A 56,020-nucleotide genomic window follows, 5' to 3' on the forward strand; every position below is an offset into this window, starting at 1 on the left:
GCGACCTGCACTTCACCTACCTGGCCGGCACCCCGCTGGCCCAGCCGGCGCTGCGCGGCGTCGCGTGCGCGCTGCACGAGGGCGAGACGCTGGCAATTCTTGGGGGCACGCAGGCCGGCAAGAGCACGCTGATCGAGTTCTTCAATGCGCTGCGCGTGCCGCCGCCGGGGCACGTGTTCTTTGAGGGCCAGGACGTGGCCGCGCCGAAGTTTGATCTGAACCGGCTGCGCCAGAGCGTCGGCATGGTGTTCCAGCAGCCCGAAAGCCAGCTTTTTGAAGACACTGTGGGCAAAGATGTCTCGTATGTGCCGCGCCGCAAGGGCCTGGCGCCCGCCGCCTCGCGCGCGATTGTCGAGCGCGTGCTCACCGAGGTCGGGCTCGACTACGAGACGTTTCGCCTGCGCTATGTCTACGCGCTCAGCGGCGGCCAGAAGCGCCGCGTGGCGATCGCCGGCGCGCTGGCGGCCGAGCCGCGCGTGCTGATCCTCGACGAGCCGGTGGCCGGGCTCGACCCGCGTGGCCGCGCCGAGCTGGCCACGCTGATCAGCGCGCTGGCCCGCCGCGACGGCCTGACCGTCGTGCTGGTGGGCAATGCCGTCGACGAGCTGGCCGAGCTGGCCGACCGCGCGATCGTGCTGCACGAGGGCCGCGTGGCGCTCGAGGGGCCGCTGCGCGCGCTGCTGCGCCGCGCCGACGAGCTGCACGCGCTGGGCCTCGAGCTTAGCGAGCCTGCCGAGATCGCGCTGGCGCTGCGGCCGCTGCTCCCCGATATGCCCACCGACCTGCTTAGCCTCGATGAGCTTGAGGCAGCGCTGCTTGAGCGGCTGCGGCCGCAGAATATGCTTGAAGGCTAGCTTCGGTTGGCAGGTTGGAAGTTTGGAACATACCCTACGAACCTGCAACGATCAAATGCACTATGGATGTAGCAATCGACTTTGGCATCAGTAACATCGACGCGGTAGCGCAAGTGGGCGGCGCGCTGCACTGCTGGACCCAGCCGACCGACGGCGCTCCGACGCCCGAGCTGGTGCGCGCGATCATTGCCCACGGCGGCCTCGACCCGGCCGGGCTGCGCCGGCTGGCCGTGACGGGCGGGCGCCACCAGGAGCTGCCCGAGCGCATGGGCGACTGCCAGGTGGTCGGCGTCGGCGAGGTGCCGGCGATCGGCCGCGGCGGCCAGGCGCTGGTGCGCCTGGCTGGCGGCGACGAAGCCGTGCCGGCCTTGGTGGTGAGCGCCGGCTCGGGCACGGCGGTGGTGTCGGCGCGCGACGGCCAGTATGCCCACGTCACCGGCTCGGCGGTAGGCGGCGGCACACTGCTCGGACTGGCGCGCCTGCTGGTCGGTACCGTGGATCCTGGCGAGATCGACGCGCTGGCGCGCGCCGGCGACGCCAACGGCGCCGACCTGAGCCTCGGCGATGTGGTTGGCGGGCCGATCGGCCGGCTGCCGGCCAGCGCCACCGCCGTGAACTTTGGCCGCCTGTCGCGCCATCCGGCCGACGTGCGCCGCGAAGACCTTGCTGCAGCGCTGGTAACGCTGGTCGGCCAGGTGATCGCCGTCACCGCGATCAATGCCGCGCGGGCGCAGCGCCTCGACCGCGTGGTGGTGATCGGCCACCTCACCGACATGCCCAGCGTGCGGGCTGTGCTCGGGCTGGTCGGCGACTGGTATGGGATGCGCCTGACGCTGCCGGCCAATGCGGGCTACGGCACAGCGCTTGGCGCTTTATCTTCGTTAGAAGCCGTCTGAAAAGGGTTATATTGGAGGGACGAGTTCCTCCAAATATCTCTTTTTCTGGAGTTTTAGGGCTTACGCCTATGGCAGTTGAGTTCGCGCGCGACATCACATTCGGCCAGTACCTCAATTTGCGCTCGCCGATCCACCGGCTCGACCCGCGCGCCAAGATGCTGGCGGTGGCCGCGCTGATGCTGGCCACGTTTCTCTCGCGCACGAGCTTCGCCGCCTACGGCGTGCTGCTGCTGGCTGCCGCCGTCATCCAGGCGGTGTCGCGCGTGCCGCTGAGCTATACCCTGCGCGGCATGCGCCTGCTGTTCAACACCATGCTGATCATCTTCGCCTTCCAGGTGCTGTTCTACCCCACGCCCTCGCCCGCCGGCACGCTCTGGAGCTGGTGGATCTTGTCGATCTCGCTTGAGGGCCTGCGCCAGGGCGTGGTGCTGCTGGTGCGCGTGGTGCTGCTGTATTACTGGACGAGCACGCTCATGTACACCACGCCGCTGATGGATCTGGCCGATGGCCTAGAGGTGATGTGCGAGCCGCTCAAGCGCCTGCGCGTGCCGGTAAACGAGCTGGTGATGGTGGCGGTGATTGCGCTGAAGTTTGTGCCGCTGCTGGTGGCCGAGCTTGAGCGCCTGATCAAGGCCCAGGCCGCGCGCGGCGAGCGCTTCGACCAGGGCGGCCTGCTGCAGCGCGCCCGCAAGGTCGGCGGTATTCTCATCCCGCTGTTCGTCAACGCGCTCAACCGCGCCGAGCTGCTGACAACGGCCATGAATGCGCGCTGCTACCGCGGTGGCGCGCCCGGCGCGCCGCGCCGCACCAAGCGCCGGGTGCTGACATTCCGCGGCGCCGACGCGCTGGCGGTCGCGCTGGCACTGCTGCTCAGCGCTGCCGCCGTGCTGGCGAGCCGGATCGCAGGAGTATAGATCCGTAAACGGCCATAGATTACGCAGATGGCACAGATGAATGGTACTTGTGCATCTCTGTGTGCAGTTTTTCCGCGCAGAGTGCGGGAAAATCGCACACGATACAAAGATAGAGTACCGCTCTGCCAAAGCTGAGCGCGCCAACTGCGCAAGCCCTAGTTTTATCAATCTGTGTCGTCTGTGTAATCTGTGGATAGCTACAGGTGCCATTCTATGGCCGACGCCACCTCCCGCGCGCTAGCGCACCTCGACGCCGACGGCATGCTGGCGTTTCTGGCCGAGCTGGTGCGCACGCCCAGCGTATTTCTGCCGGGCATGCCAGGCGCGAACGAAGAGCGCGCCGCGCGGCTCGTGCACGGCCTGTTGAGCGAGTGGGGGCTGCGCCCGCTGTGGGACGAGGTGGCGCCCGGGCGGCCAAACGTGATCGCCGACCTGCCCGGCCGCCTGGGCGGCGGCCCGATGCTGATCTTCGAGGGCCACACCGATGTCGTCACGCCGGGCGACCGCGCGGCCTGGCGCTACGACCCATTTGGCGCTGTGGTCGAGGGCCGGCGCATGTACGGCCGCGGCACCGCCGATATGAAGGCCGGCGTGGCGGCGATGCTGTTCGCGGTGCGCGCGCTCCAGATGGCCGGCGCGCCCTTCGCCGGACGCATCCGCCTGCTCGTTCCAGTGGATGAAGAAGGCTTGATGCTGGGTATCAAGCACATCGTCGCGCGTGGCCATGCCGATGGCGCGGCGGGCGCGATCATCTGCGAGCCCGAGGAGCGCGAGGTGTGCGTGGCGCACAAGGGTTCGCTGCGGCTGCGCCTGCTGGCCTATGGCCGGATCGCCCACGGCGCCATGCCCGAAGAAGGCGTGAACGCGCTCGCCGCGATGGTGCGCCTGCTGGCGCGGATCATCGAGCTCGAGGCCCGGCAGCAGGCCGAGCACGGCACGCACCCGCTGCTCGGCAAGCCGTATATCACCCCGACGATCGCCCGCGCGCCGCTGAGCGGCGACGCCAGCCAGATCAACTGCCTGCCCGACCAGTGCGATGCCTTTCTCGACATCCGCAGCCTGCCGAGCCAGCGCCACGCCGAGCTGATCGCGCGCATCGAGGCGATCATGGCCGAGCTGTGCGGCGAGTTTCCGGCGTATCGCTATGCCGTCGAGGTGGTCGACGACCGGCCCGCCACCGAGATCGCCGCCGATCATCCGCTGGTGCGCGCGGTGGCCGGCGCGCACGGCCGCGTGTACGGCGCCGCCCCGGCGTACGGCGGCGTGCCCGGCGCCACCGATGGCGTCATCCTCGCGCGCGACCGCCAGATCCCGGTGGTGGTGTATGGCCCCGGCAATAAGCGCATCCCGCACCAGCCCGACGAGTTCGTCGACCTCGACGAGGTTGTGCAAGCTGCGCGAGTGTACGTGGCGGCCGCGCTGGCGTTTTTCGAGAGCACGTAGTTGGCAGTCTGATTACCAGGAGCAACGCTATGTCTCTGCAAAAAGTCACCATCCCCGCGCTTCAGGCCCGCAAGGGCAAGCAGAAGTTCACCATGCTCACCGCCTACGATGCTCCATTTGCCCGGCTCGTCGACGAGGCCGGGATCGACGTGATCCTGGTAGGCGACTCGCTCGGCGCCGTGGTGCTGGGCTACGGCGGCACCGCCCCCGTGACGATGGACGAGATGATCCACCACGCCAAGGCGGTGGGCCGCACCGCCAGGCACGCGCTGCTGGTGGGCGACATGCCGTTTATGTCGTACCAGGCCGATACCGCCGAGGCCGTGCGCAACGCCGGCCGGCATATCAAAGAGGCTGGCATGGACTGCGTGAAGCTCGAAGGCAGCGCCAAGCAGGCCCCGATCGCGCGCGCAATCGTCGACGCCGGCATCGCCGTGATCGGCCATATTGGCCTCACGCTCCAGACGGCCGCCAGCCTCGGCGGCGTGGTGGTGCAAGGCGGTGGCAGCGCCGACGCGGCGCGGCGCATCCTCGACGACGCGCTGGCCATGGAGGCCGCCGGCTGCTGGGCCGTGCTGATGGAGGCGGTTCCGGCCGACCTGGGCGCGCTGATCACCCGCAGGCTCAAGGTGCCGACGATCGGCATTGGCGCGGGGCCGGCCTGCGATGGCCAGGTGCTGCTGACCCACGAGATGCTCGGGCTGTTCCCTGGCCTGGGCCTGCCCTGGGGCAACCGCTACCTCGACGCCGGCGCTCTCATGAGCCAGGCGATCCGCCAGTATGCCGACGATATCCACGGCGGCACGTTCCCTGGCCCTGAAAATAGCTTTCCGCTCGACCCCTCGATCCTGCGCGAGCTTGAGGGCTGAGACCTGCGCCGGTGAAGCGTATGAAGATTGCGATTATTGGCGCGGGCGCGATGGGCAGCCTGCTCGGGTTCTACCTGTGCGAGCGCGCCGAAGTCTGGCTGCTTGACCCCTGGCAGGCCCACGTCGACGCGATCAACGCCGAGGGGCTGCGGCGCGAGCTGGGCGGCGAGCTGGCGACGCGCCACCCGCACGCTACCGCCGACGCGTCGGCGATTGGCCCGTGCGACTTCGCGCTGGTGCTGGTGAAAGCTGCGCAGACTGGCTGGGCCGCCGAGCAGGCGCGACAGCTGCTGAGAACCGGGCAGCAAGAACCAGGGCCCGAAACGCTCATCTCGCACGACGACATGCTTGGTGCTCAGCTCTCGGCTCTTGGCACCGGTACGGTGGTCGTTACGCTGCAGAATGGTGTCGGCAACCGCGAGCAGCTGGCCGCCGCGCTGGGCGGCGGCCGAGTAGGCCAGGGCGTCACGGCGCTAGGCGCCACGCTGCTCGGGCCAGGGCAGGTGCGCCACGCCGGCCAGGGTGCCACAATCTTCGGCGCCGCGCCCAGCCGCCCGGCAATGCGCGCGCTGGCCGAGCTGTTTGGCGCCTGTGGGCTGCCCGCCGAGCTTGCCGACGATCTCGACGCGCTGGTATGGGGCAAGCTGGTGGTGAACGTGGGCATCAACGCGCTTACGGCGCTGCTGCGCGTGCCCAATGGCGCACTGGCCGAGCTGCCTGCCGCGCGCGAGCTGCTGGCGGCGGCGGTGGCCGAGGCGGCGGCGGTGGCCCGCGCGCGCGGCACCGCGCTGCCCTACGCCGATCCATTGGCGCACGTGCTGGCGGTGGCACAGGCCACTGCGGCGAATCGCTCGTCGATGCTACAAGATGTGCTGCGCGGCAGCCCGACCGAGATCGCCACAATCAATGGCGCGGTCGTGCGCGAAGGCGCCCGCCTGGGCGTGCCCACGCCGGTGAACCAGGCGCTGACCCTGCTTGTGCAGGCGCTGGACGCAAGCCCCGCCGCGCGGATTTGACGACAGGAGAGCCATGAACGCTCGCCGGCCATTTTACTACCGCGAGACTGCAGGTATTCGCATCAGCGTGCGGCCGCAGTTTTTGCCCGAGCAGTCGCTTCCGGCGCTGGGGCGCTACGTGTTCGCGTATTTTATTCGCATCGAAAATGTGAGCCAGCGCATTGTTCAGCTACTCGCGCGCCACTGGCACATCCACGACTCGATCGGCGAAGAGTATGAGGTCGCCGGCGAAGGCGTGATCGGCCGCCAGCCGGTGCTCGCCCCCGGCGCCGTTCACGAGTACAACAGCTTCTGCATTCTCAAATCGCCCGCCGGCCATATGCACGGTACGTATCGCTTCCTCGGCCCCGAAAACGCGTATTTCGACGCGTATATCCCCCGCTTCGACCTCTTGGCCGGCGAGTAGCGGCACGCGCATCCTTTGGTGCGCATAGCTTAACCCTGCCTGTCCCTCCGTGCACTATAGTTTTAGAAACTCGGAACGTCCAAATCATCCCGCTTGGTGGGGGCGCGGGGCGGCTTTGCCGCCCCCGAGATGCTCTTTTCGCACTGTGGCAGAGCCGCCGCTCTGCCACAGCGCGAAAAACGAATACCTTACAAAAGGGACTGCCATGATGACAAAGCGCGAACGCCTGGCCGCCGCGCTCGCCGGCGAGCCGACCGACCGGCCGCTGGTGGCGCTCTGGCGTCACTTCCCGGCCGACGACGCCGACCCCGAGCAGCTGGCGCTGTCGACTCTGGCGTTTCAAACCCAGTACGATTGGGATTTCATCAAGCTGACGCCGAGCAGCGAGTACAGTGTGGCTGGCTGGGGCTGCCGCGCGGCGTATCGCGGCCACCCCGAGGGCGTCAGCGAATATCTCGAGCGCGCGGTTACGGCGCCTGCCGATTGGGCGCGCTTGCCCGTGCTCGATGTATACGGCGGCGCCTTGGGACGCTGCCTGGCGGCCATCCGCACCACTCGCCAGCTGGCCGGCCCCGATATCCCTATCCTCGCTACGGTGTTTGGCCCATTGGCCCAGGCCAAGAATCTGGTGGGCGGCGGCCTCGACCTAGTGCACCTGCGCGAGCATCGCCAGCAGTTTCTGGCTGGCCTCGAAGTAATCGCCGAGACAACCGTGCGCTTTGTGGTGGCCGCGCTCGAGGCCGGCGCCGACGGGATCTTCTATGCCGTGCAGCGCGCCTCGGCCGAGTGTATGAGCGAAGCCGAGTACCTGCAGGTCGGCCGCCCGCTCGATCTGCACGTGCTTGAGGCCGCGCAGGGCGCCAGCTTCAACCTGCTGCACCTGCACGGCCACCACACCTTTTTCGACCTCGTGGCCGACTACCCGGTGCACGCGCTTAACTGGCACGACCGCGAAACCGGCCCTAGCCTGGCCGAGGGCGCGCGGCGCTTTCCTGGCCTGGTCGTTGGCGGCCTGAGCCAGCAGGATCTGGTCGAAGGCTCGCCCGAGAGCGTGCGCGCGCAGGCGCTCGCCGCAGTCGCCTCGCTGGGGGCGCGCCCGCTGTGCCTCTCGACCGGCTGCGTGGCGCCGACAGTGGCGCCGTGGGGCAATATGCGCGCGCTGCGCTCGGCTGCGCACTACGGCTAGCTTTACATATTATTTCTCTCGTTTCGGTTGACAGCTACGCACCTGCGCTATTTGGCTTCCTAAAGCGACAAGATAGAGCCTGCGGCAGACTTCTGTGTACGTTTTTCCGCGCGGAGCGCGGAAAAACGTACACGATAGAGTTAGGATAGGAGCGCTCTGCCGAAGGCAGAGCACGCCAACTGCGCAAGCCCTGCTGGCTAATCGGGCTGCTTGCGAATATTATCGCCGGCCGCCCAGCCCTCGCGCCCGTCGACGGCGCGCACGCGCCACCAGGGGTGCCCATCGGCGGCGCGTGGGCCTTCAAGCAGCGTCAGCTGCGTCCCCGGCGCCAGCAGGCTCAGCACCTTCCCGCTCAGGCTGGGCTTGTCGCGCAGGCGCAGCGGCAGCCCGCCGGCCCGCTGCACAAACGCCGTGTCGCCCACGTGCAGCGTGTCGTCGGGCGGCGGGTTGATCGTGCCACTGGCAATGCCACGAATGGTCGTGAGCGAGGGCGCGAATGCGTACAGCGCGCCGCTGGTGTTCACAAAGCGCTGGAAGCTCAGCGCGGTGTCGGGCCGGCCGTCGCGGTGGAACGTGCAGCTGGCGTCGTCGGCGTCGCCGATCACCGGGTCGGGGCCGTCGCCGGGCTGCTGGAAGAAGTTATTGTTCGCCCACGTCTGCTGCAAGAACTCGAACTGGTTTTCGATGCTGGCCTGAAACACATTGAACAGCAGGCCGCGCTCGCCGTCGAGGCCGTGGCCCGCGCCGGCGGCCGGGTCGAATGGCGCGCCAAACGGGATCCCCCGGCGCATGATCCTGTGGCTGCGGTCGCCGAAGCCGCTGTTGCGCGGGTACATTTTGCGAATATGCGCGAAGCGCGGCGTCTTGAAGCCGTTGGCGTCGTCGTCGTAGTTGAAGTCGTTGCGGTTGCCCTGCTCGCCGCTCACGCTTGAATCTTGCTCGGGGGCGTGTGCCAGCGGCGTGCCGCTGCGCCAGCGGCCCACCAGCTTGGCGGCCATCTGCTCGGCGTGCAGGCGCATTGGGTCGTTCGCGGCCAGCGATTGCGCGTTGGCGGTCACCTGCGCCCACCAGCCCGGCACATCCTGGCTGAGCCGGCGGAACACCTGGAATGAGCCGTTGGCCATCCAGCCGGGGATGCTCGCCGGCGTGCCGCTCTCGTCGGCCTGGCCAAGAATAAACTCGCCGGCGGCGATCATCTCGGTGCCGGGGTGGCCCAGCCGCTCGTTCGGGTTGGTTGGCTCGGCCGGGTGGAAGCCGCGCACCCCCGGCTGCGAGACGCCGTCTTTGAAGCCGAAGTGCTCGTGGCCGGCGCGCTCGCCCGGCAGCGTCTCGCCACGCTGCTCGAACACCAGCACATGGCCGTGCTGCGAGAGCAGCGCGCGCTGGCGGTCGATCTCCAGCTGCAGGTCGCCGGGGTCGTCGGCGGCGATCGTCAGCACCGCGTCGATCTGCGGCTGGCCTGGCCCGCCGAAGAGCCAGCGCTCGGGCGCGCTCAGGCCGCGGTCGCGCAGGTCGGCGGCGCGTGCGGCCGCGCCCTGGTCGAATGCTGTGAAGCGCTGGATGTCGCCGCCTAGCCCTGGCACGAGCTTGCGCAGGCCGGTGGCGCTGAGGCCAATGTTCACCCAGGTGGCCTTCAGCGCCTGCGGGTCGTCGCCGCCGGTGGCGCGCCGCGCCGCGCTGAACTGGTCGTTGAACGCGGCCACCTGGCGCGTGGTGGCGATGCGCGGCGCCAGGTCGCCCAGCCAGGCCCGGCCCTTCGCGGCATTGGTCAGCTGGATGAACAGAAACGTCTGGAAGTCCTTGTTGAAGCCGGCTAGAATATTGCCCTGGATCTCGTCCGACGTGCGCAGCGGCAGCGTATCGGCGGCCTGGGCGGCAGAGCGCGGGGGCATTGGCTTGCTCCTTGCGGGCGCTCGCGGCGAGCTTCCCGCGTATCGTCGCTTCCCAATAACATCCGTATAAACGACGCCTGGCGCCTGTTTGGGGTTTCGCGGCCGAAACAGAACCTCTCTTCCCCATTTGATCGCTTTCTTTTCGGTATGCCCTGCCCGGCAAAGCCGGGCAGGGCATATAAAAATTCGGGGGCGGCATTGCCGCCCCCGAACCTCCACCATACAGCAAGTGATCAGCCGGATTTGGTATGAGAGGTATTGGCCCTAGTACTTGGGGATCGACGGGTCGACGTCGTCGGACCAGCGCAGGATTCCGCCGGTCATGTTCTTGACCTTGCGGAAGCCGGCGGCCTTGAGCATATCGACGGCCCGGCCGCTGCGCACGCCGCTGCGGCAGTACACCACCATCTCGCGCGCGGTGTCGAGCTCGTTCATGCGCCCCTGCAGCTCGTTCACCGAGATGCGCGTGGCGCCTGGCAGGTGGCCGATCTCCCACTCGTTCGGCTCGCGCACGTCCAGCAGAAACGGCGGGTCGGCGCGGCCGAGCCACGCGGCCACCTCGGCCGGCGTGATCTCTTCGGACGCCAGCTTGGCCGGCTCGGGCACGATCCCGCAGAACTGGTCGTAGTCGATCAGCTCGGTGACGCTGGGGTGCTCGCCGCACACCGGGCAGAGCGGGTTGCGGCGCAGCTTCAGCTCGCGGAAGCGCATCGAAAGCGCGTCGTACAGCATCAGTCGGCCGATCAGCGTTTCGCCAATGCCGGCCAGCAGCTTGAGCGCCTCGGTGGCCTGGATGGTGCCGATCACGCCAGGCAGCACGCCCAGCACCCCGCCCTCGGCGCAGCTCGGCACCAGGCCGGGCGGCGGCGGCTCAGGGTACAGGCAGCGGTAGCACGGCCCGCCATCCTTCGGCGAGAACACCGTGGCCTGGCCTTCGAAGCGAAAGATCGAGCCGTAGACATTCGGCTTGCCCAGCATCACGCTGGCGTCGTTGGTCAGGTAGCGCGTCGGGAAGTTGTCGGTGCCGTCGACGATCACATCATACGGCCGCATGATCTCGAGCGCGTTCTCCGAGCTGATCTGCGTCTCGTAGGTCGTTACCTCGACATTCGGGTTCAGGTCGGCCAGGCGCCGCTTGGCCGACTCGGTCTTGCGTACGCCGAGCGTGCCGGTGCCGTGCACGATCTGGCGCTGCAGGTTGCTCTCGTCGACTACGTCGAAGTCGACCAGGCCAATGTGGCCAACGCCCGCTGCCGCCAGGTACAGCGCCAGCGGCGACCCGAGGCCGCCTGTGCCGATCAGCAGCACGCTGCCCTGCTTGACGCGGCGCTGCCCGGCCATGCCGAACTCAGGCAGGATCAAGTGGCGCGAGTAGCGGCTGATCTCTTCGTTGGAAAGTATGGTGTTTGACATTGAATAACCTTTATTTTCACCACAGAGGCGCGGAGGACACAGAGGTTTCAAACATACAGAGCTTCTGTGCTCTCTGTGTCTCCGTGGTTAATTTCCACCCGCGATCGCCGGGATAATGCTGATCGTTTCGCCGTCGGGCACGTCCGTGTCGGGGCCTTGCAGGTAGCGAATGTCTTCGTCGCCAACGTAGATGTTCACAAAGCTGCGCAGCTGCCCGCTCTCGCCATACAGCTGCTTGCCGAGCGCGGGGTGCTGCTCGACGAGCTGGCCAAGCAGCTGGCCGACCGTGCCGGATTCGAGCGCGACGCTGCCGTTCCCGCCGGCATACTGGCGCAGCGCGGTGGGGATCGAGATGGTTACTGCCATGTACTACTCCTGTGTCCTTACATCAGGGCGAAGCAGTCGCCCATCACTCTGCTGGCCTGCCCAAGAGCGACTGCTTCGCTCCTGCCGTTCTAGATGCACTCTTCGGCAATAAAGCGCGCGCCGTCTTCGCTCAGCAGCCAGCTTGTCAGCTCGGCGGCCTGCCCATCGCGCACGCTCTGGATCAGAAACGAAAAACTCGTGCCGCCGCCCACGCCCTGCGCGCCGACGCGGTCGCGCTCGGAGGGGATGGCCGGGTGATCGGGGTGCGAGTGATAGCAGCCGACGATGTCGAGGCCCTGGGCGCGCGCCGCGCGGTCGGCTTTGATGTAGTCGCGCGGGTCGAGGTAGAACCGGTCGCGCAGCGAGTGCTCGTGCTCGGCGTCGGTCAGGCCCACCTCGGCGCTCCAGGTATTCGGCGCGCGGTAGATCTCGGTCACGTGCTTGGCGCCGCCCACCAGCCGGCCGACGAGCAGGCCCACGCACTCGTGCGGGTAGCTCTGCGCGGCGTGCTGCTCGATGGCGGCGCGGGCGGTGTCGGATAGTGTGATCATAGTATGCTGCTTGGCCCTATCGATTCAGATCAGATGCCGTCGCCGGCCTCGCACTGCGCCTCGGCGTCCCAGAAGCGGTCGCTCAGGTATTTGGCGGCCCCATCGCACAGGATCGTCACCACCACACCGCGCTCAAGCGTGCGCGCCACGCGCAGCGCCGCGGCCACGTTAGCCGCCGCCGAGATGCCGACCATCAGGCCCTCGAGGCGTGCCAGGCAGCGCGCCATATCGAAGGCTTCCTCGCTGCTGACCTCAACTGTCGCGTCGGCCAGCGTGGCGTCGTAGATCCCCGGAACGAACACGGTGGTTGGCAGGTGTTTTACGCCTTCAAGCGCGTGGTATGGCCCATCGGGCTGCACGGCCAGCAGCCGCACCGCCGGGTTTTCGGCGCGCAGGCGCCGGCCGGCGCCGGTGAAGGTGCCGCAGGTGCCCAGCGCCGCGACGAAATGCGACACGCGGCCGTCGGTCTGCGCCCAGATCTCGGCGCCGGTGGTATCGTAGTGCGATTGAATATTCGCCGGGTTATTATACTGGTCGGGGTAAAAGTAGCGGTCGGGCTGCTCGGCCACCAGCGCGCGGATGGCGCGAACTGCGCCGTCGGTACCCTCAAGCGGGTCGGTCAGGATCAGCTCGGCGCCGAGGGCGCGCAGGATGCGCTTGCGCTCGGGGCTGGCGTTGGATGGCAGGGCCAGCGTCACGCGGTAGCCCAGCGCCGCGCCGATCGTGGCGTAGGCGATGCCCGTGTTGCCGCTGGTGGCGTCGGCGATGCGCACGCCGCGCCGCAGCTTGCCGCTACGCTCGCCATCGCGGATCATGAACAGCGCCGGGCGGTCTTTCACCGAGCCGCCGGGGTTATACCACTCGGCTTTGGCGTACACCGCCACGCCGGCCGGCAGGTCCGGGGCGATGCGCGCGAGGCGCAAGAGCGGCGTATTGCCCACCAGGCTGGTCAGCGAGGCGCGCCGGTCGATCTGAGCTTGTGTGAGGTCGATGTTCATAGCAGCAGGCAGGAGTCGGGCATCAGGAGGCAGCGTATCTCATGGCTCCTGCCTCGGCTGATCCAGCTCGGCCCGAACTTTGTCCGTTCGATACTTCGTGATCGCGGCTTTCAGCGTGCCGAGCGCCAGCGTGGCACAGCGCGGGCGCGTGCTCACCACCTCGCGCCCGAGGATGTCGATCATGTCGTTGAAGTCCAGGGTGTCGATTTCGGCCAGCGGCTTGTCGCTGGCCATCTCGGTCAGGATCGACGCGGCGGCCTGGCTGATAGTGCAGCCGCTGCCCTCGAACGCCACGCGCTCGATCGCCTGGGCGGCGTCGTTCACCTTGAGGTAGATTGTCACGACGTCGCCGCAGCCGGGGTTGCCGCCCGGCATGGTCACGTCGACTGGCTCGAAGGCGCCGTTGTTGCGCGGGTTTTCGTAATGGTCGAGTAGAAATTCGATGGCTTCCTGGCGATCCACGTATTCCTCCGAGTTTTGAATTCAGGGTTTTGAGGTTTGAGCTGCGATAGCCCAGCTCAAACCTCAAATCGCAAAACTCAAAACTTTAGGCATGCTTCAGTTCACAGGTTCGGCTTGCCACAGTGAGCTGAAACGCTGGTTTGAGCCCTGCCTTAGCCCTGGTAGCTCTTTTCGATCGGCAGCCCCACGCCATTGCCCCACTCGGTCCAGCTGCCGTCGTAGTTGCGCACTTTCGGGTAGCCCAGCAGGTACGTCAGCACGAACCAGGTGTGGCTCGAGCGCTCGCCGATGCGGCAGTAGGCGATCACATCTTTGTCGGGCGTGATGCCCTTGCCGCCATACAGCGCCTGCAGCTCTTCTATTGGCTTGAAGGTGCTGTCGGCCTGCACCGCCTGGGCCCACGGGATGCTCGCCGCGGTGGGGATGTGGCCGCCGCGCAGCGTGCCTTCCTGCGGGTACTCGGGCATATGCGTGCGCTCGCCGCTGTACTCCTGCGGGCTGCGTACATCCACCAGGGCCGTGCCGCTCTGCTTGATGTGCTCGCGCACCTGGTCGCGGAAGGCGCGGATCGCCGTGTCGTCGCGCTCGGGCGCGGTGTAGCTGCCCGCCGGGTAGCTCGGCACCTGGCGCGTCAGCTCGCGGCCTTCGGCGATCCACTTGGCGCGCCCGCCGTTCAGGATGCGCGCGTCGGCGTGGCCGAACAGCTTGAACACCCAGAGCGCGTAGGTTGCCCACCAGTTGTTCTTGTCGCCATAGAATACCACAGTTGTGTCGTTGCTGATACCCTTGGCGGCCAGCAGCTGCTCGAAACGCGCTTTGTCGAGGTAGTCGCGTACCACCGGGTCGTTCAGGTCGGCCACCCAGTCGATCTTGACGGCGCCGGGGATGTGCCCCTGGTCGTACAGCAGAATATCTTCGTTGCTTTCGACCAACCGTACGTTCGGGTCATCCAGGTGGTCGGCAACCCACGCCGTGTCGACAAGCACCTCGGGATGTGCGTATTCGGCCATCGCAAACCTCCTTCTGTGTATTCTGAAGTAGACTGTTCAAGATACTCAACTATTCTACTTCGGAGTTCGCGATGCGTCAAGAAAGCCGCCGGCGCGGCTCATGCCGCGACCTCGATCAGCACGTCGTCGCCGGCGACGCGCACCGGGAATGTTGCGATCGGCTCGTAGGCCGGCAGCGAGAGCACCGCGCCGCTGGCGATATCGAAGCGCGCGCCGTGCAGCGGGCACTCGATCGTGCAGTCGTCGGGGTCGAGCCAGCCCTCAGAGAGGTAGGCGTGCTCGTGCGAGCAGATGTCGGTGGTGGCGTAGACTGTCGCGCCGGCGCGGTACACGGCAATGCGCCGGCCGGCGTACTCAAACGCGGCCACGCCGGTCTCGGGCAGCTCGCCGAGCGTTGTTATTTTCACGAAAGGCATAGTGCAAACCAGCGTTTCAGTTCGTCGCGCCGAAGGCGGGGGCGCGCCAGGCCGCGCCCGTACCGTGCAAGCCAGAACTCTCGATCACAGCCCAAGCGCGGCCAGCAGGCGGTCGGGCTCGTCTTCCAGCCAGGCCGTACTCTCGCCGCCGCCGCTGATCACCAGCACCGAGGCGATCGGCGGCACGAAGATAATATCGACCATCCCGTCGTCGGTTACGAGGCCGATCCGGTCGAGCTTGCCGGTGCGCACTTTCACCCACAGCCGCAGCGACATAATCCCGATCTTGGCGATCGTCGGCGCGGCGTGCTCAAACGCCGCGCTGCTGGCCCACAGGCACTGGCCGTTGAGGGCGCACAGTGCCGCCGCCTCAATCGCCGGCCGCTCGCGCATTGCCGCGCGGATATGCTGGCCCGCCTGCGCCACCAGGGCTGGCGTCAGCGCTATTTGGTTCGTCACAGCCATAGGGCCACTCCTGATCAATACAGCGAATGGATGCGCGGCGCGATCGGCAGCCGGCCCTATACACTATACGACGTGTAGGAGCCATTGGTCAATGCCATGGGCGAAAAAGGGCGCGCGGCCGGGCGAAACCCGTATGCCGCACGCCACTTGCCGCCATGTCGCAGGCACTGCCGCCCTACCCGACCGAGCCCTCCATTTCGAGCTGGATGAGCCGGTTGAGCTCGACGGCATACTCCATCGGCAGCTCGCGGGTGAACGGCTCCATGAAGCCCAGCACAATCATCGAGAGCGCCTCGCTCTCGGGCAGGCCGCGGCTCATCAGGTAGAACAGCTGCTCGGCGCCGATCCGGCCGACGGTCGCCTCGTGCGCCAGCGTGCAGCGATCCTCCTCGATCTCGATAAACGGGATCGTATCCGACGCCGAGCGGTCGTCCAAGATCAGCGCGTCGCAGTTGACGTTGATCTTCGCGCCGGTGGCGCCGGGCGCGACTTTCGCCAGGCCGCGGTAGGTGGTCTTGCCGCCGTCCTTCGACACCGACTTGTTGGTGATCCGGCTGGTGGTGTCCGGCGCGATATGCACCATCTTGGCGCCGGCGTCCTGGTGCTGGCCCTTGCCGGCGTACGCCACCGACAGCACCTCGCCCTTGGCGCCACGGCCCATCAGGTACACCGATGGGTACTTCATGGTCAGGCGCGAGCCGATATTGCCGTCGACCCACTCCATGCTGGCTTCCTCGTAGGCCACCGCGCGCTTGGTGACGAGGTTGAAGATGTTGTTGGCCCAGTTCTGGATGGTGGTGTAGCGGCACTTGCCGCCCTTGTTGACGATGATCTCGACCACGGCGGAGTGCAGCGAGTTGGTGCTGTACACCGGCGCGGTGCAGCCCTCGATATAGTGCACCGACGCGCCCTCTTCGACGATAATCAGCGTGCGCTCGAACTGGCCCATGTTCTCGGCGTTGATCCGGAAGTAGGCCTGCAGCGGGATGTCGACATGCACGCCCTTCGGCACATACACGAACGACCCACCCGACCACACTGCGGTGTTCAGCGCGGCGTACTTGTTGTCGGCCGAGGGGATGATTGTGCCGAAGTACTTCTTGAAGATCTCGGGGTACTCGCGCAGGCCGGTGTCGGTGTCGAGGAAGATCACGCCGAGCTTCTGCCACTCTTCGCGCAGCGAGTGGTACACCACCTCGGATTCGTACTGCGCGCCGACGCCGGCCAGGAACTTGCGCTCGGCCTCGGGGATGCCCAGCTTCTCGAAGGTGTTCTTGATCTCGCTTGGCACCGCGTCCCAGTCGGTCTGCGGTTTCTCGCCGGCGCGCACGAAGTAGTGAATGTTCTCGTAGTCGAGCTCGGCCAGCTCGGGGTTGGCCCAGTTGCCCTTCAGCGGAACCGGCTTTTTATTGAAGATCTCGAGCGCCTGCAGGCGCCGTCGCAGCATCCACTCCGGCTCGTTTTTCATGCCCGAGAGCTCGCGCACGACCTTCTCATTCACGCCTTTGCCCGATTTGAAGACGTAGTTCTCTTCATCGCGGAAGCCATACTTGGTGTAATCAAACTGCAGGTTGGTGGCTTGAACTGCCATTATTGTGTCCTCCTCCTGATTGGATGAGCGATCAGGATCTATCTATGTACACGGGTTGCGCAGCCGCCTGCGCCGCCGGCCGATGCAGCCTGCGGCGGCAAGGCACCTACTCGCTTCTGTGCTGGGATGTTGGCGCTCTGCGCCACCCAGCTACTCGAGATCCCCGCTGTCTTCGAGATCGTTGGCGTGCGCGCCGATATACTCATACACTCCGGATTTCAGCGTCTTGAGGGCCAGCAGCGCGCACTTAATACGTACGGGATTTTTGTCGAGCGGGATGCCGATCAGGTCGAGCATGTCATCTTTCGAGAAGGCGCGCACTTCGTCGAGCGTCTTGCCTTTGATCTCGTCGGTGAGCAGCGAGGCCGCCGCCTGGCTGATCGCGCAGCCGCGCCCTTGGAAGCGGATGTCGGCCACCGCACCGTCGGCCACCTGCACGTCGATGCGGATGCGGTCGCCGCAGAGTGGGTTGCTGTCTTCATGCGAGATATCGGCCGCCGCCAGCGTGCCGGCGTTGTGCGGGTGCTTGTAGTGCTCGAGGATAACCTCGCGGTACATGTCGTCCATATGTGCCTCAGGGTACAGGGTACAGGGTATAGGGTACAGGGTACGTCGAAACACAACAACCGAGCGCTGCACAGCGCCGCGACGCCTTGCATTGCTGTCACCTGTCACCTATCACCTAACTAGGCGAATAGCCGCTTTGCCTTCTCCAGCCCGGCCGCCAGCCGGTCGACCTCTTCCGGGATATTATACAGGTAGAACGAGGCCCGTGCCGTGGCTGGGATGTCGAGCAGATCGTGCAGCGGCTGGCAGCAGTGGTGCCCGGCGCGCACGGCCACGCCCTCGCCGTCGAGCACCGCCGCGATGTCGTGCGGGTGCACGCCGTCGAGCGTGAAGCTCACCGCCGCGCCGCGCGCCGCCAGGTCCTGCGGCCCGTAGATCTGCAGACCTTCGACCTCGGACAGGCGCTCGAGCGCGTAGCCGGCGAGGTGCTGTTCGTGCGCGAAGATCTTGTCCATGCCCAGGCCAGCCAGGAAGTCGATGGCTTCGCCCAGCGCAATCGCCTCGCCGATCGCCGGCGTGCCGGCCTCAAAGCGCGCCGGGATGTCGGCGTACGTGGTTTCGCGCAGCGTCACGGTGCGGATCATCGAGCCACCGCCGAGGAACGGCGTCATGGCCTCGAGCACCTGCCGGCGGCCCCACAGCACGCCGATGCCGGTAGGCCCGCACATCTTGTGGCCGCTGAAGGCCAGGAAATCGGCGCCCAGGTCGTGCACATTCACCGGCATGTGCGGCACGCTCTGCGCGCCGTCCACCAGCACCAGCGCCCCGGCGTCGTGGGCGCGCGCGGCGATCTCGCGCACCGGGTTGATCGTGCCGAGCACGTTCGACTGCTGCGTCAGCGCCACCAGCTTCACGCCGGCCAGCTTGCGGTCGAGGTCGTCGAGCGCCAGGCGGCCATCGCCGTCGATCGGCAGGAACTCGAGCTGTGCGCCGCTGCGCTGGGCCAGCTGCTGCCAGGGCACCAGGTTCGAGTGGTGCTCCATCACCGTCAGCAGGATCCGGTCGCCCGCGCGCACATTCGCGTCGCCCCAGGCGCGCGCCACCAGGTTGATCGCCTCGGTGGTATTGCGCGTGAACACGATCTCTTTCGGGCTGTGGGCGCCGACAAAGCGCGCCACCTTGCCGCGCGCCCGCTCGAAGGCGAAGGTTGCCTCTTCGCTGAGCTTGTAGACGCCGCGGTGCACATTCGCATTGTAGCGCCGATAGTACTCTTCGAGGCAGGCGATCACCTGGCGCGGCTTCTGCGACGAAGCCCCGCTATCGAGAAATGCCAGCGGCTTGCCGTTCACCTGCTGCTGCAGGATCGGGAACTCGCGCCGCAGTGCCAGCACATCGAACAGGCTGAATGTGTTGCTAATCATGCGTCGTTATACCATCTGTAGCTGATCGCTCTATTAGCTCTGGGCCTTTGGCTATCTAAATCTTCGCTTCAATGATCGCGGCCGCGCGCTCGCGCAGCTCGTCGAGCGGGATGCGGTCGAGCACTGGCTCGAAAAAGCCCGTGACGATCATATGCACGGCCTCGGCGCGGCCAATGCCGCGCGACTGCATATAGAACAGCATCTCGTCGTCGATCTGGCCGCTGGTCGAGGCGTGGCCGGCGCGCTGCACGTCGTTGGTGTCGATCATCAGGCCGGGGATCGAGTCGTTGCGCGCCTGCGGGCTGAGATGCAGCGCGTGCTCTTCGAGCCGCGAGATCGTGCCACGGCTGTTTTTCTCGATCTTGATCATGCCGTCGAACACCGCGTAGCCGGTGTCTTTCACCACGGTTTTGAAGTCCATGTGGCCTTCGGTATTTACGCCGGCGTGCCGCAGCCACGGCGCGGTCAGCAGGTTCTGGCTGCCGTCGCACAGCGTGGCGGCGCCCCACTGCACATTCGCGCCATTGCCCTCGAGGCTGGTCTCGGCTTCGACGTGCTGCACCTGGCCGCCGAGGTTCACCGCCACCCACTCGAGGCTGGCGTTGTTGCCGACGCGGGCGCGCTGCGCGCCGATGTGGTACACGCCCTTGCCCCAGGTCTGCACGGTCACAAACCGCACGCTGGCGTCGTCGCCCACGAACAGCTCGGTGACCGGGCTGGCCAGCGCCGGCGCGCCCGCGTCGGGCGAGCTGAATTCCTCGATAAACGTCAGGCGCGCGCCTGCTTCGACGATGATCAGGTTGTGCGGAAAGGTAGCCTGGCCCTCGCCCAGCGTGAGCACTGCGTGCAGCGGCGCTTCGATCTGCGCGCCCCTGGGCACGTACAGAAACACGCCATCTTGCCAGAGCGCAGTGTGCAGCGCGCGGAACTTGTGCTCGAGCGGCGCGACCGCGCTGCCGAGGTACTGCTGCACCAGCGCCGGGTGGTCGCGCAGTGCGGCCGCCAGCGTGGTGAAGATCACGCCCTGCGCGGCCAGGCTGGCGTCCCATTGCACCGCAGTGGCGCCCGGCCCCAGCGGCGGCGACAGCTCGTCGGCGCTGAAACCCGCGAGGTTGGTGCGCTTCCAGAACGGCGGCACGCTCTCGGCAAAGGCGCGCCAGGCGTCGACCCGCCGCTCGATCAGCCAGGCGGGCTCGCCGGCGGCGTGCGCGGCATCGGCGATCTCGGCGTCGGTCAGCGCGGAGAGTTTCGGTAGGTAGTTCATAGCTTTTGGCAGCCGGCAGTCGGCAGTCGGCAGTCGGCAGTCAGTCAAGCGCGCTAAGCTTCAGCGCAGACTGCGTCCCGCCTTCTGATCACTGCTGGCTGGTTACTTCCTCCCGGATGAAATCGTAGCCCTTCTCCTCCAGCTCGAGCGCCAGCTCGGGGCCGCCGTCGCGCACCACCCGGCCGTCCATCAGCACCGACACAAAGTGCGGCTTGATGTAGTTCAGCAGGCGTTGGTAGTGCGTGATCACCAGCACGCCCATCTCGGGCTGCTCGCCGTAGAGCGTGTTCACGCCCTGCGAGACGATCTTGAGCGCGTCGATGTCCAGGCCCGAGTCGGTCTCGTCCATGATCGCCATGGTCGGCTTGAGCATGGCCATCTGCAAGATCTCGATGCGCTTCTTCTCGCCGCCCGAAAAGCCCTCGTTCAGGTAGCGGCGCACGAAGCTCTCGTCGATCTCGAGCGCGGCGATCTTTTCGCGCAGCTCTTTGCGGAACTGGGCCACCGGGATCGAGGTGGCCTTCGGGTCTTTGCCTTCTTCGGCGCGGTGCGCGTTGATCGCTGAGCGCAGGAAGTTCGCCACGGTAACGCCGGGGATGGCCACCGGGTACTGGAACGCCAGGAACAGGCCCAGCTTTGAGCGCTCGTCGGCCTCGAGCTCGAGGATGTTCTGGCCCTGGTACCACACCTCGCCGCCGGTGACGGTGTAGCCGGGGTGGCCCATCAGGGTGTAGGCCAGCGTGCTCTTGCCGCTGCCGTTCGGCCCCATGATCGCGTGGATCGAGCCGGCTTTGACTGTTAGGTTCAGGCCCTTGAGGATCTCTTTATCCTCGACGTTGACGCGGAGGCCTTTGATAACCAGATCGCTGTTCATTTGCTATCCTTTTATTCCTGCTGTTGCTATGCATTCAGGAGCCAGGCGTCTGCGTTATTGTAGCTCCTGGCTCCTGCCTTCCGGCTCCTGGACAACCGCGAAGTGGCAGCTGCGCTTGCCGTCGCGGATGGTTTCTTCCAGCACAATCTGCTCGCCCAGCACCTGCTCGACCATGCGGCGCTCCATGATGCACACGCCGGCGTGCTCCTGGGCGACATCGAAATACGGGCAGGCGAACAGCCGGAAGCCTTCGCCGGATGGCTGCACTTCGACGGGAATGCCGCGCTGCTCGAGCGCCGCCCGCAGCGCCACCAGCCGATCCGGCAGGCCGTCGCCGGCTACCTGGCCGCGGTACTCCTCGGCCAGGCGCGCACCCACAGCGTCGAGCAGCGTCTGCAGCCGCGCCGGGCCTTCCTGGCTGGCGATCTCGCGCAGCAGCATAGTAGTGAGCGTGTCGTACTCTTTGGGGAACAGGTTGTGCGCCTCGGCGCTCAGCGAGTAGGCCGCGTGCGGCCGGCCCGGCCCCTGCCGCACCAGCCGCGTCGTCACAAGGTCGCGCGCTTGCAGGTGCGTCAGGTGCTCGCGTACGGCGGTGGTGCTGATGCCCAGCAGCTCTTCGAGATCCTTGACCGTCGCCTCGCCGCGGCGGTGCAGAAAATCGAGAATTTTCCCGGCCGGCGACTCGGGCGCGTAGATCGTTCCTGGCATGGCTTGGCTCCTGTTTGCTAGGGCCGAAGTATACCGCACTATGATGCTATTGTCAATAAAAACAGGAAAAACTGTTTAAATCGCAAAGTGGCAAGAATGGCGCGACAGCACGCCAAAAATACGGTACACTACATTCAAGGGAACGGCGCCCGTCATCACTTACAGCGTACGCCGTGCCGACGATCGAACTCGTGCCCGCAGCCAAAGGTAGTGTATGCAGCGTCTCTCGCGCTTTATTGCGTTTGGGTATATCGCGCTTTGCCTGGCGGTGCTGGCCGGCACCTTTGCGCTTGGCCCGCTGGGCTACGCGCCGCTGCCGCTGGTGGCCGCGCCGGTGCGCCAGCCGGTGGTGCTGACGATCTGGTATGGCAGCGAGAAGAAAGAGTGGCTCGATGCCGCGCGCCAGCGCTTTCTCGCGTCGAACCCATCGGTGAACGGCCGGCCCATCCAGATCCAGCTCCAGAGCCTGGGCTCGCGCGAGATCGCCGAGCGCCTGCTGAACCAGGATTGGCGCGGCGCGGCCCCACCAACCGTGGTGTCGCCCGCCAGCGCTCTGTGGCTCGATGCGCTGAACGCACCGATCGTGCGCGCCGGCGCCGACGCGCCGCGCTCGCTGGTGCTGAGCCCGCTGGTGCTGGTGGGCTGGGAGCAGCGCGCGCAAGCGCTGTGGCCGCGCGGCCCGGCCGATTTCTGGAAGGATCTGCAGGCCGCGCTGGCCAACGACGCCGGCTGGCAGGCGCTTGGCGGCCAGCAAAGCTGGGGGCTGGTGAAGTTCGGCCACACCTCGCCGCTAAGCTCGAACAGCGGCGCCCAGGCGCTGATCCTGCTGGCGTATGGCTTCTACGGCAAGAGCAGCGGGCTTTCGGCGGCCGACGTGGGCAACCCCGCGCTGGCCAGCTGGCTGCGCCCGGTTGAGGCCGCCGTGCCAAGCTTCAGCGACAGCACCGCCGCGCTCATGGACGATATTGTGCGCGCGGGGCCGGCGAAGTACGACTTCGGCGTGGTGTACGAGAACCTGGCGCTGCAGAATATGGACGCGGCGCGCCAGCGCCAGGGCCAGGCGCTGCATATCTACTACCCGCCTGCGACGATCCTGAGCGATCACCCGTACGCCCTGGTCGACGGCGCGTGGGTTCAGGCCGACGAGCGTGCCGCTGCGGCGCGCTTCCGCGATTACCTGCTCGGCCGCGAGGCTCAGCAGCTGGCGCTGCGCTACGGCTTCCGCCCGGCCGACCCAGGCGTGTCGATCGCCGACGCCAGCCCCGATAATCCGTTCGGCAAGTACGCGGCGAATGGCGCGAGTGCTGCGATCGGCGCGCAGGCCGAGACGCCCCCGGCCGACGTGCTGAACGCGCTGCTGGGGTTGTGGCAGAGCAAGTTCAAACGCTGAGAGGCTTCTCGATGGGCAACACTGTTCCCGCCTATGGCGTGGCCGCTCGCCGCCCGCTGGCGCTGCTGGTGCTGCTGGTGGCGCTGGCGGCCGGTGCCACGCTGGCGCTGTGGCTGCTGCCGCTGGGCCTGCTGGCCTACGCGGCGATCGTGTTTCTGCTGGCGCGCGACCCCGACGTGCTCGCGCTGGCCCAGCGCCCGGCACGGCCGCGACTTTCGAGCCAGACATTCCGCGCCTACCTGAGCGCGATCGAGCGCTCGCAGCAAGAGATCGGCCGGAGCGTGGCGCAGGCCAGCGGCCCGCTGGGCCGCCTGCTCGTGCCGATCGACAACCAGACGCGCGAGCTGGTGGCCGAGGCGTATGTGCTGTGCGACAAAGGCCAGGTGATCGAAACCTACCTGGCGGGCAGCAACCAGCGCGCGCTGCAAGATCAGATCAACGCGCTCGACCGGCAGATCAGCGCCACGCAGGATGCCTATACCCGCCAGCAGATGCAGCAGACCCGCCAGGCGCTGATCGAGCGCCAGGCCAACGCCCGCGACCTCGAGACGTTTATTGGCCGGATCGTCGCGCAGCTGCAGAATATCTCGGCCAACCTCGACAACGTGCTGGCCGAGACGGTGCGCCTGCGCACCGCCGACGCAGCCAGCGCCGACACCGCCACCAACCAGGTCGCGCAGCGCCTGAGCGACCTCAAGGCCGATATGGACGCGTTTCAGCAGGTGCTCGATACCGCGATCACCCAGACCGGCGCGGCCCCAGCCGGTTAGAACCTGCCTGAGAGATTGTCTGAGAAGTAACCACCAAACACAAAGACACCACGCTCGAGTATGTCGTGTTGGTGCTTTTCAGCGTATGAGCGCTTGGTGCCTTGGTGCCTTGGTGGTACACTGGCTTTTCAAATAGCCCATGAGAGTGGGAAGTGCGGGGCTATGCCCCTCACGCTGCCGTAGTATGATCAAACCATCCAGGCTCGTGCAACATCGTGGCCCCTCACCCCCTTCCCCCTCTCCCGCGCGCGGGGAGGGGGATTATTGTTGGCGGTGTGGTGCGGTCGCCGCTGCGACCGCACCGCACCTGCCAATTTGTTCACCCCCTCCCCTGAGAGGGGAGGGGGTAGAGAGAGGGGTCGACAGACTTTGCACGAACCCTGTCAAATCAGCGCCCGTGGTTGCAAAGTTGGTGTATACTCGTGGTGTTTTGAAGATCCGACAGAATTGAGCGCAACGCCACTATGACCGAACCGTCCATTCCCGCCCGGCCGGCTGCGCCAGTGCCCAGCCTGGCGCAAGCCCCTGCCCACGATACGCCATCCGAACACCCGACGAAGCTTGAGGCCAGGCAGTTCAACTTTTACTATGGCGCGTTTCAGGCGCTGCGCGACGTAAGCCTGAGCATGCGCGAGCGCAGCATCACGGCGATCATCGGGCCGTCGGGCTGCGGCAAATCGACGTTTCTGCGCGCGATCAACCGCATGCACGACGCCACCCCCGGCGCGCGCGGCGAGGGGGCTATTCTGCTCGACGGCCAGAACATCTACGGCTCGAATGTCGACCCGGTGCTGCTGCGGCGGCGGATCGGCATGGTCTTCCAGCGCCCGAACGCCTTCGCCAAGTCGATCTTCGACAATGTCGCGTATGGCCTGCGCGTGGCCGGCTGGAGCAGCCGCCAGCGCATCGCCGAGCGTGTCGAGCAGGCGCTGCACCAGGCCGCGCTGTGGGACGAGGTGAAGGATCGGCTGGCCGGCTCGGCGCTGGGGCTCTCGGGCGGGCAGCAGCAGCGCCTGTGCATCGCCACGCAGTGCGCCGAACCCCGAGGTGCTGCTGATGGACGAGCCGTGCTCGGCGACCCGATCGCCACGCCAGATCGAGCTGATGATGGACCTGCGCCGCGAGTACACGATCGTGATTGGCACGAAAGCGCACAACATGCAGCAGACGCCCCGCGCCTCCGACGAGACCGTGTTTATGCTGATGGATCCGGCCACGCGCGCCGGCCAGCTGATCGAGTTCGGCCTGACCAACCGGATCTTCCGCGGCCGCGCGACAAGCCTCACCCGGGGACTACGTGACCGGGCGTTTTCGGCTAGCTGGCCTCGGCCGTGTGCGTACAGAATTGCGCGAACCGGTGGCAATTACCACCCGGTTCGCGCTGTTTCTGGCGCACCTGCCTGCTGCTTTCGTGCTATTCAGCGAACAGCTCAGGCATGCGCTCGCCATGTCGCGCCCAGGCGCTGCTGTCTCGGCGCGAGTGCGGCGGTACGCCTCGCTGGCCAGCCGGTGGTCGATCCTCGCGTTGCGGCGCTCAGTCTCGCAGCGGGGCGCATTGCCGATCGCGGCTTCGACTTAATACAGCTGTGGGCGATCGTCCTGGCGCTCGCCCGCAACGCTGGCGGCGGCGAAGCAGGCGCCGCAGGTCGGCCAGCAACTCGCTGGGGGTGCTATCGGCCTCGGCGCCGCCGCGCGAGAGCAGCTGAACCCGCAGGCGCATGCTCGCCGCCGTGCTGCTCGATCAGCCACCGCCGCAGCGTGCGCTTATACGGCCGCCTGCCGCCACCTCGCACTCCCAGCGGCGCGCCAGCGCAGCGCCCGGGCGGCTACCGCCTGCTCGCTGCGCGCGTAGGTTTGTTCGAGCTCACCTGCCGGGGGATGTGCGCGGCCAGCAGCTCGTCGGCGAAGAACGAAATCGCCCGCGCAGCTGCTCGAGCGTCGCGATCAGGCGCCGCGACTCGGCCAGGGTTTCCGTCAGGGCCAACGTGGTGTTCATCACCGGGGTCTCCTCTCCAATCGTGCGTTCGAACCTGATCATAGCCGCATATGGCGCCCGCGTCATAGTACTTGCGTCGCCTCTGGCCATGGGCCGGGTGCTTGACACGCGGCGCGCGCGGCATTGCCTGTCAGCGCTGCATGTTGCCGATGTTCGCGCCGGAGCGACGATGAAAACAGTGCTGGGCTCGCAATCGGCGCCGCCGCCCGTGGCCGCGACAATGATCACATCTACCGCGGCCACTGATGGATCGCGCGTCGACGGCTGGCGGCAGCGGATCGATAACCCTACCAACGGGCGATCGTGACCGCCGGCACGTCCATGAGCTTACCCTGAGCGACGAGACACGCTCGCACGCAGGCGCTGCTGCTGGTGATGCTGTTCGTGATTATGTTCCTGGTGGTCGAGGCGCGGCGGACGCGCTACTACGACCTGTGGAGCAACTGGCTGCGCCTGCTCGAAACCGAGTACCTGGCGCATTTACAAGATAACAGCGTACCGCAAACAGGCACCTGGCAAGAGCTGCTGGTGCGCGACCTGGCCTACCCACTTCAAGGCTGCCGCTCGGCAAGATGCTCCAGCGCCGCCTGCGCGACCACTACATGGCGATCTGGCTGACTTTCTGCTCGGCTCGTGGCTGCACAAACTGCTGCAGCATTCAGCCAACAGCCCGGCCTGCCGCGCCGACACCCTGGCATGCCGCCACGGTCAGGCCGGTGCCGGTCAGGCTGTGCTGGTGGTGGTGGGCTGCTTCCGTGGTGCTGGTGGCTTGCGACGCTGCTGGCTACTCGTCGCGCGACCCGACGATCGAGATCCTGTCGCGCGAGCATACACTGCAGAAGATCGTCTCGCCGCTACAGCAGCCGGTAAGCCGCCTGCATTGGCCTGGCAGTATGCCACTGGGCGCCGAGCGGCGCGACGAAGACGGTGTCGGCGGTGGAAGACTAGATTGGCGCGGAACGGCGTTTGGCCGAAAGCGCGTTTGTCACTCAATGAACGGCTACCTGACGCTCATCTGACCGGGCGATGTTCCGTACCTGCGCGCCGCCGGGCATGAGCCGACCGGCGAAGACTACTGCACGAAACGATCGCCGACGCGCTGGTTGCCCACGCTGAATGCGCTTTACGACCTGCGCGAGCTTGGGGTGCAGCCGCACGTGGGCCTGGCGGCGTACTCGCCGGTGCTGATCGAGCAGCTGGCCGACAACGTGGTGCAAGCATTCTTTGTGGATGGAGCGCCGGCTGGCGCGACGACCGACGCGGCGGTGACTGGCTGGGAGCGCGAGGGGCGGCCGCACCGCGCCTACCTGGCGCGCTTCACCCTCGAGTGGGGGCGCGGCATTCTTGGCTTCACCGGGCGCTATAATCGCAACCTCGTCGCCGCGCTGCGCGATCTGGCGCCGATGGGCTGGCCGAGCCGCTCAGCAGCGCCGCGACCCACGCCTACCTGCCGCTGTATAGCGCACCGCCTCGCGGCGCGCCCGGAACGTGGGCGCGCTGGCGATCACCCGGCGCCTGGGGGCGCGCCCGCACGGCCTGTGGCTGCCCGAGTGCGGCTACAGCCCCGCGGCGCCGAGCCGCTGGTGCGGCCGGCGGCAGCCGCTACCTGATCGTCGATCCGTCGAGCGTGACGCGCGCCGACGTGCCGCACCTGCGCCCGCGCTGGCTGGCGGCGCGCCAGCTCGCCGTGCTGGTGCGCGACCCCGAGGCCGCCGCCCAGATCATGGCGCCCACGCTTGGTGCCGCCGGCGACCCGCTGTACCGCGCGCGCCGCGACGCGACGCGCGATCGGGGCTGGCGCTGTGGCGCAGCGGCCTGGTGGTGAGGCCGAGACGCTGTACGACCCCTACGATGCCTTCCGGCGCGCTCGGGAGCACGCGGTGCACTTCAGTAAGCTTTGTGGCCGCCGAGCGAGCGCTTCCGCGAGCGCCACGACCGGCCGGGCATTGCCGGTGGTTCCGCTCGACCTCGACGTACTCGGGCGCGGCTGGTTCGAAGGCCCGACCTGGCTGCGCGCGATGATCGAGGCGTTCGCCGAGCGCCGATCGCTGGCGCTCACCACGCCTCTGGCCTACCTGCAGAGCCTGCGCCCGCGCTTCAGCGTGACATTGCGCGACGGCTCGTGGGCCGCAGGCGACTACCACCGGCCGTGGGATGCGCCGGCCGCGCGCCGCTGCGCCAGGCGATCGCCGAGGTTGAAGACCGACCGAGATGCTGGTGCGGCGCTTTCCAAATGCGCCAGGGCGACACCGAGCGCGCGCTGTCGCAGGCGGTGCGCGAGCTGCTGCTGGCGCAGTCGGCGACTGGCCGCTGCTGCTGAGCCGCAGGCCTGACGCCGAGGCGATCCGCCGCCCGCGCGAGCACCTGCTGCGCTGCGACGGCAATGCCCCGCTGGCCGAGGCTGCAGATTGGTCGGAAGAAGACTGCGCCTTTCTCGACGCGGTTGAGGAGTGGGACAACCCGTTCCCGATGCTTAACTACCGCGTCTTCGCCGACTGATACGCTCTTCGGCGATCATCGCCTGGGACGTATTGCACTGCATGGCTTCGCCACGCAGTGCAATACGAGATGTGCAGTTTTTCCGCGCAGAGCGCGGAGAAAAGGCTGCACGCGACTTCTGGAGAAGAGTACCGCGAAAGCAGTTTAGTGTTCGGCCTGCATCTGCGCGGCCACCGTGGCGGCAAGCGGGTCGGCGCTGGCGCTCAGGGCCGCGGCCACCCCGGCGCGGTCGGCGGCGTCGCGGTTCTGGCTGAGCTTGCTCTTGCCCTCAAGCCGCGTGATCGCCAGCTCAAACCCAACCACGCCGCGCAGCATCCGCTCCATGTAATTCTCGGGCAGATCCATCCGCCACGGCCGCTCGAACCCGGACTCGTGCGTCTCGACCAGGCGCCGCATCATGGCGTACAGCTCGGCGCGGTCGTCGACAATGCGCGCCGTGCCGTAGGCGTGCACGATCGAGTAGTTCCAGGTGGGCACGCTCGGCGCGCTGGCGTACCACGACGGCGAGATGTAGGCGTGCGCTCCCTGAAAAATCACCAGCGCCTCGCCACCGGCCGCGAGGTCGTGCCACTGCGGGTTGGGCCGGGCCAGGTGCGCTAGTAGCGTGCCGTACGGGCCGCGCGCTTTGTCCAGCAGGAACGGCAGGTGTGTGGCGAATGGCGCGCCGCCGTGCTGCGTCACCAGGATGGCGAAATTGTGCTGGCGCATCAGCGCGTGCATGCCGGCGATATCGCTGGTTTCAAAGTGCCGGGGGTTGTACATGGCGTTCAGTTCCTCTTATGATGCCAGCTCTAAAGGCTACTGCGCCGGGGCGTTGCTGTACTCGGCTGGCGCGAAAAACACCAGGATCGCCAGCTCTTCGGCGATATCGTGAAAGCGGTGCTCGTCGTGCGCTTTCACATACACCAGGCTGCCCGGCCCAACCGGCTGGCTCGCGCCCGCGACGAAGATCTGGCCGCGCCCGCGCACAATATAGTACAGCTCGTCCTCGCTGTGCGGCTGCTGTGGGTCGCTCGCGCCGGCCGGCAGCACATACAGCCCGGCGCTCATGGCCGGCACGCGCAGGAACTCGAGGTAGGCGCGCCCGCCCTGGCCCTGCTGGGCGAGCAGGTCGTCGATCGCGAAAGCCTCCATAGCGCAATCCTTTCTGATGCTAGGCGGTTTCAGTCCTGCGCCTGGTAGGCGCGCAGATACTCGGGCAGCGGCACGTCCGGCGCAAGCTCCGGCTCGGGGATGGGCGTGCCGGCGGCCTGGTGCAGCGGCAGCACGCCGGCCCACACCGGCAGCTCGAGGTCGCTGGTGGCGTCTTTTGGCGGGCCGGTGCGGATCTTGGCCGTGGCGCTGTCGATCGGCACCACCACGATCGCGGTCTGCCGCAGCTCGGCCTGGCTGGGCGGCCGTGCGTCGCGCCAGCGGCCGGGGATGAGCCGCTCGGTGAAGACCTCAAGCGCGCGCAGGCGCTCGGCCTCGCCCTCGATCGGCTGGCCGCGCCCGAACAGCACCGCCGAGCGGTAGTTCACCGAATGGTTGAACACCGAGCGCGCCAGCACAATGCCGTCGAGCAGCGTGATCGTGATGCACAGCTCGCCGCCGGCCTCGGCGTACCTGAGCAGCCGGCTGCTGCTGGCGCCATGGAGCAGGATGCTATCGCCCTCGCGCGCGTGCAGCATTGGAATCACGAACGGCTGGCCTTCGTCGACGAACCCGACGTGGCAGATCAGCGCCGCGTCGACGATCGGGTAGATGCTCGCGGCGTCGTAGCGGCCGCGCTCGGGGTGGCGTTTCACCTGGCTGCGGCTGGTTTTGGCGAATGTCTCCTGCATGGCTGGCCCTTTCTGGTGGCGGCTCGGCTGGTCGGCGGCCTGCCGCCGCGCGGCTCCGGCCGTGGTATGGTTTGTGCAATGAAACAGGTGTTCGGCTTTCGCCGACGATTGTATTCACCCAAAGGTGAGGTGCGCTATGACCAACAAAAAGCACAGCGCCGATGCGCCACGGCGCGCCGGCGATACGAGCCAGGCCGACGCGCTTGAGCAGGGCAACACCGTCAAGGATCCCGACGAGTGGACCACTGGCGACGAGCCGATGACCGGCGCGCAGCGCTCGTACCTTAAAACGCTCTCCGACGAGGCCGGCGAGCCGTTCGACGAGACGCTCTCGAAGGCCGAAGCCTCGAAGCGCATCGACGAGCTGCAGCACAAAACCGGGCGTGGCCTGAACGACCAGGCGCGCTAGAACCGATCGCGTGCCAGCGCGGCGGGCGGGGAGCATTGCTGCCTGCCCGTCGCGCTGTTTTAGCATAGCCGATCATTGGTTTGACGCAAGCGCCACTTTTCGCTAATGTGGGGGTGCCATTTTGCGAAAGGGGGCGTATGTTCGAACCACTCCTCACGCTCGACCCGGCCGCGCCGTCGCCGCTGCACCGCCAGCTCTACGAGGCGCTGCGCGCGGCGATCTTAGGCGGCCGGCTGCCGGCTGGTTCGCGGCTGCCGGCGACGCGCGGGCTGGCGGCGCGGCTGGCGATCTCGCGCAATACCGTGCTTGAGGCTTACGCCCAGCTGCTCGCGGAAGGCTATGTCGAAGGCCGTGTTGGCTCGGGCACCTACGTGGCGCGCGTTTTGCCCGAAGATCTGCTGGCCGCCTCGCCCGCCGAGCGGCCGGTGACCACCCCGCCGCGCCGCCCGGCTGGGCTGCTCTCGCGGCGCGGCGCGCGCCTGATTGCCGCACCCGTGGCCACGCCCGGCGCCGCGCCCGAGCAGCCCGTGATCTCGTTTCGGCCCGGCCAGCCGGCCTTCGACGCATTTCCATTCGACGTATGGTGGCGCATGGTCGAGCGGCGCTGGCGCCAGCCGCCGCGCGAGCTGCTGAGCTATGGCGACCCGGCGGGCTACCTGCCGCTGCGCGAGGCGATCGCCGGCTACCTGCGCTCGGCGCGGGCGGTGCGCTGCGACGCGCGCCAGGTGGTGATCGTCAGCGGCTCGCAGCAGGCGCTCGACCTGGCCGCGCGGCTGCTGCTCGACGAAGGCGACGCGGCGTGGGTCGAGGACCCGGGCTACCACGGCGCGCGCGCCGCGCTGGCTGGCGCGGGGGCGCGCTGCATTGCCGTTCCGATCGACGCCGAAGGGCTGGATGTGGCGGCCGGGGCGGCGCGCGCGCCGGCGGCGCGGCTCGCGTATGTCACGCCCTCGCACCAGTACCCGCTCGGCGTGACGATGAGCCTGGCGCGGCGGCTGGCGCTGCTCGAGTGGGCCGAGCGCGCGGGCGCCTGGGTGCTCGAAGACGACTACGATAGCGAGTATCGCTACGCCGGGCGGCCGCTGGCCTCGCTGCAGGGGCTCGACCGCGCCGGCCGGGTGTGCTATGTCGGCACCTTCTCGAAGGTGCTGTTTCCCTCGCTGCGGCTGGGCTACCTGGTGGCGCCACCCGATCTGGCCGGCGCCTTTGCCGCCGCTCGCGCGGTGGTCGATCGGCACGCCCCGACGGTCGAGCAGGCCGCGCTGGCCGATTTCATCGCCGAGGGCCACTTCGCGCGGCATATCCGGCGCATGCGCGCGCTGTACGCCGAGCGCCAGGCCGCGCTGGTGGCGGCCACGCGCGAGCACCTGGCCGGCGCGCTGGCGCTTGCGCCGGCCGAGGCGGGCATGCATCTGGTGGGCTGGCTGCCCGCCGGCGCCGACGACCTGGCGGCCTCGGCGCGCGCTGCCGCCGCGGGTGTCGAGGCGCCGGCACTGGCGCGCTATGTGCTCGAGACGCCGCGGCCGGGCGGGCTGCTGCTGGGATATACCGCGCTCGACGCGATGCAGATTGGCGCGGGCGTGCGGCGCCTGGCCGCAGCGCTGGCCGCCACAGGCTAGCACGCGGCGCTGCAACATATTCGCAACATCGGCGCAACATGGCCATGGTACACTGCGTCATGCCGCGAGGGGACGCGGCACACGCCATTTTTTCCACGACGACCGCATCCATAGTGTCGGTGTAGACACACAAAGCAATCGCTGCACGAGAAGGGAGCGCCACATGGCCGATGTCACCGTTCAGTCGTACTTCGAAGAGCTTATTCCGCAGCAGTATGCCGCCGCAGTTGCGGCCGCGCCCGACACCGCCAACGCACAGCCGCCGCTTACGGCGGTTGTTGAGATCAGTGGCGAGAATGGCGGCACCTACACCCTGCGCTCGGCCGGGCCGCAGGTTGAGGTGCTGCCGGGCGCGGTGAGCGATCCCGACTTGCTCGTGCAGATGAGCTACGACTCCTGGCGCGCGGTGGCCAGCGACGGCGCAACCGATACGTTTGTCGATTTTGTGCAGCGCGGAAAGGTGAGCGTTGTGCAAAACCTCAAGGGCACGGTCAACCTCGACCTGACACGCTCGGACGGAAGCTCGTGGGAAAGCACGATGGTGTTCAGCAACCAGCCCGAGCCGACGCTGACAATGCGCATGACCGCCGACGATTACCAGGCCATGCTGCGCGGCGACCTGAATGGCCAGATGGCGTTCATGACCGGCAAGCTCAAGTTCGAAGGCAGCCTGCCGCTGCTGATGCAGATCGGCGCGCTGGCTTCGTGATAGGCTCGTGCGATGCTCGGGCGGCAGGCTGGCTTTGCGCTGAGTATCGCCTTTGCACCCTGCGCGCAACCCGCCGATCTTGTCACGAGCAGACCCCTCTAAGGATAGGAGATACCAATGATCTCTTTTACGCCTAATGATGAGCAGCAGCTGATCATCGAGACGGTGCGGCGCTACGCCACCGAGCGGGTGCGCCCGGCCGCCCACGACGCCGACGAGCACGGCGCCACCCCGCCCGAGCTGATCGCCACCGGCTGGGAGCTGGGCCTGCTGCCGAGCGCGATACCCGAGGCGTACGGCGGCTTTGGCGACGAGCACTCGGCGGTGACGGGCGTGCTGGCGGCCGAGGAGCTGGCCTACGGCGACCTGCCGATGAGCATGTACCTGCTGGCGCCGAACCTGTTCGGCATCCCGCTGCTGCACTGCGGCACCGACGAGCAGAAGAAGAAGTGGCTGCCCAGGCTCACCGACGCCAACTTCGTGCCGGCTACCGCCGCGCTGATCGAGCCGCACTGGGACTGGAGCCCGCACGCGCTGAGCACCACCGCCGAGCGCGCGCAGAATAGCTATGTGCTGAATGGCCACAAGGCGTTTGTTCCGCTGGCCGCCGACGCCGAGATGATGCTGGTGTACGCCCGCGAGAGCGGCGCCACGCAGGCGTTTGTCGTCGAGAAAGGCGCCAGCGGCGTGACGGTGCTTGAGCGCGAGAAGAACATGGGCCTGCGCGCGCTGCCGACGTACGAGGTGAAGCTCGAGGATGTGCGCGTGCCGCGCGACGCGCGGCTGGGCGGCGACGCCGGCTGCAACATCGACCTGCTGCTGAACTACTCGCGCGTGGCGCTGGCCTCGTTTGCGGTGGGCGTGGCGCGCGGCGCGTTTGAGTACGCGCGCGATTACGCCAAGCAGCGCGAAACCTTCGGCCGCCCGATCGCGCAGTACCAGTCGATCGCGTTTATGCTGGCCGAGATGGCGATCGAGATCGACGCGGCGCGCCTGATGGCCTGGGAGGCCGCCTGGACGCTTGACCAGAACAAAGACGCGACGCAGACGGCTGTGCTGGCCAAGCAGTACGCCGACGAGGCCGTGCTGTTTGTGACCGACCGGGCCGTGCAGGTGCTGGGCGGGCACGGCTACATCCGCGAGCACCCGGTCGAGCGCTGGCTGCGCAATGGCCGCGGCTTCACCACGTTCCTCGGGATGGCGATGATTTAATGGTTGAAGGTTGAACCGCTAGAATGTTCCAGGTTGCGCAACAAGGCGATGCAGTAATCTGCAGCCCTTTAACCTGCCAACCTTCAACAATGGAGTTATGACATGATCGATTTCGAGCTTCCCACCCCGATCGAGCGCCAGATGCAGCTGCTGACGATGCTCGGCGAGCAAGTGATGCGCCCGGTGGCGCGCTACTACGACGAGCACGAGGGCGAGCGGCCGTGGGACTATATTAATATGATCTGGCAGACGGTGCGCGCCCAGGGCGGCCGCACGCTGTCGGTGTCGAGCGAGAAGAGCAGCTCGAGCGGTGAGAAGAAGCCGCGCATCGGCAACCTGCTGATGATCCACACCGTCGAGGCGCTCTCGTGGGGCGATGCCGGGCTGTACCTCAGCACCCCCGGCGGCGCGCTGGGCGGCGCGGCGGTGGAGGCCACCGGCACCCCCGAGCAGAAGGAGCGCTTCCTGAAGCGCTTTGCCGAGGGCGAGCCGAAGTGGGGCGCTATGGCCATGACCGAGCCGCACGCCGGGTCGGACACCGCCTCGATCCGCACCACCGCGCGCCTCACCGACGACGGCAAGCAGTGGATCCTGAACGGCGAGAAGATCTTTGTCACCAGCGGCCTGATGGCCGCGAAGGAGTCGCCGGGCTTTGTGGTGGTGTGGGCCACCGTCGACCCTTCGGCCGGCCGCGCGGGCATGAAGCCGTTCGTGGTCGAGTCGGGCACGCCGGGCATGACCGTGGCCAAGCTCGAGCACAAGCATGGCATCCGCGCCTCCGACACGGCGGCGATCGTGTTTCAAGACTGCCGCATTCCCTACGACAACATCCTCGGCAGCGCCGAGGTGGCGCGCGCCAGCGATGCCGAGGGCGCGCCCAAGGGCTTCCGCGGCGCCATGAAGACGTTTGACGCCACGCGGCCGGCGGTGGCTGCCGGCGCCATGGGCATCAGCCGGGCGACGCTTGAGTTCACCGCTAAATACCTGAAGGATCGCGGCGTCAAGGTGCGCTATGGCGTGCCGCTGCACCAGCAGACGGCGATCGAGCGCGACCTGCTGCAGATGGAAGCGCAGCACCGCGCGGCCTGGCTGATGGTGCTGAAAGCTGCCGCCAAGATGGACGCCGGCGAGGAAAATACGCTCGAGGCCTCGATGTGCAAGGTGAAGGCCGGCGCGGTGGCAAACTTCGTGGCGCAGAAGGCAGTCGAGCTGCTCGGGCCCGAGGGCTACTCGTGCAAGCTGCTGGTGGAGAAGTGGATGCGCGACGCGCGTATCAACGACATCTACGAGGGCACCGGCCAGATCAACCGCCTGGTGGTGGCGCGCCGCCTGCTGGGCTACAGCAGCAAAGAGCTGCGCTAGGCTGCCTGCAGGGGCATTTGCCCGGCCGCACGTGCTTCGCCCGCATGCGCGAATACTAGTATGACTTACGCAGTTGGCGCCTTCAGCCTTCGGCAGAGCGGTACTATGCTCCGTATCGTGGGCGGTTTTCCGCGCGGAGCGCAAAAACCCCCCACGGAAGATGAACACGTACCATCTTACGCGCTGCGCGTTTTTGCCTTCGGCAGAGCGGTACTTTTTCCTGGATGATGCTCAGATTGTGGCGCAAAGCGCCACAATCTGAGCACATAGCTGCCGCAGGCAGAAACAAGGCCATATCGCAGGCGACCGCGTATGCCCTGTGAATGAATGCTACAATAGCCTGCATGCGAACTATCCGAATTCTTGTGACCGGCGGCGGGAGCAGCGGCCATATCAGCCCGGCGCTGGCGATCATCGACGCGGCGCGCGAGCTGGCTACGGCCGCCGGCTGCCAGCCAGTGTTCCGCTACGTCGGCGGCCGGCGCGGCATCGAGCAGGGGATTGTCGCGGCGGCCGGGCTGGATTTTGTGGGCATCGAGACGGGCAAGCTGCGGCGCTACTTCAGCCTGGAAAACGCGACCGACGCGCTGCGCGTGCCGGTGGGCGTGGCCCAGGCGCTGGCGCTGGTGTGGCGCTTCGCGCCCGATGTCGTCCTGAGTACCGGCGGGTATGTCGGCGTGCCGCCGGTGCTCGCGGCCTGGCTGCTGCGCCGGCCGATCCTCACCCACGAGCAGACGGTGCAGATCGGCCTGGCCAACCGCATCACCGCGCGCTTCGCTACGCGCATTGCGCTTTCGTTTGCGAGCGCCGCCGCCGAGCTGCCGCCCGCGCTGCGCGCGCGCACGCTGGTGACGGGCAACCCCGTACGGCCGGCGATCTTTGGCGGCGACCGAGCCACCGGCGCGCGGCTGGCCGGCTTCGCGCCCGGCGACGACGCGCTGCCGGCGGTGTATGTAACCGGCGGCAGCCAGGGCGCGCGCGTGATCAACCGCGCGGTCGAGGCGGCGCTGCCCGAGCTGCTGGCCGAGTGCCGGATCGTGCACCAGTGCGGCCGCCAGCCCGAGGGCGACGAGCAAGACTACGACCGGCTGGAGCGGGCCGCGGCGCTGCTGCCCGAGCCGCTGCGGCGGCGCTACTACCTCACGCGCTTTGTCGGCGACGAGATCCGGCACGTGTTCGCGCTGGCCGACCTGGTGGTCGGGCGCGCCGGCGCCGGCACGATCGCCGAGATCTGCGTGCTGGGCAAGCCGGCGCTGTATGTGCCGCTGGTGCCGACCGGCGGCGACGAGCAGACGCGCAACGCGCGTATGTGCGCGCAGGCCGGCGCGGCGGCGATCATCCCGCAGGCCGAGCTGAGCGGGCCGCGGCTGCTGGCCGATCTGCGCGGGCTGCTGGCCGACCGGGCGCGGCTGGACGCGATGGGCCGCGCGGCGCTCGCGCTGGGCCGGCCCGAGGCCGCGCGCGAAGTGGCGCGCGCGCTGCTGGCGCTGGCAGGCGCCAGGATATGACGAGGTCGCATGGCTAAATCAACTGTTCTGGAAGTGATCGACCGCGCGGCGCTTGGCGACGCCGAGCTGGCGCAGGTGCGCCGGCTGGCCGAGGCTAGCCAGGCCGCCGGGCATGGCGAGGCACGGCTGGTGTGGGATGCGCTGCGCGTCGCCGGCGATGTGCCCAACCAGTTCCTGGCGTACCAGCGCGGCCGGCTGGTGGGCTTTCTAAATGTCGAGGGCCTGGGCGACGACGAGGCCGAGGCCACCGGGCTGATCGACCCGGCCGCCACGCCCGAGCCGATCGGCGGCAGGCTTGTCGACGCGGCGCGAGCGGCGTGCCGCGCGCAGGGCAGCAGCACGCTGATCGTGGCGGCCGACCAGCGCGCGCGACCGCTGATCGACGCGCTTGTGGCGCTCGGCGCGACGCGCCGGTTTGCCGAGCACAAGCTGCGGCGCGCGAGCACCGGCGCGCTGGCGCTGCCCGCCTCTGAGCTTGAGATCGCCGACGCAGCCGCCGACGACGCCGGGGCGATTGCCGAGATTCTGGCGGCGGATATGGGCATCGACCCGGCCGGCATCGCCGCGCATATCGCCAGCAACATGCGCCGGCCAAACTACCACTACTACATTGCCCGGCACGCGGGCGCGGCCGCCGGCACCGCGAATGTGCAGCTGCTCAATGGCGACGCCTACATCTACGGCCTGGTGGTGCAGCCCGAGTACCGCGGCCGCGGCTACGGCCGCGGGCTGATCGTGCGCACGCTGGCCGACCTGGCCGCGCGCGGCGATGCGCCAATGTACATCGAGGTCGAGACCGAGAATACGCCGGCATATACGCTCTACCGCTCGCTTGGGTTCGAGCACGTGGCGACATTTGACTACTATGGGGTCGCTTTGGCCCCGTAGCTCTCGGCGCGATTGCGCTTTTTTGCTGGATGGATTGTAGGGCCAATACGCTTCAAATAGCCACAAAGACCCCAAAGGCTCAAAGAATATATGGCTGCAGCACGCCTTCGAGACTTTGTGTCTTTGTGGCAAACGTATATGCCCACTGTATTTGAAGGGTATTGATTTTAGGGCAACCTGCAAGGTTCGCCTGAACGGGGGCATGGGGGCGAAGCGCCCCGACAGGTACAGGCGAAGGCACCAGGATAGCGAGCTATCAAAGGAGATACCATGACCCAACCGATTACCAAAGTCGCCGTGATTGGGGCGGGCACTATGGGCGGCGGTATCGCCGCGCACGCCGCCAACGCCGGCTGTCAGGTGGTGCTGCTCGATATCGCGCCAAACGAGCTGACGCCCGAAGAGCAGGCGAAGGGCCTGACGCTCGAGTCGAAGGCGGTGCGCAACCGGATCGTCACAATGCTGTTCGACCGCGTGAAGAAAGCCCGGCCGGCTGCGCTGTTCACGCCCGAGCGCGCCGAGCAGATCACGCTCGGCAACCTGACCGACGACCTGGGGCTGATCGCCGACGCCGACTGGATCGTCGAGGTGATCGTCGAGCAGCTCGAGCCCAAGCGCGCGCTGATGGAGCGCATCGAGCAGGTGCGCAAGCCCGGCAGCATTGTGTCGTCGAACACCAGCGGCATCCCGATTGCCGCGATCGCCGAGGGGCGCTCGGAAGAGTTCCGCCGGCACTTTCTGGGCACGCACTTCTTCAACCCGCCGCGCTACCTGTATTTGCTCGAGGTGATCCCCACGCCCGATACCGCGCCCGAGGTCGTGCAGGCGATCAGCAGCTTCGCCGACCGCCGCCTGGGCAAGGGCGTGGTGCTGGCCAAGGATCGCCCGAACTTCATCGCCAACCGCATCGGCACCTACAGCGGCCAGGTGCGCGTAAGCTACGCGCTCGAGCACGGCTACTCGGTCGAGGAGGTCGATAGCCTGACCGGCGAGCTGATCGGCAACCCCAAAACCGCCACCTTCCGGCTGTTCGACCTGGTGGGCATCGACGTGCCGGTGCACGTGACGCGCAACCTGTACGCGGCCGTGCCCGACGACGAAGAGCGCGAGGCGTTCACGCTGCCGCCGCTGCTCGAAGACATGGTGGCGCGCGGCTGGCTGGGCAATAAGTCGGGCGTTGGCTTCTACAAGCAAGAGAAGGGCGCCGGCGGCAAGGAGTTCTGGCCGCTGAACGTGCAGACCATGCAGCACGAGCCGCCCAAGAAGCCGCGCTTCGAGCTAGTGGGCAAGGCCCGCAAGATCGAGGATCTGCGCGCCCGGCTGCGCTTCATTATGGATAACGCCGACATCGACCGCGCCGGCCAGTTTCTGCGCGAGACGACGCTGAAGACGCTGGCGTACACCGCGCGGCGCATTCCCGAGATCAGCGACTCGATCGCCGATGTCGATAACGCGATGCGCTGGGGCTTCGGCCAGCAGCTTGGCCCGTTCCAGATGTGGGACGCGCTGGGCTTGCGCAAGGCCGCCGGCATGATGAAGGAACGCGGCATCGCGCAGGCGCCGTGGGTTGAGCAGATGCTCGCGAATGGCTTCGAGTCGTTCTACCAGAGCGAGGGCGGCCGGGTGGTGGGCGTGTACGACGCGGCGGCGGGCGCCTATGCGCCGCTGGCGCGCCCCACCGGCGTGATCGTGCTCGACGACCTGCGCGCGCAGGGCAAGGAGCTGGCGCGCAACGAGAGCGCCAGCGTGCTCGACCTGGGCGACGGCGTGCTGTGCTTTGAGTTCCACTCCAAAGTCAACTCGCTCGACCCGCTGATCATGGAGATAGGCTTCAAGGCGCTTGAGCTGCTGAAAGACGACAGGTGGGCCGGCATGGTGATCGGCAACCAGTCGAGCGATTTCTGCGCCGGCGCGAACCTGGGCATTGTGATGATGGGCGTGGCCAGCGGCCAGGCCGAGCAGGTGAGCCAGTTCACGCGCGGGATGCAGGATCTGTTCATGCGCTTCCGCACCAGCGCCAAGCCGGTGGTGGCCGCGCCGTACGGCCGGGTGCTGGGCGGCGGCGCCGAGATCTCGCTGGCCAGCTCGCGCCGGGTGGTGGCGGCCGAAACCTACATCGGCCTGGTCGAGGCTGGCGTGGGCATTGTGCCGGGCTGGGGCGGCTGCAAAGAGTTCGTGCGCCGCCAGGTGTCGCCGCACATGGCCGCGCCGGGCACCGACGCGCTGCCGTACTTCCAGAAAGCCTTCGAGACGATCGCCATGGCGAAGGTGGCCGAGAGCGCCGAGCAGGGCCGCCAGCTGGGCTTCTTCGACAAAGACGACGTGGTCGTGATGAACAAAGAGCGGCTGATCGGCGAGGCCAAGCAGGTGGTGCTCGAGATGACCGCCGCGGGCTACGCCCCGCCGCCGGCTGGTGGCGAGCCGGTGTACGCGCTGGGCCGGCGCGGCATTGGGGCGGTGTCGGCGGCGCTGCACGGCATGCGCGTGGGCGGCTACGTCAGCGCGCACGATGTGAAGGTGGCAAAGGCGCTGGCGTTCGTGATGAGCGGCGGCGACCTCACCAGCCCGCAATGGGTGACGGAGCAGTACCTGCTGGACCTGGAGTTCGAGGAGAACGCCAAGCTGGTGCTCGAGCCGAAGACCCAGGAACGTATGATGGCGATCTTGCAGACCGGCAAGCCGCTGCGAAACTAGTGATCTCACCACAGAGGCACAGAGGGCACGGAGGTTCTTGTTGATGTAGGACAAACGCAGTTGGCGTGCTTGGCATTCGGCAGAGCGGTACCATGCTGCCACAGGCGCAATTTCGCCGCTCGAGGGAGCCGAAGAGCGCACGTGCGTAACTCCTATGATGATAGATCTTCAGTCTGCTCTGTGCCTTGGTGGCGAACATGCAAGGAGCTATAGATATGCGAGAGGCAGTTATCGTTTCGGCCGCGCGCACTGCGGTGGGTAAGGCGCCGCGCGGCGGGCTGCGGAGCGTCCATACCGCCGATCTGGCGGCGGCGGCGATCAATGCGGCGATCGAGCGCGCGCCGGGCCTCGACCCGAAAGAGGTTGAGGATGTGATCCTGGGCTGCGCGATGCCCGAGGCCGAGCAGGGGCTGAACATGGGCCGCGTGGCCGCGCTGCGGGCCGGCCTGCCGGTGGAAGTGCCGGGGCAGACGGTGAACCGCTTCTGCGCCTCGGGCCTGCAGACGATCGCGCTGGCGGCGCAGCAGATCATGAGCGGCATGGCCGACGTGTTGGTGGCCGGCGGCGCCGAGAGCATGAGCCTGGTGCCGATGAGCGGCCACCACTTCGCGCCAAACCCGGCGATGGCCGAGATCAACCCCGAGGTGTACCTGGGCATGGGCCTGACGGCCGAGAACGTCGCTCAGAAGTACGGCGTCAGCCGCGCCGACCAGGACGCCTTTGCACTGAGGTCGCACCTGCGCGCGGCGGCGGCGCAAGACGCCGGCAAGTTCAAAGATGAGATCGTGCCAGTCGAGGTTGAGAATGTCTGGTTCGAGGGCGGCCAGCGCCGCCGCGCCACCACCGTGGTGGACGCCGACGAGGGGCCGCGCCGCGACACCAACGCCGCCGCGCTGGCCAAGCTCAGGCCGGTGTTTGCGGCCAAGGGCAGCGTCACGGCCGGCAACTCGTCGCAGACCAGCGACGGCGCTGCGGCGGTGGTGGTGATGAGCCGCGAGAAGGCCGACGCGCTGGGCATCACGCCGCTGGCGCGGTTTGTGTCGTTCGCGGTGGGCGGCGTGCCGCCCGAGATCATGGGCATCGGCCCAGTGGCGGCGGTGCCGAAGGCGCTGAAGCTGGCCGGCCTGTCGCTGGCCGACATCGACCTGATCGAGCTGAACGAGGCGTTCGCGGCCCAGGCGATCGCGGTGATCCGCGCGCTCGAGATCGACGAGGAAAAGGTAAACGTGAACGGCGGCGCGATTGCGCTGGGCCACCCGCTGGGCTGCTCGGGCGCGAAGCTGACAGTGCAGATCCTGCACGAGCTGAAGCGCAGCGGCGGGCGCTACGGCCTGGTGACGATGTGCGTAGGCGGCGGCCAGGGCGCCGCGGGCGTGATCGAGCGCCTGAGCTAGGCGCTTTAGCTGCTCGAAACAGAGGCAGCCACACAGCCACGCAGCCGGCGCGTCGTGCCGGCTGCGTGGCTGTGTGGTTTATGCAATCCCGTACTCCTGGCGCATGCGCTCGAAGCCGCGCTCGGTCAGCTGGGCCAGCTCGGCCAGCAGCGCCGGGTCGAGCGCCGTGAAGTTGAAGCACGATTTCCCCTGCATGCGCTTTTGGAGCGCCGGCGCGATGCCCTCGAGCAGGTCGGGGTACATGTACACGGGCATCAGGTGGTAGCTGACATAGTTCTTTTTGATCTGCACTGCGCCGAAGAACAGCTCTTTCTTCCATTGCTCGACGTAGGGCGTATTGAGCGAATAGCCGCTGGCGGTGTCGGCCTCGACCTTCAGCCACGCGGCGAATGGCTCGATAATCGCTTTGAGCTGCGCGAATACGTCTGCGAGCTGCGCGGGCTGTGCCATAGTGTGCCTCCTCATGGGATCCAGCCGCGAAAGAAATACAGCCCGGCCAGCAGCAGGTTCACCGCCAGCAGCAGCAGCGCCACCAGCCGGAAACGCGGGCCGCCGAGCTGCGCGGCCAGCGGGATGTACAGCGGGAACGCCAGCAGAATATGACGCGGCAGCGCCATGTATGGGTTGATGTCGCCGATATAGTAGCACAGCGCCAGCCCAACGATCGCCAGCGTGTACAGCCGCTCGAGCGGGTGCATGCGCGGCAGGCTCAGCAGCGCCGCAGCCACCAGCGCCCAGCCCAGCAGCAGATCGATCAGCAGGTGGTAGTTCGGGTCCGAGCGCGCGATCAGCCGCAGCTGGTCGATCAGCAGCTCCCACGGCCAGGCGATCCGCTGCCCGGCGACAATCCCCGCGCGCGACACCAGGATCTTATGCAGCAGGTCGAGCGGCCCGCGCGCCGCCGCCAGCGCGGCCATGTCGCCGAGCGCGGCGACGCGGTAGAGCACGAAGGCGGCGTAGGCCAGCGGCACCAGCGCGGCTGCGGCAGCGTGCCACCAGCGCGTGCGCCGCGCGCGGATGGCGGCCAGCAGCCCCCAGGCCAGCGGCAGCGCCAGCGCCAGCCCCTGCTGGCGCGTGAGTGTGGCCAGGCCGGCCAGCAGCCCGGCCAGCCACCAGCGCTCGGCGCGCATCGCCCACAGCGCGGCCACCGCCAGCGCCAGAAACGTGCTTTCGGTGTAGGGCGCCAGCAGAACAAAGCCAGGCGGCACCAGAAACAGCAGCCAGGCTGCCCGGCGCGCGCTGGCGGCGTCGGCGAAGCGCGCGACGTAGCGCTCGAACACCACAAATAGCACGCTCGCCGCCAGCGTCGATACTAGCAGCAGCGCCAGCGCAATGTTGCCGCCGGCCAGGGGCGCCAGCAGGGCGCCCAGCAGCGGGTAGAGCGGGTGGAAGTTGGCGGTGTTTTCGCGCACGCTGTAGCCATGCTCGACGATCGCGTAGTACAGCACTGCGTCGTAGCGCAGCCATGGCTGCAGCAGCACGCGGTCGAGCCAGGCGGCCAGCGGCGCACCGCCCGGCGCGAGCGCTATGCGCGCCTCGGCGGGGGTGCGCGGGAACAGCGCGCTGATCGGCAGCGCCAGCAGGCCGTAGAGCAGCCGTAGCAGCAGCACCGCCCCGGCCGCCGTTGCGGCCGAGGCGATTGTGGTTGGCGGCGGTAGTGGGCCGGCCGGCTGGCGCTGCTGCTCGGGTCGTATGCTCATGCAAGTACCGGTGGTTGGTCGCGCAGGCGCGCAATAGTTGTAGAACCTACGCAGTTGGTGCCCTCAGCCTTTGGCAGAGCGGTACTCTTCTCCGTAGTGTGTGCGGTTTTTCCCCGCTCCGCGCTGCCGCAGGCTCAATCGCGTACCTTGAGCAAGCCGAGGCACGCAAGTGCGTAACTCCTAAGTTAGTTTCTTTACGTCAGCTGCGCGCCTGGAATGATTTCAGCATCTGCTCGCCGTACTCGCCGAGCGGAGTGAGCTTGTAAATATGCGCGCCATTGGCGATGTAGTAGAACTGATTCGGCGCCAGCTCGATGTTCAGGGTTACCTGGTAGCCCTGCAGATTATCGATCACGACCGGCACGCGATTGCCCTGCACCTTGGCGCTGTCGAGCCACTGATCGAGCGGGAGCTTGCCGCTGTTGCTGAAAACGTCGACCGTGAACTGCGGCAGCTCGGGCAGCCCGCTGTCGCTCGCCGCGAGCGCCGTGTCGCTGAAGCGGATCTGCCCCAGCAGGCCGGCCGGCGTCTGCGCAGCAGGATCGCTCGCCGCTTGATACGTGCTAGGGTATTGGATGGAAAAGCCCAGCGCCTTGTCGCTGAATACCTGCCATTGTACCGGCTGTTCGGTCGGAGCGCCAGCGGTAGCTGGGCTGCCGTCGGCGCTGCCGGGCGCGCCAGGCTCACTTCCGCTTGAAGTCTGCACAGTGCCTCCTGGGCTTGTCACCACCGGCTCGGTCGCGCCCGCTCCGGGGGTGAGCGCTGAGGTATCGCTGCCTGGGCTGGCGGCGCTGCTGGCCAGGCTCCCCGGCGCCTGGCTGTCGGCCGATTGCGATGCGTACGTTGGGAGAAGTGTCGGCTGGCCTGCTGCCGGCGCCGCCACAGCCGAGGCGCCCGCCTGGCCGGCCGAGCCCGTGTTCGCCGCGCTGCCACAGCCGGCCAACATCCCCACCGCCAGCGCAAGCGCCAATGCGCGTACAATGTGTGTGTTCATCAACTCCTCCATGTGCCACGTTAGCAGGTCACACCTGCTCTTACTTTCAAAAACACAGCGGTTCGACAATGCCACGCCGATGTATTTCCACGAAAGAGTGACGTAGCTCGCGGGGAAATTGTTCCACCTATTGTATTGCTCCCGCGACGGCTAAAAAGAAGGGGTGCGAGCGAGGCCAGGCCCCCCCCCCCCACCCCTCCTGTGTACGCCCTGCCGTGTGGCGAGGCGCTGTAGGGCGACCGCCGGGCTACGCCGCATTGCGCCATGCAATCAGGTTGTTGAACACATCCTGCGTGATGCGCGTGCCGCTGTTGTACGGCTGGCCATACAGCCCGACGCCATTGGTATGAACGGCGATGCTGCAGGGGTTGCAGCCCGAGATAGCGTTGTAGACGGGCGAGCCGCTTTCGCCGCCGGTGGTGTCGTTGGCGTAGAAAATCTTGCGGGCGTAGGTGACGCGCACGAAATCGTTCGCGGCCCACTGGGTGTACGGCTTATCGCCGGGGTAGCCCTGCACGATCGTGCCCTGGCCGTTGAGCGTGGCCGATTGCCAGCGGAAGCCGAACCAGCCGACGGTGTTGCCGACCTTGCAGTTCAGCTTGACCGCGCCGTAGTCGTAGTCGGAATTGCCGCTCACTGTCCAGCCCGTCACCGAATACAGGCGGCGCGCAGTGCAGTAGCCGTACGGCGCCGAGGTGCCGGTGTAGCCGGGGTAGATACGCACGTTCGTCGACCAGGCGCCACCGTCGAATACACAGTGCCCGGCGGTGACGGCCGTATCTGCGCCGATCATCCAGGCAGTGCACCGCCCGGTGCTCATGGTCATCAGGGCGACCGCGCGGGCGGGGTAGGCCTTGGTATTGCTGATGGGGTAGCGGTTGTCGGGGCCAATGATGCTCTCCGGCTCGGCGCCGGCCGTCACGCCGCGCAGGCGCGGCAGCGCGATAACCGCGCCCTTGCCGGCGCCACCCTGGCCGGCAAATGCCGGCGAGTAGGTTTGGCCGATCGCTTCGGCGGAGGCTGCGGCCGGCATACTGCCATCGCTCGAGACGACCGTGTTCGGATTGAATGCCGGTTTGGCGGTTGAGGATTGGGCGCCGACTGGTACGGCCCCGATCAGCAGAGCTAGCGCTGCAACGAGCACGATCGTAGCCTTGCGAACGGGGGTGTTGAAGATGAGTGAACTGCGCATAGTAGTGCTCCTTGTAATGCCGATCATTAACAATCCATAGCCTGAGATGGGTGGCGCGTATGGTCTGCTACATCACCTCCTGCGAAAAAAGCATGCCGAATGCTTTTTGTATCTAGTGCTGTTTCTGATGGTTTAATCTGGTGGTTTTATTGCTGTTCTGATAATTGAACGTGCGGCGATGTGCGTTTTACATGAATATTTTGTTAACTTTGCGATTACGAATGCTTGCTGCCGGGCTTCATTCTCGACTCGTACACTCGCCCGGCTCACGACAGGAGCGGGCGGCAAGCGTGTAGGTGCGGTTTTCAACCGCACGGCGGATATTCAACCGCACGTGGCAGATATTCAGCCGCACGATTGACGAGAAGGAGCGAGGCGGCAAGCGTGTAGGTGCGGTTTTCAACCGCACGGCGGATATTCGACCGGGCATCTCACCGGGGATATTCAACCGCACGATTGACGAGAAGGAGCGAGGCGGCAAGCGTGTAGGTGCGGTTTTCAACCGCACGTGGCGGATATTCAACCGCACGATTGACGAGAAGGAGCGAGGCGGCAAGCCGTGTCTCCCAGCGCGAACGAGCGGTGTTAGGCGTGTAGGTGTGGTTTTCAACCGCACGATTGACGTGAAGGAGCGGTACCCCAAGCATATGAACATCCACCGTTACTATGTGCCGAATGCGATTGTCTTCATCACCCAAGTGGTCGATCGACGCGCGCCGGTGTTTCGCGAGCCACAACATGTCGAACTGCTACGGGGGGTTCTTGGCCAGGTGAAGGAGCTGCATCCGTTTGCTATGCTCGGATATGTATTTTTGCCCGATCACCTTCATCTGCTCATCCGGCCAACGGGCGAGAGCAATTTCAGCGATATTATGCACTCGCTCAAGCCGCATTTCACGAAGCAGTACAAGGCCCTGCTCGGTATCTCTGGTGGAATGAAATTCTGGCAGAAACGCTTCTGGGATCACGTCATCCGAGATGAGCACGACTTCGAGCGACATCTTGACTACATCCACTACAACCCGGTAAGCCACCGGCTCGTCGAGAGGCCCGAAGAGTGGCCGCACAGCAGCTACCATTACTGGCGCGAGAAGGGTGCCTACCCGGCAGGGTGGGGATGGGGCGAGCCAGGCACGATCCGAAACCGCGATTGGCAGCCTTCCGAAGGCGGTTGACCAACAACCCGCGCGGCTAGAAGCCGGGCAGCCTGCGTAGACAACCCGCGCGGCTAGAAGCCGCGCCTACAGTGAGGGACAATGCAGTGCACAAGAGCGAGGGTAGGCGCGGTATGCAACCGCGCAATCGGCGCACAAGAGCGAGGGTAGGCGCGGTATGCAACCGCGCAACCGGCGCACAAGAGCGAGGGTAGGCGCGGTTTGGAACCGCGCAATCGGCGTAAACAACCCGCGCGGCTAGAAGCCGCGCCTACAGCCGGGGATGGAGCCAATGCCCAAGAGCGAGGGTAGGCGCGGTTTGCAACCGCGCAATGTAGGCGGTTTGCAGCCGCGCAATCGGATCACAAGAGCGAGGGTAGGCGCGGTATGCAACCGCGCAACCGGCGCCCAAGGGAATGGTAGGCGCGGTTTGTAACCGCGCAATGTAGGCGCGGTTTGCAACCGCGCAATGTAGGCGCGGTTTGTAACCGCGCAATGTAGGCGCGGTATGGAACCGCGCAATCGGCACCCAAGGGTAATGGTAGGCGCGGTTTGGAACCGCGCAATGGTCGGCGCGGTATGGAACCGCGCAATCGGCGCCCAAGGGTAATGGTAGGCGCGGTTTGGAACCGCGCAATGGTCGGCGCGGTATGGAACCGCGCAATCGGCACCCAAGGGTAATGGTAGGCGCGGTTTGCAACCGCGCAATGGTCGGCGCGGTTTGTAACCGCGCAATCGGCACCCAAGGGTAATGGTAGGCGCGGTTTGCAACCGCGCAACCGGCGCACAAGAGCGAGGGTAGGCGCGGTTTGCAACCGCGCAATGTAGGCGCGGTTTGCAACCGCGCAACCGAGGCTGGCACGGCTGCATTTCTTCTGCCGTCGGTGAGGGCGTGTGAAGCAGGGATTGCACGAAGGGAATCAGCGGCCGCACGAAGCAAGCACGCGCAGCACGAAAGGAGTCAGCGATTGCACGAAGGGAGTCAGCGGCTGCACGAAGCGAGCACGCGCTGCACGAAGGGAGTCAGCGGTTGCACGAAGCGAGCACGCGCTGCGCGAAGGGAGTCAGCGGCTGCGCGAAGGGAATCAGCCGTTGCACGAAGCCTGCTTCGGCGGCGGCACGCTACTGGCGCTGCCCTGGCAGCCAGCCTGCCTCGCAATCAAGGCATGCATCGGCGGCAGGCTCAGCGGCCGTGGGCCACGGTTTCCCCGAGCGCGCCTTCTTTGTGTCTTTGATGTTGGCGGGTTTCCAGGGCGAGAGCCAATCCATGTCAAATCGCCACAAAGACACAAAGACGCAAAGGATATGCGGCTGCAGCGCGCCTTCGAGACTTTGTGTCTTTGTGGCAAACGTCTATGGTCACCGTATTTGAAAGGTATCGCGGCTAGCTGTACTGTGGCAGCCAGTCGCCATGCGCGGCGATTAGGTCGTCGACAAGCGACCAGATCTGGTCGAGATCCAGCTCGGCGCCGGTGTGCGGATCGAGCATGGCCGCGTGGTAGATATGCTCGCGCTTGCGCGTCAGCGCTGCCTCGACGGTGAGCGCCTGCACGTTGACGTTTGTCTGCATCAGCGCGGCCAGCTGCGGCGGCAGCGCGCCGATCTTGGTCGGCTGGAGGCCGCTTTTGTCGACGAGCACCGGCACCTCGACGCAGCAGCCCTGTGGCAGGTTGTCGATCAGGCCGTGGTTCGGCACATTGCCGTAGATTACGCGCGGCGTGCCCGTCTCGATCGAGTGAATGATCAGCGAGCCGTACTCGGGGCTGCGCCGCACTTCGATCGGCTCGTCGCTCTCGTACAGCGCCTTCATGGCGTGCCAGCCGGCGATCTGGTTTTCGCAGCGCGTAATGTACTCGTCGAGCGGGATGTTGAAGCGCTCGATCAGGTCGGGGCGGTCGCGCTTGATGAACCAGGGCGTGTATTCGCTGAAGTGCTCGCTCGACTCGGTGACGAAGTACCCCAGGCGCTTGAACATCTCGTAGCGCACGCGGTTGTGCCCCGGCACGCGGTTTTCGTCGATCACCTGGCGGATGCGCGGGTACAGGCTCGCGCCGTTGTGCTCGAAGCGCAGGTAGAACGCCACGTGGTTGATGCCGGCGCAGACATAGTTGATCTCTTCAAACGGCACGCCGATGTCGTGCGCAAGCTCGTGCGCGGTGTGCTGCACGCTGTGGCACAGGCCCACTGTCTTGATCGAGCTGGCGCGGCTGATCGCCCAGCAGTTCATAGCCATAGGGTTGACATATTGGAGGAACGTGACGTTCGGGCACAGCTCTTCCATGTCGCGGCACATGTCGAGCAGCACCGGTATGGTACGCAGCCCGCGCATCACCCCGCCGATGCCAAGCGTGTCGGCGATCGTCTGGCGCAGGCCATACTTCTTGGGGATCTCGAAATCGACCACGGTGCCGGGCTTGTAGCCGGCCACCTGGATCATGCAGATCGCGTAGTCGGCGCCATCGAGCGCGCGGCGGCGGTCGGTGGTGGCCTCGATCGTGGGGTTGGCGCCAAGCGTGGCGGCGAGCTTGCGCGCAACGATCTCGGAGGTGCGCAGGCGCTCGGCGTCGATGTCGAACAGGCTGATCGTCGAGTTCGCCAGCTCGGGGAAGCCGAGGATGTCGCCGATCAGGTTTTTCGCGAACACGGTGCTGCCAGCGCCGATAAACGTTATTTTCGCCATGGTGAAGCCTTTCTTCAAGAGAGCGGCACTTGTCGGTGTATGCTGCTCAGTTCTGGTCGCGCGATCAGTTCTTTGTCTGGAACGTTGCACCGTGTTTCGTTGCCATGGTGAGCGAAGCTTTGCTTCCTCAATGATGCAGCGCGGAGATGCTTCACTTCGTTCAGCATGACATGGATGTTCGATGGCCTTGGAAATACGCGACACCGGCTGACAGTGTACTCGCGCCTTTACACTCTGCGAATGCGCCGCACGGTGCTGCCGAAGTCGCTCAGCTCGATCCGCAGGCCGGCGTGCATCCAGGCGCTGCCCGAGCGCGCGCCGTCGAAGCCTTCCACCTCGTAGCGCGCGCTTGGGTCGAGCCCGCGCAGGTAGAGCGGCGGCAGCAGCGCTGGCGGCGGCAGGTGTGTGCGAAACGCGAACAGCACGCCCTCGGCGCGGTCTTTGCCGACGTATTGTACCGCCGAGAAGCCGTGGGCCTGCGGCGACCGCAGCCGGAACTGGTCGCCAAACTGCACAAGGTGGCGGATGGTTTTGTAGTGCGCGATATGCCGCGCGGCCTCGGCGCGCTGCGCCTCGCTCCAGCGCCCGAGGTGCCCGCCCACGCCCAGCACGCCGCACATGCTCACGTGGAAGCGAAACTCCAGCGGCAGGTAGCCCGCGCCCATGTCGGTGACCCACGCCTCCATGGTGTTGGCCGGGAACACCTGCGAGAAGCCCTCCTGGATGCCCAGGCGCGCGGTCGGCTCGGTGTTGTCGCTCACCCAGATCTGGTCGGCCAGGCGCAGCATTCCCAGGTCGGCGCGGCCGCCGCCGCCCGAGCAGCTCTGCCAGATCACGTGCGGGTGGCGCTCGCGCAGCGTGCCCCAGATGCGGTACAGGCCCTGAACGTAGCGCACCCACAGCTCGCGCGGGTCGCCAGGCGCGCCGGGCCAGCCAGGCTCGCTGACATTGCGGTTCATGTCCCACTTGATGAACGTGATGTTGTGCTCGGCCAGCAGCCGGTCGAGATGGTCGATCAGGTAGTCTTGTACGTCGCGGCGCGCGATGTTCAGGATCAACTGGTTGCGCGCCTCGGTGCGCTGGCGGGTGGGGAAGTGGATGGCCCACTCGGGGTGCGCGCGGTACAGGTCGCTGTCGGGATTGACCATCTCGGGCTCGATCCACAGGCCGAAGTCCATGCCCAGCGCGTTGACGCGCTCGATCAACGGCGTGAGGCCATTGGGGAACTTGCGCGCGTCGGGCCACCAATCGCCCAGGCCGGCGTTGTCGTGGTTGCGGCCGTGGAACCAGCCGTCGTCCATTACAAACAGCTCGACGCCCATGGCGGCGGCGCGCTCGGCCAGCGCGGCCTGCGAATGCTCGTCGACATCGAACTCGGTGGCTTCCCACGAGTTATACAGCACCTGGTGAACCGCGCCGCCGTGCGGCAGAAACGTGTCGCGGATCAGGTCGTGCAGCTGGCGGCTGGCCGGCCCGAAGCCGGCGGCGCTGTAGCCGGCGTAGCTGCTGGGCGTGGCGAATGTTTCGCCGCCGCCGAGGCGCCACGCGAAATCCCAGTCGTTCAGGCCAACGCTGACGCGCGTGGATAGAAAGTCGGTCACTTCGGCGCTGATGCGCCAGTTGCCGCTCCAGGCCAGCACGCCAAACCACACTTCGCCGTGCTCCTCGTCAGCGGCGCCGCGGTCGATCGCAAACCAGGGGCTGTGGTGGTGGCTGGTGGTGATCCGCCGGCTGTCGATCGTCTTGACGCCGTGTGCGAGCGTCTCGCGGCGCAGGTGCATCTCGTCGTTGTGGCGGCCTGTCAGGTGCGTCAGGCGGTATGTGTCGCCGGGCGGCAGGTGCCACTGCGCCGACCAGACGCGCTCGAGCGTGACCGGCGCGTCGCCGTCGTTGCGTACGGTGGCCCAGCGCTCGATCAGGTCGTAGCGCTCGTGGGCGCGGTAGTGCAGCGTCACAGCCAGCGGGTAGGCGCTGTCGCGCAGGCGCACGCGCAGCTCGGGCGTATCGCCGGGCAGCACCTCGGCGGCCTCGAAGCGCAGCACCACGTCGCGCACGCCGTCGGCGAACGCCAGCTTGAGGCACGGCTCGGCGAACTTGTGGCCCGCGTGGCCGGGGTACTCTTCGGGGGTGAGCTGGGCCGGGTGGTTGAACGACGCCCAGCCCAGCGGGTCGGGCGCGGCCGGGTAGTCGGCCGGGTCGTTCAGTCGCGCGCCCCAGTAGCGATGCGCCAGCAGGCCGGCCGGGTTCAGGCCTAGCGCGTAGCCGGTGGCGTCTGTCTCGATCACCCAGCCGTGCTCGGTTGCATGGATCGGCATGGAGGAACTCCTGTCTCAGAGATTAGGGCCAGAGCCGCTGCGGGATAATGATCTCGCGCCGAATGCTGATCCGCGCGTCGTTTGGCTCGCCCTGCAGCGCCACGCGCTCGCTGATGTACACAAACCAGAGCCGGGTGATGCGCCAGTACACCACCGGCGCGGTACGAATGCGGCTGCGGGTGTCGACCGGCGGCGTCCAGCCGTCGGCGGCGAGGTTGCGCGTCGCCGTGAAGAACCAGCCATAGGCCGCGCCTGGCGCGTGGTACGAGATCCGCTGCTCGCCGAGGCCGGACGAGCGCACCTGGACATCGCTGGCGCCGGGGGCGATCAGCCGGCTCTGCAGCGAGCGGCCAGCGCCCTGCGCGCCGGCGAAGCCGGCCGCCACCAGCACCAGCCCGATCGCCAGAGCGATCAGCGCGACCAGCCTGCGATTCATACTGCTGTACACCCGGCCCTACGTCCCGAGCACATTCCCAGCCCGCGGCGACACGCGCTGCGCAGGCCGTGCTATTTTACGCGAAAAATCGCGGGTTCAGGAACCACCAGCAGCCCCACGCGTTCACCAGCACGCCCAGCACGATCAGCGCGCGCATGGTAGCGCTGACGCGCGCGCCAGCGGCGAGCGCCAGCAGCACCAGCACCGGCGTCATGAAATCGAGGCTGAAGCGGTAGCCGAACTGCCACCAGCCGGTGTTGTAGTAGGTGAGCAGCGGGACGAGCAGCAGCGCAAGCGCCAGCCACGCGCCGATCGCCAGCGCCGAACGCTGGCGCGCGCGCGCCAGGTAGATCAGCGCCGGCGTGGTGATCAGCAGGCTCATGCCGTCGATTGTCGGCACGATCTGGCGCCTGGCCACATTCCACACCGGCCCGGCCAGCAGCATAGCCCACAGGTTGTGCGGCACGTAGCGCAGATTAAACTGGCCATACAGCAGCAGGTCGGCGGCCAGCTCGCGCGCGACGTTCTGGCGCAGGTAGCCGAAATCGAGCGGGTTGCCGAAGCGCAGCTTGTTGTAGGCCAGCAGCAGCGCGCCGCTCAGCGCCAGCGGCGCCGCCAGCACGGCCGCCCAGCCGGCCAGCCGGCGCGCGCTGAGCCCGCCAGGCCGCGCGGCGGCGTGCTGGATGCCGATCGCCAGCAGCAGCGGGTAGCACAGCGCCACGTGCGGGCGCGCCAGCATGGCCACGGCGAGCATCGCGCCGGCCAGCAGCGCCGAGCCGGTGGCCACCGCGCTCCAGGCGGCCGCGAGCATGAACGTGACGGTGCAGAGCTGCGCTAGAAACCAGACCGAGCCGAGCGTCGACATGTACCAGTGCACCGAGCCAACCGCGAACAGCGCCGTGAGCCACAGGTTGCCCTCGCGGCCGAGCTTGCTCCAGTCGCGGCGCGCCAGCGCGTCGAGCAGCAGAAACGCCAGCGCCACATTCGCGCCGCCGACGACCGCGCCAAACAGCACGGTGCTGACGCGCGCCACGCCGGCGGCCGCGACCCACGGCAGCAGCAGCAGCGCCGGCAGCGGCGGGAACGGCACATACCACGCGCCGTTGAACGGCGCCAGGTCGACGGTGGCGGGTGGGTTGCTCAGGCCCAGCCGGCCGTGCAGGAATGCGTCGGCCAGCAGGTTGAAGTAGGCGCTGTCGGGCGAGCCCCAGCGGCCAAGCAGGGCTGCCGTGAGCGCGTAGAGCGCGCCGCAGACGAAGAGCAGCGCCAGCGCGACGGGCCATGCGCGCGGCTGCCTGGCCGCAGTGTTAGGATACGGGGCGTTCATGGAGTGGTTGCTTTCGTAAAAAGGCGTGGGCCGCCAGCGCCAGCAGCACCGTCTCGCCGACATTCCACCAGAAGTGTACATCAAGGCGTATCGCGGTTGTGACGGCCGGCAGGCGGCACAGAAACGTGCCCTGCGTCGTGTCGCTGCGCGCCAGCCAGCCGTCCTGGCCGAGGATGCCGGGCAAGCCCTGCGCGGTGATCTTTGTGACGCCCATGCGGCGCAGCTCGGCCAGCACCTCGAGGTAGCGCGTGAACATGTAGGTGTGCTCGAGGGTGTGCGCGGCGGCCCAGAGCAGCAGCAGCCAGGCCCAGCGGTTGCGCATGCCGCCGGCAATCAGCGCGACAACCAGCACCAGCACGGTCCAGTTCCAGACAAAATGCACCCACTCGCTGTTGGCCGGCGAGAGCAGCCCGGTCGAGGCGCGCGCGCTCCAGTTCAGCACGTGGTACTGGAGCCACTGGGCGGCGTGCTCGGCGCCATGGAAGCCCTGAGCCACCAGCAGCATGCCCAGCGCCATCACGACATAGCCGTAGCGCCGCGCGTCGGCGCGCCACTTCAGCACGCCGGGGAGCAGCAGCAGCGCCAGCCCGGCCGCCACCGCCACCCACAGCGGCTGGCGGTACACGCGCACCAGCGCGGTGCCAAGCGCGGCGCCCAGGCCGAGCGTGGCGAGCAGCAGCCAGGTATACTCGCGCGGGTTCAGCAGCGCCAGGATGGGGAAACGCGTTTGCGTCCATGTCGCCGGTTGGGTTGTCATAGGTCAAGCCCCTTCTGCCAGCGGCAGCGCCAGAGCGCGCTGCCGAAGGCAAAAATACCCACCGCCTAAGCCGTATCATTGAAAAGGGCAGAGCGCAAGCGCCGTGTCAGCTCGCCCGCGTGGCGGTTACCAGCGTGTGCGGCTGCGGCTGGTCGATCGTAGAGCGCGCGCCATCGGGCCAGCGAATGCTCAGGCGCGTCAGCGTGGCGCCCGCCGGGAAGCCAAAGTGCACGCGCGGCGCGTCGCCCGAGAGGTAGCCGCTGCCGGCGCGCACGTCGCGCGTGAGGCTGCCGGCGCTGGTTTCGAGCACGAGCTGCGCGCCCAGCGCGCGGCTGTTCTTGCTCGCGGGCCAGCTCAGGTCGACCTCGAGCGCGTCGCCGCCGCACAGCCGGTTTTCGAACAGCTGGGCCGGCGCGCGCAGGTTGTTCACCACAATGTCGAGCTTGCCGTCGCCGTTCAGGTCGGCCATGCTCATGCCGCGCCCGCTGGCAGTGCTGCCCAGGCCCCACTCGGGCGCGGGCGCGAAGAAGCCGCGGCCCTGGTTGCGCAGCGCCTGGTTCTGCTCGACAAGCTCGGACTTTGGCAGGTGGCCGAACAGCTCGGGCGCGATCATGCCGTTGACGACATACAGATCTTGCCAGCCGTCGTTGTCGAGGTCGCCAAACTTGGCCGACCAGCTCCAGCCGGTGGCGCTGACGCCGCGCTCCATGGCTTCGTCGCGGTACTGGCCGGCGGCGTCGCGCACCTGCAGCACGTTCGACATCACCTGGCGGTCGCCGGGCGCGTGGGTCTGTGGCATGGTCGCCATCATGGGCAGCCAGCGCGCCATGGTCGTCACGCCGATGTCGTACGGCTTCATGTCGGTGCTGAACAGCTCGAAGCGGCCGTCGTTGTCGATGTCGGCCTGGTCGATGCTCATGGTGCTCTCGGCCGTGGCCGCGAACGGCTCGGCGGGCGCCCAGCCGGCCTGGTTCAGCCAGGCCGCGTCGGGGGTATCGAAATCGTTGCCGACCAGAATGTCGGGCCTGCCGTCGTCGTTCAGGTCGGGCAGGGCGATCGCCAGCGCCTGAGCTTTTGGCGCCAGCCGCTGTGCGCTGAAAGCGCCGCCGTGCTGGGTGTAGGCGTATACGCCCGCGCCGCCGCTCAGCAGGAAGGCGTTGGCGTTTTCTTTTGCCAGCTCGGCATCGTACGAGCCGGCGACGAAGTCGAGCTGTCCGTCGCCGTTGAGGTCGCCCCAGGCCATGGCGTAGGCCGGTGCGAGCACGCCGGGCAGCGGCTGGCGCGCGAAGCTGCCATCGCCCTGGTTGTGCCACAGGCTCACGCCGCCGTGGCGGTGGGTGAACAGCAGATCGAGCCGGCCATCGCCGTCGACATCGACCGCCTGCGCGGCGCGCGAGTCGGTGTCGTCGAGCGGCTGGGCGCGGAACCGCAGACCGCCCCCGTTCCAGAGAATGGTATCGGGGCCGGCCAGGTTGGCGAACACCAGGTCGAGCTGGCCGTCGCCGTCGAGGTCGCCGATCGCCACGCCCGCGCCGTTGCTCTCGAACAGCCGCGGCTCGGCATCGCGCGTGGTGGTGGCGTAGCCGGGCGTGTGCGCCACGAAGCCGCCGGTGCAGGGCTGCGGCTGGGCCAGCGGCGTGGCGCTGGCGCGGAGCGCGGCCGGCGGGCCT

Annotated in this window: 53 protein-coding genes and 2 pseudogenes (2 of these 55 only partly in view); 26 read left to right on the forward strand and 29 right to left on the reverse strand. The window is 67.2% G+C overall.

Annotation, left to right across the window (positions count from 1 at the left end):
* The 8 genes from U0177_RS12915 to U0177_RS12950 form a co-directional block, all read left to right on the forward strand.
* On the forward strand, positions 1-854 hold the final stretch of the coding sequence (locus U0177_RS12915) for an energy-coupling factor transporter ATPase (RefSeq protein ID WP_409571047.1). Its footprint begins 922 nt before the window's first position; only the last 854 of its 1,776 coding nucleotides appear in the window; its start codon lies off the left edge, out of view; the stop codon is at positions 852-854.
* A 62-nt stretch (positions 855-916) separates the two neighbouring features.
* A complete protein-coding gene (locus U0177_RS12920; protein ID WP_409571048.1) occupies positions 917-1,750 on the forward strand; it encodes a Fumble domain-containing protein in 834 nt (277 codons plus the stop codon).
* 68 nt (positions 1,751-1,818) lie between these two features.
* Entirely contained in the window at positions 1,819-2,664 is an 846-nt protein-coding gene (locus U0177_RS12925; protein ID WP_409571049.1) for an energy-coupling factor transporter transmembrane component T family protein, read from the forward strand.
* Positions 2,665-2,877: 213 nt separating this feature from the next.
* Complete coding sequence (locus tag U0177_RS12930; protein ID WP_409571050.1) at positions 2,878-4,107, forward strand: M20 family metallopeptidase; 1,230 nt, start codon at positions 2,878-2,880, stop codon at positions 4,105-4,107.
* Positions 4,108-4,136: 29 nt separating this feature from the next.
* Positions 4,137-4,976 (forward strand): 3-methyl-2-oxobutanoate hydroxymethyltransferase, encoded by an 840-nt coding sequence (gene panB / locus U0177_RS12935; RefSeq protein ID WP_409571051.1) that lies wholly within the window; start codon positions 4,137-4,139, stop codon positions 4,974-4,976.
* Positions 4,977-4,996: 20 nt separating this feature from the next.
* Positions 4,997-5,992, forward strand: a complete 996-nt coding sequence (locus U0177_RS12940) for a ketopantoate reductase family protein (protein WP_409571052.1) — start codon at positions 4,997-4,999, stop codon at positions 5,990-5,992.
* A 13-nt stretch (positions 5,993-6,005) separates the two neighbouring features.
* Positions 6,006-6,398, forward strand: coding sequence for a Co2+/Mg2+ efflux protein ApaG (gene apaG, locus U0177_RS12945; RefSeq protein WP_409571053.1), 393 nt, complete (start codon positions 6,006-6,008; stop codon positions 6,396-6,398).
* A 205-nt stretch (positions 6,399-6,603) separates the two neighbouring features.
* The gene (locus U0177_RS12950) at positions 6,604-7,584 is read left to right on the forward strand and encodes a uroporphyrinogen decarboxylase family protein (RefSeq protein WP_409571054.1); all 981 of its coding nucleotides are present in this window, start codon (positions 6,604-6,606) and stop codon (positions 7,582-7,584) included.
* Between the two features lie 197 nt (positions 7,585-7,781).
* Here U0177_RS12950 and U0177_RS12955 read toward each other — a convergent pair whose 3' ends face one another.
* The 15 genes from U0177_RS12955 to U0177_RS13025 all read right to left on the reverse strand — a co-directional run bounded on the left by U0177_RS12955 (position 7,782) and on the right by U0177_RS13025 (position 21,522).
* On the reverse strand, positions 7,782-9,476 hold the full coding sequence (locus U0177_RS12955; protein WP_409571055.1) for a Dyp-type peroxidase: 1,695 nt from the start codon (positions 9,474-9,476) through the stop codon (positions 7,782-7,784).
* Positions 9,477-9,740: 264 nt separating this feature from the next.
* Entirely contained in the window at positions 9,741-10,889 is a 1,149-nt protein-coding gene (gene moeB / locus U0177_RS12960) for a molybdopterin-synthase adenylyltransferase MoeB (protein WP_409571056.1), read from the reverse strand.
* Positions 10,890-10,976: 87 nt separating this feature from the next.
* Positions 10,977-11,255, reverse strand: a complete 279-nt coding sequence (locus tag U0177_RS12965; protein ID WP_409571057.1) for a MoaD/ThiS family protein — start codon at positions 11,253-11,255, stop codon at positions 10,977-10,979.
* A gap of 89 nt (positions 11,256-11,344) precedes the next feature.
* Positions 11,345-11,806, reverse strand: a complete 462-nt coding sequence (locus U0177_RS12970) for a M67 family metallopeptidase (protein WP_409571058.1) — start codon at positions 11,804-11,806, stop codon at positions 11,345-11,347.
* A gap of 29 nt (positions 11,807-11,835) precedes the next feature.
* Positions 11,836-12,804 (reverse strand): PLP-dependent cysteine synthase family protein, encoded by a 969-nt coding sequence (locus tag U0177_RS12975; RefSeq protein ID WP_409571059.1) that lies wholly within the window; start codon positions 12,802-12,804, stop codon positions 11,836-11,838.
* Positions 12,805-12,843: 39 nt separating this feature from the next.
* Positions 12,844-13,266, reverse strand: a complete 423-nt coding sequence (locus U0177_RS12980) for an iron-sulfur cluster assembly scaffold protein (RefSeq protein WP_409571060.1) — start codon at positions 13,264-13,266, stop codon at positions 12,844-12,846.
* Between the two features lie 152 nt (positions 13,267-13,418).
* Complete coding sequence (locus U0177_RS12985) at positions 13,419-14,276, reverse strand: sulfurtransferase (RefSeq protein ID WP_409571061.1); 858 nt, start codon at positions 14,274-14,276, stop codon at positions 13,419-13,421.
* Positions 14,277-14,374: 98 nt separating this feature from the next.
* Positions 14,375-14,692 carry a non-heme iron oxygenase ferredoxin subunit gene (locus tag U0177_RS12990; protein WP_409571062.1) on the reverse strand — a complete coding sequence of 106 codons (318 nt, stop codon included), beginning with the start codon at positions 14,690-14,692 and terminating at the stop codon, positions 14,375-14,377.
* Positions 14,693-14,776: 84 nt separating this feature from the next.
* Complete coding sequence (locus U0177_RS12995) at positions 14,777-15,157, reverse strand: hypothetical protein (protein ID WP_409571063.1); 381 nt, start codon at positions 15,155-15,157, stop codon at positions 14,777-14,779.
* A 175-nt stretch (positions 15,158-15,332) separates the two neighbouring features.
* Positions 15,333-16,748 carry a Fe-S cluster assembly protein SufB gene (gene sufB / locus U0177_RS13000; protein ID WP_409571064.1) on the reverse strand — a complete coding sequence of 472 codons (1,416 nt, stop codon included), beginning with the start codon at positions 16,746-16,748 and terminating at the stop codon, positions 15,333-15,335.
* A 150-nt stretch (positions 16,749-16,898) separates the two neighbouring features.
* On the reverse strand, positions 16,899-17,315 hold the full coding sequence (gene sufU / locus U0177_RS13005; RefSeq protein WP_409571065.1) for a Fe-S cluster assembly sulfur transfer protein SufU: 417 nt from the start codon (positions 17,313-17,315) through the stop codon (positions 16,899-16,901).
* 119 nt (positions 17,316-17,434) lie between these two features.
* A complete protein-coding gene (locus tag U0177_RS13010) occupies positions 17,435-18,676 on the reverse strand; it encodes a cysteine desulfurase (protein ID WP_409571066.1) in 1,242 nt (413 codons plus the stop codon).
* A 55-nt stretch (positions 18,677-18,731) separates the two neighbouring features.
* Positions 18,732-19,940 (reverse strand): Fe-S cluster assembly protein SufD, encoded by a 1,209-nt coding sequence (gene sufD / locus U0177_RS13015; protein WP_409571067.1) that lies wholly within the window; start codon positions 19,938-19,940, stop codon positions 18,732-18,734.
* An 88-nt stretch (positions 19,941-20,028) separates the two neighbouring features.
* Positions 20,029-20,814, reverse strand: a complete 786-nt coding sequence (gene sufC / locus U0177_RS13020; RefSeq protein ID WP_409571068.1) for a Fe-S cluster assembly ATPase SufC — start codon at positions 20,812-20,814, stop codon at positions 20,029-20,031.
* A 54-nt stretch (positions 20,815-20,868) separates the two neighbouring features.
* Positions 20,869-21,522 carry a helix-turn-helix transcriptional regulator gene (locus U0177_RS13025; protein ID WP_409571069.1) on the reverse strand — a complete coding sequence of 218 codons (654 nt, stop codon included), beginning with the start codon at positions 21,520-21,522 and terminating at the stop codon, positions 20,869-20,871.
* A gap of 214 nt (positions 21,523-21,736) precedes the next feature.
* Between U0177_RS13025 and U0177_RS13030 the strand changes: the two genes are divergently transcribed.
* From U0177_RS13030 to U0177_RS13040, 3 genes and pseudogenes are all read left to right on the forward strand, one after another.
* Positions 21,737-22,912, forward strand: a complete 1,176-nt coding sequence (locus U0177_RS13030; RefSeq protein WP_409571070.1) for a substrate-binding domain-containing protein — start codon at positions 21,737-21,739, stop codon at positions 22,910-22,912.
* A gap of 11 nt (positions 22,913-22,923) precedes the next feature.
* Positions 22,924-23,682, forward strand: coding sequence for a hypothetical protein (locus U0177_RS13035; RefSeq protein WP_409571071.1), 759 nt, complete (start codon positions 22,924-22,926; stop codon positions 23,680-23,682).
* Between the two features lie 464 nt (positions 23,683-24,146).
* A pseudogene (locus U0177_RS13040) lies at positions 24,147-24,994 on the forward strand (phosphate ABC transporter ATP-binding protein); the annotation flags it as partial.
* A gap of 552 nt (positions 24,995-25,546) precedes the next feature.
* Here U0177_RS13040 and U0177_RS13045 read toward each other — a convergent pair.
* Positions 25,547-25,678 carry a hypothetical protein gene (locus tag U0177_RS13045; RefSeq protein WP_409571072.1) on the reverse strand — a complete coding sequence of 44 codons (132 nt, stop codon included), beginning with the start codon at positions 25,676-25,678 and terminating at the stop codon, positions 25,547-25,549.
* A gap of 357 nt (positions 25,679-26,035) precedes the next feature.
* Between U0177_RS13045 and U0177_RS13050 the strand changes: the two are divergent.
* From U0177_RS13050 to U0177_RS13070, 5 genes and pseudogenes are all read left to right on the forward strand, one after another.
* Positions 26,036-26,296, forward strand: a pseudogene (locus U0177_RS13050) (DUF2270 domain-containing protein); the annotation flags it as partial.
* Complete coding sequence (locus tag U0177_RS13055; protein ID WP_409571073.1) at positions 26,251-26,697, forward strand: hypothetical protein; 447 nt, start codon at positions 26,251-26,253, stop codon at positions 26,695-26,697. The pseudogene U0177_RS13050 and the gene U0177_RS13055, both read left to right, overlap by 46 nt.
* An 84-nt stretch (positions 26,698-26,781) precedes the next feature.
* Positions 26,782-27,288: a hypothetical protein gene (locus U0177_RS13060; RefSeq protein ID WP_409571074.1), complete on the forward strand. Its 507-nt coding sequence runs from the start codon at positions 26,782-26,784 to the stop codon at positions 27,286-27,288.
* A gap of 17 nt (positions 27,289-27,305) precedes the next feature.
* A complete protein-coding gene (locus U0177_RS13065) occupies positions 27,306-27,503 on the forward strand; it encodes a hypothetical protein (protein ID WP_409571075.1) in 198 nt (65 codons plus the stop codon).
* A gap of 392 nt (positions 27,504-27,895) precedes the next feature.
* Complete coding sequence (locus tag U0177_RS13070; protein WP_409571076.1) at positions 27,896-28,177, forward strand: hypothetical protein; 282 nt, start codon at positions 27,896-27,898, stop codon at positions 28,175-28,177.
* Between the two features lie 144 nt (positions 28,178-28,321).
* Here the strand turns inward: U0177_RS13070 and U0177_RS13075 are convergent, their stop codons facing one another.
* The 3 genes from U0177_RS13075 to U0177_RS13085 are packed head-to-tail and all read right to left on the reverse strand — an operon-like array spanning position 28,322 to position 30,000.
* On the reverse strand, positions 28,322-28,939 hold the full coding sequence (locus U0177_RS13075; protein ID WP_409571077.1) for an FMN-binding negative transcriptional regulator: 618 nt from the start codon (positions 28,937-28,939) through the stop codon (positions 28,322-28,324).
* A 36-nt stretch (positions 28,940-28,975) separates the two neighbouring features.
* Entirely contained in the window at positions 28,976-29,311 is a 336-nt protein-coding gene (locus U0177_RS13080) for a cupin domain-containing protein (RefSeq protein ID WP_409571078.1), read from the reverse strand.
* Positions 29,312-29,340: 29 nt separating this feature from the next.
* Positions 29,341-30,000: a pyridoxamine 5'-phosphate oxidase family protein gene (locus tag U0177_RS13085; RefSeq protein WP_409571079.1), complete on the reverse strand. Its 660-nt coding sequence runs from the start codon at positions 29,998-30,000 to the stop codon at positions 29,341-29,343.
* Positions 30,001-30,136: 136 nt separating this feature from the next.
* On the opposite strand from U0177_RS13085, the gene U0177_RS13090 reads away from it, so the two are divergent.
* The 9 genes from U0177_RS13090 (at position 30,137) to U0177_RS13130 (ending at position 41,795) form a co-directional block, all read left to right on the forward strand.
* Entirely contained in the window at positions 30,137-30,409 is a 273-nt protein-coding gene (locus U0177_RS13090; RefSeq protein WP_409571080.1) for a DUF3072 domain-containing protein, read from the forward strand.
* A gap of 137 nt (positions 30,410-30,546) precedes the next feature.
* Positions 30,547-32,028 (forward strand): PLP-dependent aminotransferase family protein, encoded by a 1,482-nt coding sequence (locus tag U0177_RS13095; RefSeq protein ID WP_409571081.1) that lies wholly within the window; start codon positions 30,547-30,549, stop codon positions 32,026-32,028.
* 163 nt (positions 32,029-32,191) lie between these two features.
* Positions 32,192-32,737 carry an SCP2 sterol-binding domain-containing protein gene (locus tag U0177_RS13100; protein WP_409571082.1) on the forward strand — a complete coding sequence of 182 codons (546 nt, stop codon included), beginning with the start codon at positions 32,192-32,194 and terminating at the stop codon, positions 32,735-32,737.
* Positions 32,738-32,854: 117 nt separating this feature from the next.
* Entirely contained in the window at positions 32,855-33,949 is a 1,095-nt protein-coding gene (locus tag U0177_RS13105) for an acyl-CoA dehydrogenase family protein (protein WP_409571083.1), read from the forward strand.
* 102 nt (positions 33,950-34,051) lie between these two features.
* Positions 34,052-35,311, forward strand: a complete 1,260-nt coding sequence (locus U0177_RS13110) for an acyl-CoA dehydrogenase family protein (RefSeq protein WP_409571084.1) — start codon at positions 34,052-34,054, stop codon at positions 35,309-35,311.
* 344 nt (positions 35,312-35,655) lie between these two features.
* Positions 35,656-36,819 (forward strand): UDP-N-acetylglucosamine--N-acetylmuramyl-(pentapeptide) pyrophosphoryl-undecaprenol N-acetylglucosamine transferase, encoded by a 1,164-nt coding sequence (locus U0177_RS13115; protein ID WP_409571085.1) that lies wholly within the window; start codon positions 35,656-35,658, stop codon positions 36,817-36,819.
* A 9-nt stretch (positions 36,820-36,828) separates the two neighbouring features.
* Positions 36,829-37,707 (forward strand): GNAT family N-acetyltransferase, encoded by an 879-nt coding sequence (locus U0177_RS13120; protein WP_409571086.1) that lies wholly within the window; start codon positions 36,829-36,831, stop codon positions 37,705-37,707.
* 270 nt (positions 37,708-37,977) lie between these two features.
* Positions 37,978-40,401 carry a 3-hydroxyacyl-CoA dehydrogenase NAD-binding domain-containing protein gene (locus U0177_RS13125; RefSeq protein ID WP_409571087.1) on the forward strand — a complete coding sequence of 808 codons (2,424 nt, stop codon included), beginning with the start codon at positions 37,978-37,980 and terminating at the stop codon, positions 40,399-40,401.
* Between the two features lie 215 nt (positions 40,402-40,616).
* On the forward strand, positions 40,617-41,795 hold the full coding sequence (locus U0177_RS13130; RefSeq protein WP_409571088.1) for a thiolase family protein: 1,179 nt from the start codon (positions 40,617-40,619) through the stop codon (positions 41,793-41,795).
* Positions 41,796-41,873: 78 nt separating this feature from the next.
* Here the strand turns inward: U0177_RS13130 and U0177_RS13135 are convergent, their stop codons facing one another.
* The 4 genes from U0177_RS13135 to U0177_RS13150 all read right to left on the reverse strand — a co-directional run bounded on the left by U0177_RS13135 (position 41,874) and on the right by U0177_RS13150 (position 45,681).
* The gene (locus U0177_RS13135; RefSeq protein ID WP_409571089.1) at positions 41,874-42,245 is read right to left on the reverse strand and encodes a hypothetical protein; all 372 of its coding nucleotides are present in this window, start codon (positions 42,243-42,245) and stop codon (positions 41,874-41,876) included.
* Positions 42,246-42,256: 11 nt separating this feature from the next.
* Positions 42,257-43,495 (reverse strand): mannosyltransferase family protein, encoded by a 1,239-nt coding sequence (locus U0177_RS13140; protein WP_409571090.1) that lies wholly within the window; start codon positions 43,493-43,495, stop codon positions 42,257-42,259.
* Between the two features lie 199 nt (positions 43,496-43,694).
* The gene (locus U0177_RS13145; RefSeq protein WP_409571091.1) at positions 43,695-44,489 is read right to left on the reverse strand and encodes a hypothetical protein; all 795 of its coding nucleotides are present in this window, start codon (positions 44,487-44,489) and stop codon (positions 43,695-43,697) included.
* A 247-nt stretch (positions 44,490-44,736) separates the two neighbouring features.
* Positions 44,737-45,681, reverse strand: coding sequence for a trypsin-like serine peptidase (locus U0177_RS13150; RefSeq protein WP_409571092.1), 945 nt, complete (start codon positions 45,679-45,681; stop codon positions 44,737-44,739).
* A gap of 296 nt (positions 45,682-45,977) precedes the next feature.
* Between U0177_RS13150 and U0177_RS13155 the strand changes: the two genes are divergently transcribed.
* Positions 45,978-46,856: an REP-associated tyrosine transposase gene (locus U0177_RS13155; RefSeq protein WP_409571093.1), complete on the forward strand. Its 879-nt coding sequence runs from the start codon at positions 45,978-45,980 to the stop codon at positions 46,854-46,856.
* 1,363 nt (positions 46,857-48,219) lie between these two features.
* Here the strand turns inward: U0177_RS13155 and U0177_RS13160 are convergent.
* The 6 genes from U0177_RS13160 to U0177_RS13185 form a co-directional block, all read right to left on the reverse strand.
* Complete coding sequence (locus U0177_RS13160) at positions 48,220-49,515, reverse strand: alpha-glucosidase/alpha-galactosidase (protein ID WP_409571094.1); 1,296 nt, start codon at positions 49,513-49,515, stop codon at positions 48,220-48,222.
* Between the two features lie 227 nt (positions 49,516-49,742).
* A complete protein-coding gene (locus U0177_RS13165; RefSeq protein WP_409571095.1) occupies positions 49,743-51,830 on the reverse strand; it encodes an alpha-galactosidase in 2,088 nt (695 codons plus the stop codon).
* A 22-nt stretch (positions 51,831-51,852) separates the two neighbouring features.
* Positions 51,853-52,266 carry a hypothetical protein gene (locus U0177_RS13170; RefSeq protein WP_409571096.1) on the reverse strand — a complete coding sequence of 138 codons (414 nt, stop codon included), beginning with the start codon at positions 52,264-52,266 and terminating at the stop codon, positions 51,853-51,855.
* Between the two features lie 76 nt (positions 52,267-52,342).
* A complete protein-coding gene (locus U0177_RS13175) occupies positions 52,343-53,593 on the reverse strand; it encodes a hypothetical protein (RefSeq protein WP_409571097.1) in 1,251 nt (416 codons plus the stop codon).
* Positions 53,574-54,350, reverse strand: coding sequence for a hypothetical protein (locus tag U0177_RS13180; protein WP_409571098.1), 777 nt, complete (start codon positions 54,348-54,350; stop codon positions 53,574-53,576). The genes U0177_RS13175 and U0177_RS13180 overlap by 20 nt, the downstream gene beginning before the upstream one ends.
* A 106-nt stretch (positions 54,351-54,456) precedes the next feature.
* Positions 54,457-56,020, reverse strand: the 3' portion of a protein-coding gene (locus U0177_RS13185) for a CRTAC1 family protein (RefSeq protein ID WP_409571099.1). 95 nt of this gene lie beyond the right edge of the window; the window shows 1,564 of its 1,659 coding nt (coding positions 96-1,659); the start codon falls outside the window, past its right edge — the gene reads right to left on this strand; its stop codon occupies positions 54,457-54,459.

The organism is Kouleothrix sp., assembly GCF_046328425.1.
Classification (GTDB): Bacteria; Chloroflexota; Chloroflexia; order Chloroflexales; family Roseiflexaceae; genus Kouleothrix.

Coding starts and splice junctions, on each gene's coding strand:
- U0177_RS12920 (WP_409571048.1), top strand. CDS start 917: ATGGATGTAGCAATCGACTTTGGCATCAGTAACATCGACGCGGTAGCG.
- U0177_RS12925 (WP_409571049.1), top strand. CDS start 1,819: ATGGCAGTTGAGTTCGCGCGCGACATCACATTCGGCCAGTACCTCAAT.
- U0177_RS12930 (WP_409571050.1), top strand. CDS start 2,878: ATGGCCGACGCCACCTCCCGCGCGCTAGCGCACCTCGACGCCGACGGC.
- panB (WP_409571051.1), top strand. CDS start 4,137: ATGTCTCTGCAAAAAGTCACCATCCCCGCGCTTCAGGCCCGCAAGGGC.
- U0177_RS12940 (WP_409571052.1), top strand. CDS start 4,997: ATGAAGATTGCGATTATTGGCGCGGGCGCGATGGGCAGCCTGCTCGGG.
- apaG (WP_409571053.1), top strand. CDS start 6,006: ATGAACGCTCGCCGGCCATTTTACTACCGCGAGACTGCAGGTATTCGC.
- U0177_RS12950 (WP_409571054.1), top strand. CDS start 6,604: ATGATGACAAAGCGCGAACGCCTGGCCGCCGCGCTCGCCGGCGAGCCG.
- U0177_RS12955 (WP_409571055.1), bottom strand. CDS start 9,476: ATGCCCCCGCGCTCTGCCGCCCAGGCCGCCGATACGCTGCCGCTGCGC.
- moeB (WP_409571056.1), bottom strand. CDS start 10,889: ATGTCAAACACCATACTTTCCAACGAAGAGATCAGCCGCTACTCGCGC.
- U0177_RS12965 (WP_409571057.1), bottom strand. CDS start 11,255: ATGGCAGTAACCATCTCGATCCCCACCGCGCTGCGCCAGTATGCCGGC.
- U0177_RS12970 (WP_409571058.1), bottom strand. CDS start 11,806: ATGATCACACTATCCGACACCGCCCGCGCCGCCATCGAGCAGCACGCC.
- U0177_RS12975 (WP_409571059.1), bottom strand. CDS start 12,804: ATGAACATCGACCTCACACAAGCTCAGATCGACCGGCGCGCCTCGCTG.
- U0177_RS12985 (WP_409571061.1), bottom strand. CDS start 14,276: ATGGCCGAATACGCACATCCCGAGGTGCTTGTCGACACGGCGTGGGTT.
- U0177_RS12990 (WP_409571062.1), bottom strand. CDS start 14,692: ATGCCTTTCGTGAAAATAACAACGCTCGGCGAGCTGCCCGAGACCGGC.
- U0177_RS12995 (WP_409571063.1), bottom strand. CDS start 15,157: ATGGCTGTGACGAACCAAATAGCGCTGACGCCAGCCCTGGTGGCGCAG.
- sufB (WP_409571064.1), bottom strand. CDS start 16,748: ATGGCAGTTCAAGCCACCAACCTGCAGTTTGATTACACCAAGTATGGC.
- sufU (WP_409571065.1), bottom strand. CDS start 17,315: ATGGACGACATGTACCGCGAGGTTATCCTCGAGCACTACAAGCACCCG.
- U0177_RS13010 (WP_409571066.1), bottom strand. CDS start 18,676: ATGATTAGCAACACATTCAGCCTGTTCGATGTGCTGGCACTGCGGCGC.
- sufD (WP_409571067.1), bottom strand. CDS start 19,940: ATGAACTACCTACCGAAACTCTCCGCGCTGACCGACGCCGAGATCGCC.
- sufC (WP_409571068.1), bottom strand. CDS start 20,814: ATGAACAGCGATCTGGTTATCAAAGGCCTCCGCGTCAACGTCGAGGAT.
- U0177_RS13025 (WP_409571069.1), bottom strand. CDS start 21,522: ATGCCAGGAACGATCTACGCGCCCGAGTCGCCGGCCGGGAAAATTCTC.
- U0177_RS13030 (WP_409571070.1), top strand. CDS start 21,737: ATGCAGCGTCTCTCGCGCTTTATTGCGTTTGGGTATATCGCGCTTTGC.
- U0177_RS13035 (WP_409571071.1), top strand. CDS start 22,924: ATGGGCAACACTGTTCCCGCCTATGGCGTGGCCGCTCGCCGCCCGCTG.
- U0177_RS13045 (WP_409571072.1), bottom strand. CDS start 25,678: ATGAACACCACGTTGGCCCTGACGGAAACCCTGGCCGAGTCGCGGCGC.
- U0177_RS13055 (WP_409571073.1), top strand. CDS start 26,251: ATGCTCCAGCGCCGCCTGCGCGACCACTACATGGCGATCTGGCTGACT.
- U0177_RS13075 (WP_409571077.1), bottom strand. CDS start 28,939: ATGTACAACCCCCGGCACTTTGAAACCAGCGATATCGCCGGCATGCAC.
- U0177_RS13080 (WP_409571078.1), bottom strand. CDS start 29,311: ATGGAGGCTTTCGCGATCGACGACCTGCTCGCCCAGCAGGGCCAGGGC.
- U0177_RS13085 (WP_409571079.1), bottom strand. CDS start 30,000: ATGCAGGAGACATTCGCCAAAACCAGCCGCAGCCAGGTGAAACGCCAC.
- U0177_RS13090 (WP_409571080.1), top strand. CDS start 30,137: ATGACCAACAAAAAGCACAGCGCCGATGCGCCACGGCGCGCCGGCGAT.
- U0177_RS13095 (WP_409571081.1), top strand. CDS start 30,547: ATGTTCGAACCACTCCTCACGCTCGACCCGGCCGCGCCGTCGCCGCTG.
- U0177_RS13100 (WP_409571082.1), top strand. CDS start 32,192: ATGGCCGATGTCACCGTTCAGTCGTACTTCGAAGAGCTTATTCCGCAG.
- U0177_RS13105 (WP_409571083.1), top strand. CDS start 32,855: ATGATCTCTTTTACGCCTAATGATGAGCAGCAGCTGATCATCGAGACG.
- U0177_RS13110 (WP_409571084.1), top strand. CDS start 34,052: ATGATCGATTTCGAGCTTCCCACCCCGATCGAGCGCCAGATGCAGCTG.
- U0177_RS13115 (WP_409571085.1), top strand. CDS start 35,656: ATGCGAACTATCCGAATTCTTGTGACCGGCGGCGGGAGCAGCGGCCAT.
- U0177_RS13120 (WP_409571086.1), top strand. CDS start 36,829: ATGGCTAAATCAACTGTTCTGGAAGTGATCGACCGCGCGGCGCTTGGC.
- U0177_RS13125 (WP_409571087.1), top strand. CDS start 37,978: ATGACCCAACCGATTACCAAAGTCGCCGTGATTGGGGCGGGCACTATG.
- U0177_RS13130 (WP_409571088.1), top strand. CDS start 40,617: ATGCGAGAGGCAGTTATCGTTTCGGCCGCGCGCACTGCGGTGGGTAAG.
- U0177_RS13135 (WP_409571089.1), bottom strand. CDS start 42,245: ATGGCACAGCCCGCGCAGCTCGCAGACGTATTCGCGCAGCTCAAAGCG.
- U0177_RS13140 (WP_409571090.1), bottom strand. CDS start 43,495: ATGAGCATACGACCCGAGCAGCAGCGCCAGCCGGCCGGCCCACTACCG.
- U0177_RS13145 (WP_409571091.1), bottom strand. CDS start 44,489: ATGAACACACACATTGTACGCGCATTGGCGCTTGCGCTGGCGGTGGGG.
- U0177_RS13150 (WP_409571092.1), bottom strand. CDS start 45,681: ATGCGCAGTTCACTCATCTTCAACACCCCCGTTCGCAAGGCTACGATC.
- U0177_RS13160 (WP_409571094.1), bottom strand. CDS start 49,515: ATGGCGAAAATAACGTTTATCGGCGCTGGCAGCACCGTGTTCGCGAAA.
- U0177_RS13165 (WP_409571095.1), bottom strand. CDS start 51,830: ATGCCGATCCATGCAACCGAGCACGGCTGGGTGATCGAGACAGACGCC.
- U0177_RS13170 (WP_409571096.1), bottom strand. CDS start 52,266: ATGAATCGCAGGCTGGTCGCGCTGATCGCTCTGGCGATCGGGCTGGTG.
- U0177_RS13175 (WP_409571097.1), bottom strand. CDS start 53,593: ATGAACGCCCCGTATCCTAACACTGCGGCCAGGCAGCCGCGCGCATGG.
- U0177_RS13180 (WP_409571098.1), bottom strand. CDS start 54,350: ATGACAACCCAACCGGCGACATGGACGCAAACGCGTTTCCCCATCCTG.